Source organism: Luedemannella helvata (assembly GCF_039528415.1).
In the GTDB taxonomy this organism is placed as follows: Bacteria; Actinomycetota; Actinomycetes; order Mycobacteriales; family Micromonosporaceae; genus Luedemannella; species Luedemannella helvata.
Genome location: NZ_BAAALS010000008.1, coordinates 1 through 56914, shown reverse-complemented (window position 1 = coordinate 56914; position 56914 = coordinate 1). Strand labels below are relative to the sequence as shown.

Here is a 56914-nt window from a genome sequence, read left to right as displayed (position 1 = left end):
CCGGCACGTCCACGGCCAGTTCGACCCCGAGCGCGTCGGACTCGATGGCGTCCACCTGGCAGCCCAGCCGGCGCAGCACCTCGGCCATCAGCGCCATGTCCGTGATCCGGGGGACGTTCGACAGCGTGCTGCGGCCCGGCGCGAGCAGCGCCGCGGCCATGAGCTTGAGGGCGGAGTTCTTCGCGCCGACGACCGGCACGTCACCGGCCAGCCGCGCGCCGCCCGTTACCCGGATGACGTCCACGGCGCCCATCGTAGGGTCGTCGTCTCCCGGGCGCGCGGCGAGCGGCTGACCCGCCACCGCGACGCCCCCTAGGCTGTATGCCATGGCCGTCCACCTCACCCGCATCTACACCCGGACCGGCGACACCGGCAGCACCGCGCTCGGTGACGGCAGCCGGGTCGCCAAGACCGATCCGCGCATCGCGGCCTACGCCGACGTTGACGAGGCGAACGCCGCGATCGGCGTGGCGCTCGCTCTGGGACAACTCGCCGACGACGTGATTGCCCCGCTGCGGATCGTACAAAACGACCTGTTCGACGTGGGAGCAGATCTAAGTACGCCGATCCAGGCGGAGCCGAAGTGGCCCCCGCTGCGGATCACCCCCGCGTATGTGGAGCGCCTGGAAGGCTGGTGCGACGAGTTCAACGCCCGGGTGGGCAAGCTCGACTCGTTCATCCTCCCCGGCGGCACGCCCGGCGCGGCCCTGCTGCATGTGGCCCGCACGGTCACCCGGCGCGCGGAGCGCACCGCCTGGGCGCTCTACGAGACGGACCCGGAGCGCACCGGGACCCTGCCGGCGACCTACCTCAACCGGCTGTCCGACCTGTTGTTCATCCTGTCCCGGATCGCCAACCCCGGCGGCGACGTCCTGTGGGTTCCGGGCCGCGACCGCTAGCGGCTCACGGGCGGCGCGGATTCCAGCCAGGACAGGAAGCCGGTCAGGGTCGACTCAGCGAGCGCGATCTCGACCGGCTCCGCGCCGCCCGCGCACCGGACAATCACGTACCCGGCCGGTAGCGCGAGGCGCTCCTCGCCCTCGGGCGCCCGGCGGTTCTCGACCGTGAGCTGTCCCCGGCTGAGCACCCGCCGGGGACGCACGGCGAAACTGAAGATCCGGTACCACCGCAGGTGGTTGCCCGCGAACCGCCCCAGGCCGGGCGACCAGCCGCGTTCGGGCACGAACGTGTTGAGCCGCAGGTACATCTCGATGGTCCCGCCACCGCGGGAAATGACCTCGCGCCGGATGAACAGAAGCATCAGGGCGAGGAGTGCGAGTCCGACGCCGATGCAGACCCCTTCAAAGATCTTCATCGGCGTCCCGATCAGTGCGCCGCGGCGGCGGTCGCGGGTACGCAGGTCTCCGCGAGCACGGTGACCCCGTCATCGGTGACCGAGAGGAAACCGCCGTCGACCTCGTAGCGCAGCTCCTCGCCGTTGCCGACCTTGATGCGCACCTGGCCGGGCGCGGCCAACTGGCCGAACAGCGGGGCGTGACCGGCGAGGACGCCCAGCTCACCCTCCGTCGTCCGGGCAAAGACCGCCTCGGCCTCACCGGACCAGACCTTCGCCTCAACGGCGACGAGCTCGACGTGGAAGAGCTTCGACACGGTGGATCTCCCTAACCTGTCGTGGTGCGGGCCAGTCTAGTAGGCGCCTCAGGCTGGCCCGCAGTGGGCTCCCGCCCTGGGAGCGGGCTCACTTCTTGTTGACCAGCTTCGGATTCTCGGTCACAAACTCGTCCAACGCGTCCGCCCGCAGCGCGGCGAAGTACTCCTTGCGGATCGAGTTGAGCGCCTCGCCCCGGTAGCTGCCGCCGCTCATCACGCTGCCGCCGGGCAGGCCCACGAGGGTCACGTTCGCCGGCTTGAGGTTCTTGAGGGCGAAGGCGTAGTCCACGAGGCGGTGGCCGCGCCCGTCGAAGGTGAGCGTCTTGCCGAGGGCCTTCACGACCTTGTCGAGGTTGGCCGGGTTGGCCACCACGTCCCTGCTGAACAGCTTGACCATGATCGCCTTGACCAGCTGGCGGTTGTGCCGCTGGCGCGCGTAGTCCGAGCCGCTGATGTAGCGCTGGCGGGCGTAGTCGAGCGCCTGCCAGCCGTTCATCTTCTGCTGGCCCACCTTGTACGTCTTGGCGGTGCCACCGACCCGCGAAAGGGCCTGACCCTTGGTGTTGCGGTGGATCGAGGTCACCTTCTGGTCGACGTAGATGTCGATGCCACCCAGGCTGTCCACCAGCTCCTTCATGCCGTTGAACGTCAGGATGCCGCCCGCGTCGAACCGCTTGATGCCGGTGTAGTTGCTGACGGTCTTCGCCAGCAGCTCGAAGCCCTGCGCCACCTTGGGGATGTTCGTGCCGGGCACCCGGGCGCCGTAGCTCATCGCGTGCGTGAGCTTGGTGGTCTCGCCCGGGAAATTGGCCTTCTTGAACGCCGGGATCGGCACGACGAGGTCGCGGGGCAGCGACGTGAGGTACGCGTGCTCCAGGTCCTTGGTGACATGCAGGATCATGACCGTGTCGGCGTGCGGCTGCCAGGTCTTGATCGACTCACGGGAGTCGATGCCGACGAGCAGGATGTCCAGCGGGCCCTTGATGTCCGCGCCCGGTTCGGGGGTCGGGCTCGCCGGGGCGCCGGCCGACGGTGTCGCCGAGCCGAACAGGTCCGTCTGCGGGATCGCCTTGTCGGCCTTGTCGATGGCCTTGTTCGCCGCGAAGGCGATGCCGGCGACGACCAGCACGAGTGCGACCGCGGACAGCAGAATGACGCGCACGCGACCGGACACGGAAACCCTCCCCCTGCGGCGCCGGGGGTCGGCGCCGACGCGAAAGGTTACCGCGTCCGCGGGTACGCCCGGAAACGCGTCAGGGCGCGCGGTATGCGAACCGCGCGCCCTGTTGCGTACCGCGAGACCTAGCCCTTGGTCAGGTTGTGGTAGTTGCGCTCGAGGTCGTCGAGGCCACCGCACATGAAGAACGCCTGCTCGGGCACGTGGTCGTACTCGCCCTCGGAGATCTTCTTGAACGCCTCGACCGTGTCCTTGACCGACACGAAGGAGCCCTCGACGCCCGTGAACATCTTCGCGGCGTAGGTGTTCTGGGACAGGAAGCGCTCGATGCGGCGGGCGCGACCCACCGTGATCTTGTCTTCCTCGGAGAGCTCGTCCATGCCGAGGATGGCGATGATGTCCTGCAGGTCCTTGTAGCGCTGCAGGATCCGCTTCACCTCGGAGGCCACCGTGTAGTGCTCGACGCCCACGTACTCGGGGGCGAGGATCCGCGACGAGGACGCCAGCGGGTCAACCGCCGGGTAGATGCCCTTGTCCGAGATCGAACGCTCCAGGTTCGTGGTGGCGTCCAGGTGGGTGAACGTGGTCGCCGGCGCCGGGTCGGTGTAGTCGTCCGCCGGCACGTAGATGGCCTGCATCGAGGTGATGGCCTTGCCACGCACCGAGGTGATGCGCTCCTGCAGCTCGCCCATCTCGTCGGCCAGCGTGGGCTGGTAACCCACGGCGCTGGGCATGCGGCCGAGCAGGGTGGAGACCTCCGAACCGGCCTGCGTGAACCGGAAGATGTTGTCGATGAAGAGCAGCACCTCCTGGTTCTGCACGTCACGGAAGTACTCCGCCATGGTCAGCGCGGAGAGCGCGACCCGCAGACGGGTGCCCGGCGGCTCGTCCATCTGACCGAAGACGAGCGCGGTCTGGTTGATGACGCCCGTCTCGGTCATCTCGTGGATGAGGTCGTTGCCCTCACGGGTGCGCTCACCCACACCGGCGAAGACCGAGGTGCCACCGAAGTTGTTGGCAACCCGGATGATCATCTCCTGGATGAGCACCGTCTTGCCCACGCCCGCGCCACCGAACAGGCCGATCTTGCCGCCCTTGACGTAGGGCGCCAGGAGGTCGAGCACCTTGACGCCGGTCTCCAGCATCTCGGTCTTCGGCTCGAGGTCGGCGAACGCCGGGGGCCGGCGGTGGATCGGCCACCGCTCGGTCACCTCGAGCTTCTCGCCCTCCTTGAGGTTGAGGCAGTCACCGATCGCGTTGAACACGTGCGACTTGGTGATGTCGCCGACCGGCACCGAGATCGGGCCACCCGTGTCGCGGACCTCCGCGCCACGCACCAGACCGTCGGTCGGCTGCATGGAGATCGCACGGATCTGGTTGTCACCCAGGTGCTGGGCGACCTCCAACGTCAGCGTCTTGGTGCCCTCGGCGAGGGTCACGTCGACGTGCATGGCGTTGAAGATGTCCGGCATCGCGTCGCGGGGGAACTCGGCGTCGACGACCGGGCCGATGACCCGGACGACACGGCCGACGCCGGTCTTGGTCTCTACAGCTGCAGTCATCTCACACTTCACTTCCCGCGGCAGCGAGCGCGTTCGCCCCGCCGACAATCTCGCTGATCTCCTGGGTGATCGCGGCCTGGCGCGCGGAGTTCATCTCGCGCGTGTACTTCTTGATCAGTTCTTCCGCGTTGTCCGTGGCGCTCTTGCAGGCACGCCGGCGGGCCGCCGACTCACTCGCCGCCGAGTCCAGCAACGCCGCGTAGATGCGGGTGTTGATGTACTTCGGCAGGAGCGCGTCGAGCAGCGCGTCCGGGTCCGGCTCGAACTCGTACGCGGGCAGCAGCGCGTGGTGCTCCGCCGACTCCGTCGTCTCGACCTGCAACGGCGCGAGGAAGTTCGCCTGCGGCGTCTGGGTCATCAGCGAGCGGAACTGCGTGTGCACCACGTGCAGCTCGTCCACGCCCCAGATGCCGTCCTCACCCGGGTGCGGGCCGCCCACGTCGTCCACGTCGTCCGCGCCCGCCACGAACGCCTTGATCAGCGTCTCGCCGATCTCCCGCGCGTTGGCGAAGGTCGGCTGCTCCGAGAAGCCCGTCCAGCTCGCCTCGACCGGCCGGTTGCGGAACCGGTAGTACGTGAGGCCCTTGCGGCCCACCGTGTACAGCAGGACCTGCTTGCCGTCCTCCTTGAGCCGGGCGATGAGCTGCTCGGCCGTGCGGATGGCGTTGGCGTTGTAGCCGCCGGCCAGGCCGCGGTCACTTGTGATGAGCAGGACGCCCGCCCGCCGCACGACCGGCCGCGCCACGAGCAGCGGGTGGTCGACGTTGGCGTTGCTCGCCAGGGCCGTGAGCACGTTCGTGATCGCGGTCGCGTAGGGCTGCGACGCGGCCACCCGCTCCTGGGCCTTGGCGATGCGGCTCGTGGCGACGAGCTCCTGCGCCTTGGTGATCTTCTTGGTGGACTTCACCGACCGGATGCGTCGGCGAAGGGCACCTACCTGGGCTGCCATGGCATCACTTCTTCGGCGGAACGACGCGCTTGACGGTCTCGCGGGTCTCCGCGCCGGCTTCCAGCGCCTCGGCGGCCGGCTCGTTGATCACGATCTGGCCGTCCTTGCCCAGGAACATCTGCTTGAAGTCCGCGATGGCCTGGTCCAGGGCGGCGATGATGTCGTCGTCCCAGGTGTTGTCGGCGATCGCGTCGAGCGTGCTCTTGTGCGAGTGGCGCAGGTACTGCAGGAACTCCGTCTCGAAGCGGCGCACCTCGCCCAGCGGGATGTCGTCCAGCTTGCCCTCGGTGCCGGCCCACACGGACACGACCTGCTCCTCGACCGGGTACGGCGAGTAGTTCGGCTGCTTGAGCAGCTCGACCAGGCGGCTACCGCGCTCCAGCTGGGCCCGCGACGCCTTGTCCAGGTCGGAGGCGAAGGCCGAGAAGGCCTCCAGCTCACGGTACTGCGCGAGGTTGAGCCGCAGCGAGCCGGCGACCTTGCGCATCGGCTTCACCTGGGCCGAACCACCGACGCGGGACACCGAGGTACCGACGTTGATCGCCGGACGGACGCCCTGGTTGAACAGGTCAGCCTCCAGGAAGATCTGGCCGTCGGTGATCGAGATGACGTTGGTCGGGATGAACGCCGAGATGTCGTTCGCCTTGGTCTCGATGATCGGCAGACCGGTCATCGAGCCCGCGCCCATCTCGTCGGAGAGCTTCGCGCAGCGCTCCAGCAGCCGGGAGTGCAGGTAGAAGACGTCACCCGGGTACGCCTCACGGCCCGGCGGGCGGCGCAGCAGCAGCGACACGGCACGGTACGCCTCGGCCTGCTTGGTGAGGTCGTCGAAGACGATGAGGACGTGCTTGCCGGCGTACATCCAGTGCTGGCCGATGGCCGAGCCGGTGTAGGGCGCCAGGTACTTGAAGCCGGCCGGGTCGGACGCCGGGGACGCGACGATCGTCGTGTACTCCATCGCGCCGGCTTCCTCGAGCGTGCCCTTGATCGACGCGATCGTGGACGCCTTCTGGCCGATGGCGACGTAGATGCAGCGGACCTGCTTCTTCGGGTCGCCGGACGCCCAGTTGGCGCGCTGGTTGAGGATGGTGTCCAGCGCGATCGTGGTCTTGCCGGTCTTGCGGTCACCGATGATCAGCTGCCGCTGGCCCCGGCCGATCGGCGTCATCGCGTCGATCGCCTTGATGCCGGTCTGCATGGGCTCGGACACCGACTGGCGCGCCATGACGTTGGGCGCCTGCAGCTCCAGCTCGCGGTAGCCGTCGTTCTCGATGTCGCCGAGGCCGTCGATGGGCTTGCCCAGCGGGTCCACGACGCGGCCCAGGAACTTGTCGCCCACCGGGACCGAGAGGACCCGGCCGGTGCGCTTGACCTGCTGGCCTTCCTCGATGCCGGCGAACTCGCCCAGGACGACGACACCGATCTCGCGAACGTCCAGGTTCAGCGCCAGGCCCAGCGTGCCGTCAGCGAACTCCAGCAGCTCGTTGGCCATCGTCGAGGGCAGGCCCTCGACCTTGGCGATACCGTCGCCGGCCTCGGTGACGACGCCGACCTCCTCGCGGGAGATCTCCGGCGTGTAGGACGAGACATAGCGCTCCAGCGCGCCCCGGATCTCGTCCGAGGAGATGGTCAGCTCGGCCATCCTCAACTTCCTTATGGTGTGGGGGCTGGGCTATGAACCCGTCAGCCTGCGTCGGATATCGAAGTTCTGTAGGTCAGGTGAGCGCGTGCCGGGCCTCGGCGAGCCGCCGGGAGACCGTGCCGTCGTAGAGGTCGTTGCCAACCTGCACGCTGAGTCCGCCCACGATCGACGGGTCGACGGAGACCTTGAGGGCGATCTCCCGACCGTACATCGCGGCCAGGCGGGCGCCCAGCCGGCTCTCGTCGGCCTCGCTCAACGGCACCGCCGTCGTGACGTACGCAACCTGCCGGTCACGCCGCTCGGCGGCCGCCTCGACGAGCCGGGTCAGCGAACCGGTCAGGCCGCGCCCGCCGTACCCGGCGAGCGCCAGCTCCGCCAGCCGCACCGTGGCCGGCTTCGCCTTGTCCTTGAGCAGGTCCCTGACCAGCTCGGCCCGCTGCGTCACCGGCGCGTTCGGGTCGCTCAGCACCGTGGCCAGCCCCGGGTTGGCGTCGATGAGCTGCCCGAAACGGAACAGCTCGTCCTCCACCTCACCCAGGTCACCGGCCTTGTCAGCGCCGGCAAGGACCGTCTGCACGCCGAGCTGCTCGGTGGCGTTGAGCAGCTCGTTCGGGCTGGACCAGCGGCCCGCGACCAGCCCGCGCAGCAGCTGGGCGGCGCGCTCAGAGACCTTGTCCCCGAGGATCGCGTCGAGCAGCCCGGCCCGGTCCTCGCCCGCCCGCGCCGGGTCGGCGAGGGCCCGACGCAGCCGCGGCTCGCGCCGCAGCAGGTCGGCGGTGGCGAGGATCTCGTCCGCGGTGGCGGACAGCTCGGCCGGCGACGCCGCGGCGACGACCGACTCGAGCTGTTCCACCGCGGCTGCGTACGACTCCCGGCTGGCGGCCTGCATCAGCGCGACCCTCCGGCGGGCGTGGACTCCAGCTCGGTGAGGAAGCGCTCGACCGTGCCCTTGCGGCGGGCCTCGTCGGCGAGCGCGTCGCCCACGATCCGGCTGGCCAGGTCGACCGCGATCGTGCCGAGCTCGGCCTTGACCTCGCGGACGATGGTCTGCCGCTCGGCCGTGAGCTGCTCCTTGCCGGCCGCGATGATCCGGTCGGACTCCTCGCGCGCCTTGGCGAGGATGTCCTCCCGGATCCCGGTGGCGTCGGCCCGGGCCTCGTCACGGATGCGCGCGGCCTCCGTGCGGGCCTCGGCGAGCTGGGCCTTGTACTGCTCGAGCAGCTCGTCCGCCTCGGCCTGCTTCTCCTCGGCGCGCCGGATGCCGCCCTCGATCGCCTCGACCCGGGCCTGGAACGTCTTCTCCATCATGGGGAAGACGAACTTCATGAGTACGAAGCACAGCAGGGCGAACGCGATCGACCCGATGACGATCTCCTGCCAGATCGGGATGATCGGGTTGTGCGCGCCTTCGGCTGCGATAAGGAGCATGCGTGACCTCCGGGATTAGTCTCGGGCGGCTTACTAGAAGACGAAGCCGAAGGCGATGCCCAGCAGGGCGAGCGCCTCGACCACCGCGAAGCCGATCCACAGGTACGGGATGGTCAGGCGGGACGACTCGGGCTGGCGCGCGGTCGCCTGGATGTACGCGGCGAAGATGAGACCCACGCCGATACCCGGGCCGATCGCGGCGAGGCCATAGCCGACCGCGCTGAGGCTGCCTTCCACTGCGGCGTAATCCATTGTTGTTTTCCTCCTGGATATCGCGCGTGACCCTCACGCGTGACGGTGGGACATATGACGTCCGGCGGGCTGGGCCGCCGACTCAGTGTTCGTCGGCGAGCGCGCCCTGGACGTAGCTGGCCGTGAGCACGACGAAGACGTAGGCCTGCAGCAGCGCCACAATGACCTCGAGGAAGTAGAGGGCGATCGCCATGCCCCACGACAGGACCGAGACCGACTTCACCGCGATCGAGTTGGCGCCCAGCAGGGCGAAGCCGCCCAGCGTGAAGACGAGCAGGATCATGTGGCCGGCGAACATGTTGGCGAAGAGCCGCAGCGCCAGCGTGACCGGGCGGACGATGAAGGTCGAGAAGAACTCGATCGGGATCAGCAGCGGCAGCACGAACCACGGCGCCGGGGGGATGAGCGCGTTCTTGAAGAACTTGCCGGCGCCGTGCTTGCGGATGCCGACCCAGATGAACAGCACGTAGCTGATCACCGCGAGCACGATCGGGAAGGCGATGTGCGAGTTCGGCGAGACCTGGATGAGCGGGATCAGGCCGAACAGGTTCGTCAAAAGGATGAAGCAGAACAGCGTCGTGAGGTACGGCGCGAACCGCACGCCCTCGTGCCCGATCATGTCCTTGGCCACACCGTCGCGCGCGAAGCCGTAGATCGACTCGGCGATCCACTGGCGCTTGGTCGGCACCAGCTGCGGGTTCCGGTACGCCCACAGGAAGAAGATGATGAGGACGGCGACGGCGACCCAGACAAGCAGAGTGAACTTCGTCAGCCAGGGGTACGCGCCCTCGACCAGGCTCGGGAGGTAGAAGTCCTCCACACTCGGTGGGAACGGGATTCCGCCCTCAGCGAGGATCGGCACCTGGTGCCCCTCTCATGTCATGCCACCCAACCGTCGGGCGATCAGGTAGACCGCTCCGGCCAGGCCGGCGATGAGCCCCACCGCGATCGCGATGCCACCCGTGTGAAGCCAACGGTCGACGAGCCACCCTACAAACCCCCAGACGAGCATTCCGCCGATGAGGTAAGCGAGAGCAGTCCATCCCGCGCCGGCCCCTTGCGGGTCGCGATCCGGGGGCGTCTTGTCACCAGCCATGACGCGGACAAGATATCAGCCGGTTGAACGGTGCTACACGTCGACCCCCGCGCGCTCCGCGCGGAGGTGGCAGCCGTCTCCAAACCAGGGATCTCATACGTTACTCCTCACCGGACCCACTGTGTCCACTCACGCGCGAAACTTGCTGTGTCGGGTCATGAACACGCACTGTGACAGTGAGCGTATCCACATACGTGACGTCCGTCGCATTCCGGCGGCCGGGTCGTGGGGTCCGGCCGGCATAGTGACCCCGGCCGATCCCACCGCCCCGGCACCTACGGCTCGGCGGGCGGGTCGGGGTGGACCGGATGGCGGACGATGTACCAGATCTGGGCCGCGTTCCAGACCACCACGGCCGCGATCAGTGAGACGCCCATCGCCGGCAGCCCGGCCCAGTCGGCGGCGGCCAGGGCCGCCATGCCGAGTCCGATATACGTGAATTTGATCGTGTACGCCACGAGTCCCACGGCCAGCACGAGTTGGGGCCGCACGGAGTCGGCCCAGGCGATCGCCAGGGTCGACGCCACATAGCTGGCCGCCACGAGCCCCACGCCCGCGGCCGCGCCGGCGGCCGCCACCGCGCCGCCGTACGCCGCCCCGGCGATGACCGAGATCACCAACAGCACCGCCATGGCCCACAGCGCGGTCGGCAGGTGGGGAATGCGCTGGCGCACGGTCCTACGGTCAACAAACTCCGCGTCGACCTCCCGCCGGTCGGCGGGGTCCGGCGCCCGACCACCGGCGGACGCCGGCTGGTCCGCCGGGTCGTCCGTGGACGCGGGGCCACCGCGCATGGCGGCCGTCACCGCGCGACCGTGGCGGCAGCCGGGACGGACGCCGGCGGCTCGGGTACGGCCGGCTTCGGGTACGCCGGGAAGGCGGCCACCAGCGTGGCGACCTCGTCCGCCACGGCCGCCAGCTCGCGGGCGCCGCCGGACGAGCCGGGATCCGCGGCCACCGCCCGGGCGATCAGCGCCGCGATCTCGCGCATCTGCGCCTCCCGCATGCCCTGGGTGGTGACGCACGGCGTGCCCACCCGGATGCCGGACGCGACCATGGGCTTCTGCGGGTCGTACGGGATGGCGTTCTTGTTGAGGGTGATCATCGCGGCGTCGCAGCGCTCCTCGGCCTCGCGCCCGGTGACGCCGGTCTCGCGCAGGTCGAGCAGCGCGAGATGGGTGTCCGTGCCGCCGGAGACGGGGCGCATGCCGGCCTCGGCCAGCCCGTCCGCCAGGGCGCGGGCGTTGGCGACGACCTGTCGGGCGTACTCGGCGTAGGCGGGCTGCGCGGCCTCGCGCAGGGCCACGGCCTTGGCCGCCACGGCGTGCATCAGGGGGCCGCCCTGGGTGAACGGGAAGACGGCCTTGTCCATCCGGGCGCTGAGCTCCTGGGTGCACAGGATCATGCCGCCGCGCGGACCGCGCAGGACCTTGTGGGTAGTGGCGCAGACCACATCGGCGTGCGGTACGGGCGACGGGATGACCCCGCCGGCGACCAGGCCGATGAAGTGCGCCGCGTCGACCATCAGATAGGCCCCGACCTCGTCGGCGATCGACCGGAACCGCCCGAAGTCGATCAGTCGCGGGTAGGCCGTCGCCCCGCAGATGATCATCTTGGGTTTGTGGGCCAGGGCGAGATCGCGAACCTCGTCATAGTCGATCAGCTCGGTGTCCGGCCGGACGGTGTAGCCGACCGTCCGGAACCAGGCACCCGAAAAGTTGACCTTGGACCCGTGGGTGAGGTGCCCGCCGTGGGGCAGATCCATGGCGAGGACGGTGTCGCCGGGCTGCGTCAGGGCCGCGTAGGCGGCGAGGTTCGCGCTCGCGCCGCTGTGCGGCTGCAGGTTCGCGTGATCGGCGCCGAACAGGTCCTTGGCCCGCGCTATGCCGATCTCCTCGGCCTTGTCGACCTCGGCGCACCCGCCGTAGTAACGCCGGCCCGGGTACCCCTCGGCGTACTTGTTGGTCAGCGTCGAGCCGAGCGCGGCCAGCACCGCCGGCGACGTCAGGTTCTCGCTCGCGATCAACTGCAGGCCGCGGCGCAGCCGGCCCAGCTCGCCGAGGACCACGGCCGCGATCTCCGGGTCCTCCGCCTCGAGCGCGGCGAAGTCCGGGCCCCAGTAGGTCTCCACCCCCGGAGTCTATGGCCCTAACCGGACGGATGCCCGGGCGACAGGGCCCCCGACCCGGCATGATCGGCAGTATGCGCTGCCTGGTGACCGGTGCGACCGGCTATGTGGGCGGCCGGTTGGTGCCCCGGCTGCTCGCGGCCGGGCACGACGTGCGCTGCCTGGTCCGAAACCCCGTCCGGCTGCGCGACGAGCCGTGGGCCGACACGGTGGAGATCGTCGCGGGGGACGTGACCAAGCCGGACGGCCTGGTCGACGCGCTGCGGGGCTGCGATGTCGCGTACTACCTGGTGCACGCGCTCGGCCGGCCGGACTTCCCGAGCCTGGACCGCGTCGGCGCCGAGGTGTTCACGCAGGCCGCCGCCACGGCCGGCGTGGGCCGGCTCATCTATCTCGGTGGCCCGGAGCCCGCGGAGCACCACTCCTCGGACCACCTGCGCTCCCGCGACGAGGTCGCCCGCATCATGCTGGCCGGCCCGGTGCCGACGGTCGTCCTGCGCGCGGCCGTGATCATCGGGTCGGGCTCGGCGAGCTTCGAGATGCTGCGCTACCTCACCGAGCGCCTGCCCGTCATGGTCACCCCGCGCTGGGTACGCAACCGGGTGCAGCCGATCGCGATCCGCGACGTGCTGCGCTACCTCGTGGAATGCCCTACGAGCGTGCCCGCCGACATCAACCGCGCCTTCGACATCGGCGGCCCGGACGTGCTCACGTACGCCGAGATGATGCGCCGCTACGCCGAGGTCGCCGGCCTGACGCGGCCCGTCATCGCGCCCGTGCCCGCCCTGACGCCGAAGCTGTCCGCGCTCTGGGTCGGCCTGGTCACCCCGGTGCCCGGCGCGATCGCGCGTCCGCTGGTAGCCAGCCTGATCCACGAGGCGGTCTGCAAGGAACAGGACATTCTCGAGTACGTGCCGGTACCCCCGGACGGGCTGATCGGCTTCGACGAGGCGGTCCGCCTGGCGCTGGCGAAGATCCGCGACGCGGACGTCGAGACCCGCTGGTCGGATGCCAGTTGGCCGTGGGCGTCGACCGCGCCGCTGCCCAGCGACCCGCTGCCGACCGACCCGGAGTGGTCGGGCGGGACCGTCTACACGGACGTGCGCGAGCACGCGGTGGCCGCCCCGCAGGGCGCGCTGTGGCGGGTCATCGAGGCGATCGGCGGCGAGCACGGCTGGTACTCGTTCCCGCTCGCCTGGTCGGCGCGCGGCTGGCTGGACCGGCTCGCGGGCGGCGTGGGGCTACGCCGGGGCAGGCGCGACCCGCGCCGGCTCATGGTCGGCGAGGCCCTCGACTTCTGGCGCGTCGAGGAGATCGTGCCCGGTCGGCTGCTGCGGCTGCGCGCGGAGATGCGGCTGCCCGGCCGGGCCTGGCTGGAGATGCGGGCCGAGCCGGACGGCGAGCACGCCCGGTACCGCCAGCGGGCCGTGTTCCTGCCCCGCGGCCCGGCCGGGCACGCGTACTGGGCGGCGGTGTGGCCGTTCCACGCGATCGTGTTCGGCGGCATGGCCCGCAACATCGCGGCGGCCGCCAAGCGCCAGGCGGCCAGCGGGAGCGGGGTCAGCCGGTGAGGGCCGCGGCGAGCGGGACGACCGTCTCCTCGATCTCGTCGGCCACCCGGGCGAACTCGGCCGGCGCGAGGCCCCACGGGTCGTCGAGGTCGTCACTGGGCCGCGAGGCGGCGCGCCGACCGTCGCCGCCCCACACCGCGCCGCCGCCGCGGGCCGCGTCGACGGCCACCACGAGCGCGTACGCCCGGTCGTAGGCGGCGTCGGCCGAACCGTCGTTGGGCGGCAACCGGTCGAGGTGGACCTTGCGCATGAGCCGGCCGAACTCGCCCAGCACGAACACCTTTCCGGCCGCGTCGGGCCGCAGCTCGACCGCATGGTGAACCTGCTCGGCGGTGGCGCAGAGCACCAGATCGGACTCGTCGATCATCGCCTTGGTCATCCGGCGGGCCCTGAAGCCGGACGGGTCGCCACCCCGGGCCAGCAGCTCGCGCTCGGCCGGGGCGTTCATCGGCTCGCCGACGTGCCAGGACCCGGTGCCGGCGCCGTGACTGCGGTAGAACTCGAGGGCGCGGTCGCCGATCTGCTTGCGGACGGCCAGCACGAACAGCCGCTCCGCCATCGGCGAGCGGCAGATGTTGCCGACACATACGTGCAGGACGGTGAACGGCGCCACGTCGCTACTCCCCCGGTAACTGGATGTTCGGGACCACCTGGCGCAGCTTCTCGATCGGCAGCGCCCCCTCGCGCAACACGGTCGGCACCGGTGTTACGCAATTCACAATCGTAGATGGCGTCTGGTCGGCGCTCTCGCCCGCCTCCAGATACACCGACACGGAGTACTGGAACTGGTCCTGCGCGGCCGTGGCGGTCAGCGCGGCCGGCTCGCCGGTCTTGTTCGCGCTGGAGACCGCCATCGGCCCGGTCTCGCGCAGCACCTCCAGCGCCACCGGGTGGGCCGGCATCCGCACGGCGACCGTGCCGCCGGTGTCCCCGAGGTCCCACTGCAGGCTGGGCGCCTGCTCGACGACGATGGTGAGCGCGCCCGGCCAGAACGCCTCGACCAGGTCGCGGGCCACGGCGGGCAGGCTGAGCGTCAGGCCGTCGAGCGTGTGGCGCGATCCGATGAGGACCGGCGGCGGCATGTGCCGCCCGCGGCCCTTCGCGTTGAGCAGCGCGGTGACGGCCCACGGCTTGAAGGCGTCCGCGCCGATGCCGTAGACGGTGTCGGTGGGCAGCACGATGAGGTCGCCGCGCTTGACGGCCTCGACCGCGGCGCTGACTCCCTGGTCGCGCCACGCGAGGGTGCGGCAGTCGTAGAGGTTCACGGTGCGCCATCCTGCCATCCGCCGGCGCGGCGCGCGGTGGTGAACCGGGGGCGCCCCGCCAGATCGTGATGCAGCCGTACGCGCTCGAAGCCGGCGGCGCGCATCAGCGCCGGCACGGCGTCGCCGTGCGTGTCGTCGTGTTCGATCCCGACCGCCCCGCCGGGCGCGAGCAGCGCGGACACCCGGCGCAGCAACGGCGGGAACAGGTCGAGCCCGTCCGGGCCGCCGAACACGGCCGCGGCCGGGTCGTGCCCGGTCACCTCAACCGGCAGGCCGGCGGCGGCGGTCAGCGGCACGTACGGGGGGTTGCACAGCACCAGGTCCACCCCGGCGTCGAGGTCGGCGAGGACGGCGGGATCGGTGACGTCGCCCGCCACCACCGTGACGGGATGCCCGGCCGCGTTGCGGCGCAGCCACGCCAGAGCCTCGGGCTCGCGCTCGACGGCGTACACCCGGGCGCCGGGATGCTCGGTCGCGACCGACAGGGCGATCGCGCCGGAGCCGGCGCAGAGGTCGACGACCGTGGGAGCGTCCGGACGCCCGCGCAGCCACGCCAGCCCCCACTCGACGAGCAGTTCCGTCTCGGGCCGTGGGACGAATACGCCCGGACCCACGGCGAGATCGAGATGGCGGAAGGCCGCCCGACCGGTGAGGTGCTGGAGGGGTACGCGTGACCCGCGCGCCGCGATCAGCGACGCGTACTCGCGGTGTTGTTCCTCCGTGAGGTCCGGCGCGAGCAACAACCGGCCCCTGGTTGTGGCCAGCACATGTGCGGCCAACAGCTCCGCGTCGACCCGCGCCGATGCCACCCCGGCCTCGGCGAGAACGGCTGTGGCGCGCGCGATCGTGACGGAGACGGACACCCTCCCATCATGCACACCGGTGGCGTGACCACCGGCCCCCGTGCGGAGATCGTCAGGCCGGACGACGCTGGCCGTCCTGACGAGTCCCCCACACCGCCGCGTGCTCGGCTGACCGCACCGGTCAGCGGAGTGCGCGCGCGGCGGCGAGCATGCGTTGCACGTCGGCCCGCGCGACGGCCCGCTCGCGGTCGGCGCAGACGGCCTCCCACGCGTTGCCGCGCGACGTGCCCAACCGTTCCTCGCCCAGCACCTGGTAGAGCAGGCGGACCGTGGCACTGAGCACCGCGCGCGGCGGCGCCGTGATGTCCAGCGTGGCCCTCGTCTGCACTCCGACGGGTGTGCTCATTGGTCGGCCCCCTCGTCCAGCGGGCGTGAACGGATACCCGCCACAAATGTTCGGGGTTGGGTGTTTCGAATCCATGTCCCTGGCGTCAACGGCAGGTCAGATTCCGGTGTCTTCTTCCGTAACACCCTATTTCGGCACACCCTTAACTCGCGCCTCAACGGCGCGACAACTCCGTCTCGCCGGCCAGCCGCGCCGCGCGGTCCGCCTCGGTCAGCGCGTCCAGGACGCCGTCCGCGTCCCCGGCCAGCACCAGATCCAGGTTGTACGCGGTGAAGTTGATCCGGTGGTCGGAGATCCGGTTCTGCGGGAAGTTGTACGTGCGGATGCGCTCCGAGCGGTCGACCGTGCGCACCTGCGCGCGCCGGGCGTCCGACGCGGCGGCGGCCGCCTGCTCCTCGGCGAGCTGCGCGAGCTTGGCCCGCAGCATCCGCATGGCCCGGTCCTTGTTCTGCAGCTGCGAACGCTCGTTCTGGCAGCTCACCACGACGCCCGTGGGCAGATGGGTGATGCGCACCGCGGAGTCGGTCGTGTTGACGGACTGACCGCCCGGGCCGCTGGACCGGAACACGTCGATGCGCAGGTCGTTCTGGTCGATCTCGACCTCGGCCTCCTCGGCCTCCGGGGTGACCAGCACGCCCACGGCCGAGGTGTGGATGCGGCCCTGCGACTCCGTGGCGGGCACGCGCTGCACGCGGTGCACCCCGCCCTCCCACTTCAGCCGCGACCACACGCCGTACCCGCCCTCGGGCACGCCCCTGGTCTTGATGGCGACCGCCACGTCCTTCATGCCGCCGAGGTCCGACTCCTGCGAGTCGAGCACCTCGGTGACCCAGCCGCGCCGCTCGGCGTAGCGCAGGTACATGCGCAGCAGGTCGCCGGCGAACAGGGCCGACTCCTCGCCGCCCTCGCCCGCCTTGATCTCCAGGATCACGTCCTTGCCGTCGTTGGGGTCACGCGGGATGAGCAGCTCGGCGAGCTTCTCCTCAATGCCCGGGATGCGCTCGGCCAGAGCGTCGGCCTCGGCGGCGAATTCCGGGTCCTCGGCGGCCAGCTCGCGGGCGGCGGCCAGGTCGGAGCGGGCCTGGGTCAGCTCGGCGGCCGTCTTGTGGATGGGGGTCAGCTCGGCGAAGCGCCGGCCCACCTGCCGCGCCGTCGACTGGTCGGCGTGGATCGCCGGATCGGCGAGCCGCCGCTCCAGCTGCGCGTACTCGTCAAGCAACGTCGCCAAACGGTCGGTGCTCATCGCTCTCCCCCCTCCCTGGATTTACCTACAACATCACAACGGCGCCCGCCCCGCGCCGGTGTGGGCGCGGCGGCGGACGCCGTCGGAGCAGCTACTTGGCCTTGTTGACCTTGGCGTACTTCTGCTGGAACTTCGCCACGCGGCCGGCGGTGTCGAGGACGCGCTGCTTGCCCGTGTAGAACGGGTGGCAGACGTTGCAGGTCTCGACGTGGATCGAACCGTTCTTCGCGGTGCTGCGCGTGGTGAACGAGTTGCCGCAGGAGCAGGTGACCTCGGTCACGGCGTACTGCGGGTGAATGTCGGGCTTCATGTGCTGCCTCGGTCCTCTCGTGAAGGTCGCCGGGTCGCCTCGCGTCCTACGACGCGATGTCGGGCGTGAACCGGAACCTGGCCGGTGTAACAGTCTGCCACGTGCGGTTGTTCCCGACCGCACCGGGCGCCTACTTCACGACCAGCCGGCCGGTCGCCTCGAACGTCGCCAGGTCCGCCAACGCCTCCTGAACGGTCTTCGACAGCGGCGACGGCAGCTCGGCGGGGTCGTGGAACACCGCGTCCGTCGTCTCGTCGGTGACCCGCACCAGCTCCCCCGACCAGCGCGGCACCCGGAACGCCGTGACGTGCAGCTGGTACGTGTGACCCCACTGGTTGGTCGTCGTGTACTCCACGCCGGTGTAGAGGGCGAACGGCTCGACCTCCTCGGCCACGAGCCCGGTCTCCTCGCGCACCTCCCGCACGGCGCACTGGGCGATCGACTCGCCCAGCTCCATCGCCCCCGCCGGCAGCGACCAGTACCCGTTGTCCGACCGCTTGATCAGCAGCACCCGGCCCGCCTCGTCTCGCACGATGGCCCGCGCGCCCACGAACATGAGGATCCGCTCGCCCGCGATCGCCCGCAGCTGCCCCAGGTACGAGTCGGCCCACGAAATGCTCGCCATGCCGACCACCCTAAACGGCGCGGGGCGCGCCGGCCGGTGGCCGACGCGCCCGTCACGACTGGGGCGACTACTCGCCCGGCGTGCTCTTCGCGATCTGCATGAGGAACTCCACGTTGGTGCGGGACTGCTTGAGCCGGTCGATCAGCAGCTCGATCGCGGCCTGCGAGTCCAGCGAGTGGAGCACCTTGCGCAGCTTGAGGATGATCGCGTACTCCTCGGGAGCGAGCAGGATCTCCTCCTTGCGCGTGCTCGACGGGTCGATGTCGACCGCCGGGTAGATGCGCCTGTCGGCGATCTTCCGGTCGAGCTTGAGTTCGGCGTTACCCGTGCCCTTGAACTCCTCGAAGATGACCGTGTCCATCATCGAACCGGTCTCCACCAGCGCGTTCGCGATGATGGTCAGCGAGCCGCCGTTCTCGATGTTGCGGGCGGCGCCGAGGAAGCGCTTGGGCGGGTAGAGCGCCGTCGAGTCGATACCACCGGACAGGATCCGGCCGCTGGCCGGCGCGGCCAGGTTGTAGGCCCGGCCCAGTCGGGTGATCGAGTCGAGCAGGACGACCACGTCGTGACCCAGCTCCACGAGGCGCTTGGCCCGCTCGATCGCCAGCTCCGCGACCGTGGTGTGGTCCTGCGGCGGGCGGTCGAACGTCGAGGCGATGACCTCGCCCTTCACCGACCGCTGCATGTCGGTGACCTCCTCCGGCCGCTCGTCGACGAGGACGACCATGAGGTGGCACTCCGGGTTGTTCTGGCTGATCGCGTTCGCGATGGCCTGCTGGATCATCGTCTTGCCGGCCTTCGGCGGCGACACGATGAGCGCCCGCTGGCCCTTACCGATCGGCATCACCAGGTCGATGATGCGCGTGGTGAGGATGTGCGGCTCGGTCTCCAGGCGCAGCCGCTCCTGGGGGTAGAGCGGGGTGAGCTTGTAGAACTCGGGGCGCCGGCGGGCCTCCTCCGGGTCCATCCCGTTGATGGTGTCGAGACGCACCAGCGGGTTGTACTTGTCACGGCGCTGCTCGCCCTCGCGGGGCGCGCGCACGGCGCCGGTCACCGCGTCGCCGCGACGCAGGCCGTACTTCTTGATCTGCGACATGGAGACGTAGACGTCGTTCGGGCCGGCCAGGTAGCCGGACGTGCGCACGAACGCGTAGTTGTCCAGCACGTCGACGATGCCGGCGACCTGCACGAGCACGTCGTCGTCGGAGACCTGCGGCTCGGCGCCGCCCCCGGACTCGCCGCGCTCGCCGCGGCCCCGGCGACGGTCGCGGAACCGGCTGCGCCGGCCGCGGCGGCCACCCTCGTCGTCGTCATCGCTGTCGGCGCGGTTGTCACGGTCGGCCCGGCTGTCGCGGTCGGCGCGGCTGTCCCGGTCTCCCCGGTTGTCGCGCTCGCCACGCTCGCCACGGCCGTCCCGCTCGCCACGACTGTCACGCTCACCGCGCTCGGCACGCTCACCGCGCTCGGCACGCTCGCCACGGTCGGCACGCTCGCGGCGCTCGCGGCGCTCCGGACGCTCGCCCCGCTCGGCGCGCTCCGGGCGGCCCTCGGCGCGTTCGGTGTCCTCGCGGGTGGCGGCACGGCCGCCGTTCTCGCGGGCCTCGTCCGTCGTCGTGGTCGTCTCGGTCGCGGCGCGGGAAGCCCGCGACTCGCGGGACTCCGGCGGACCGGCGGCGCGGGAGGCCCGCCGCGGTGCCCGCTCCGGGGCCTTTTCCTGGGTGCCGCTGTCGACGCTGGTGACGCTCTCCACGTCACGCACCTCCGCCCGTACCTCCGCACGCGGCGCCTCGCCGCGGGCAGCGACCTCACCCCGAGCCGACTCCGCACGCGGACCCGGGACCCGGCCTTCGCCGTTCTGCTGGGCCTGGATCGCGGCGATGAGCTCGCTCTTGCGCATCCGGGCCGTGCCCGTGATTCCAAGCGACGACGCCATGGACTGCAGCTCGGGCAGGAGCTTGCCGGTCAGGCCGCCACCCGTACGCCGCCGGGGTTCGGAGGCGGGCGTCTCCGGGGTGCTGGGGGCTTCCGACGTGACGTCGGTGGTGTCGCTCAATGGATTCCTTCCCTCGTTAGGCCGGGCTCCCGGTTCGGCACAGGGTGGGGCCGGGCAGCCGCGGATACACCCGCTCCGGCTGAACGTCGCGGGAGTGTGATACACCGAGCGCCAAAGATCTGCGGCCGGTAATGCCGTCGCCGGGCGGTCCTTGCCCGGCTGCGGACCGTGCACCGTGTGAGCGGGTCGAACATGGTTAGCGCGAACCGCTGGAACATGAGGGGCACGGAGATCGCAGCCTGCGCGTGAGCCTGGTGCGGGTCCGCAGGATCGCGCGGTGGCGGCTGGTATCGCCCTAGAGCGTAATCAACCGGGTAGACCTGCGGCAACAGGGTCGCCCTCGGCGTGTTCAACACTCAGGATACGCGCACCTTCCGAGGCCACGTCGAGTGACCTCGACCACCACCCTTCCGGACAGAGATTTTCTGCCTCGGCGAGCAGGTGCTCATCGTCCGCGACCAGCGCCAACACGGTGGGCCCGGAGCCGCTGACGACCGCCGCGATGCCCTCCTCGCGCAGCGTGGCGAGCAGCTTGGCGGTCTCCGGCATGGCCGGCGCCCGGTAATCCTGGTGCAGGCGGTCCTCGGTGGCGTCGAACAGCAGCCGCGGATCCTGCGTGAGCCCGTGCACGAGCAGGGCCGTGCGGGCCGCGTTGAACGCGGCGTCGGCGTGCGGGACGGTCGGCGGCAGGGCCGCCCGGGCCGCGGCCGTGAAGCCCAGCTGGGACGGCACGAAGATCACCGGCCGGAGCCCCTCCAGCGCCTCCAGGCGCACCGCCCGGGTGCCACCGTGCCCACGCGCGGGCCGGGTGGTCCACGCAATGGTGAACCCACCGAGGAGGGTAGGTGCGACGTTGTCCGGGTGGCCCTCGATCTCGGCGGCCAGCCGCATCACGGCGAAGTCGTCGAGCAGGGCGGCGCCCTCCTCGACGAGCGCCCGGGCCAGCAGGATCCCGGCGACCACGGCGGCCGACGAGGAGCCCAGCCCACGAGCGTGCGGGATGTGGTTGTCGCAGAACAGTTCGATGCCGGCCGGACGGCCGCCGATGCGGTCGAAGGCCGAGTTCATCGTCGCCACGATCAGGTGGGACCCGTCCGTCGGCAGATCCTCGGCGCCCTCGCCGCGCACCGTCACCCGTACGCCGCCGTCCGTCACCCGGGCGGTGACGTCGTCGTAGAGGGTGAGAGCGAGCCCCAGCGAGTCGAAACCGGGGCCGAGGTTCGCGCTGGAAGCCGGCACACGAACCCGGACGGGGGCGGTCAGGAACGCCATGGCGACATGCTATAGGTGACCGTTCGCATAGTGCAGGGCGGCTAGCCGGCGGCGCCCGGCACGAGATCGCCCTCGACCGGCACGGGGGACAGGCGGCGGGTCATGACCCGCCAGACGACGGCGTAGAGCAGCGTCGCGGCGCCGCAGGCGGCCACGACCACCCGCGGGCTGACCGAGTCGACGAACAGTCCCGCCACCAACACGGACACCGAGATGGCCAGGGTCGCGAGGGTCATGTCGGCGGCCATCACCCGGCCACGCAGCGCGTCCGGCACCACGAGCTGCAGCGCGTAGTTGGACATCGCCCAGTTGCCGCCGCCGCCGAAGTGCGCCAACGCCACGAGCACGAACGCCAGCCAGAACCACGGCGCGACGGCCACCCCGACATACGCCAACCCGTACGCGGCCATCGAGATGGCCAGCCCGGGCAGCAGCCAGCGGCGCCGGCTGAGCGCCCGGCGCAGCATGAGCGGTCCGAGCAGCGCGCCGAGGCCGCGCGCCGCGAACAGGGCACCCAGCCCCATCGACCCCACCCCGAACACAGTCGTCGCGAGAAGCGGGAACGCGCCCAGCACGCCGTTGCCGATGCCCACGGCCGACTTCACGGTGACCAGCGAGGCGACCTGCGGCCGGTGCACGATGTAGCGCACGGCCTCCCGCAGCGCGTGCCACGGCCGCGGTGGTTCGGCGCCGGCTTCGCGGGGCTGCTGCATCGGGCGGCGCACGCGCCACACCAGCACCGCGGCCACCGCCAGGCTCACCACCGTGATGAGAAAACAGGTGTACGGGCCGACGCGCGCGCTCACCACACCACCGGCGGACGCCCCGACGACGAGCATGGTCCCCCAGGCGCTGCCCGCCAGCGCATTGGCCGTCCCGAGATCCTCCCGGCTGACGAGGTTGGGCAGCGCCGCCCCGGCCGCCGGCGTGTAGAACGCCTTGGCGGTCGCGGCCAGGCCGATCGCGACCGGCCCGAGCCAGGCGACGTCCGGCGTACGCACGAGGAACAGCAGGCTGATCGCGCCGATCGCGGCCAGGTTGGCGGCGATGAGGATGGCCCGCCGGTTGACCCGGTCGGCCACGACCCCGGCGAACGGCAGCATGAGCGCGTTCACGGCGGTGTCGGCGACGAGGGCGAGCGCGGAGGGCAGGCCGCTGCCGGTCAGCTCCTGCAGCAGGGTCATGAGCGGGATGAGCGCGAACCAGTCGCCCCCGAACATGACCAGCTCAGCGAGGAACAGCCGCCGGAAGTCAGGATTTCGGGTAAGGACCGTAAGAGCGGGTGGCACGTACCAGAACCCTACCGCACCCAGTCGGGCCAGGGCGGACGGAAAAATCTTGGCCGCGTTTGTCGAACGGCCGCGGCCGGCTCCGACCACCATGCGAAGGGACCATCAACAGGAGGAAGCCAGATGAGCAGGATCACCCCGTTCTTGTGGTTCAACACCGAGGCCGAGGAGGCGGCGACGTTCTACACGAGCCTTTTCCCGAACTCCCGCATCGTTGAGGTGCAGCGCCACGAAACCGCGGACGCCGAGAAGTCCGCCTTCGTCGTGACGTTCGAGATCGACGGCATGCGGTTCACGGCGCTCAACGGCGCCCCCGGCAACGTCCACTTCACCGACGCGGTCTCGTTCCAGGTCGACTGCGCCGACCAGGCGGAGGTCGACCGGTACTGGGACGCGCTCATCGCGGACGGCGGAGAGCCGAGCCAGTGCGGCTGGCTCAAGGACAGGTTCGGCGTCTCCTGGCAGATCATCCCCACCGCGCTGCCCCGCCTGCTCGCCGACCCCGACCGGCAGGCGGCCGCCCGCGTCATGAACGCCATGCTGGGCATGCAGAGGATCGACATCGCGGCCTTGGAGGCGGCAAAGAGCGGCTGACCCCCGCCCCTCCCGCTGACGCGGGCCATCCCACCGCTCCCCAGCCATAAGCGTGACTTTGGCGACGCCGGAAGCCCACCCCGCCGCCAAAGTCACGCTTATGGCGACGCGGCACGCCCGCCACCCCGCCAAAGTCACACCTTTGGCGACACCAGACCGCTACGACCCCGCCAAAGTCACGCATATGGCGACGCGGCACGCCCGCCACCCCGCCAAAGTCACACCTTTGGCGACACCAGACCGCTACGACCCCGCCAAAGTCACGCATATGGCGACGCGGCGCGGGCCTCCCGTCGCCAAAGTCACGCATATGGCGACGCCAGACGCCCGCACCCCGCCAGAGTCGCGACTTTGGCGGGGTGCGGGGTGTGCGCTGGCGGCCTGCTAGGCCAGATCGAGCGCCCGGGCCGCCTCGATGACGTCGGCCTGGATGCTCCGCGGCGCCGGGGCGGTCGAGATCGCCCACTCCGGGTCCTTGAGGCCGTGCCCGGTCACCGTGCACACGACCCGCGACCCGCGCGGCAGCTCCCCGGAGGCGGACTTCGCGAGCAGGCCGGCGACCGAGGCCGCGCTGCCCAGCTCCACGAACACCCCGACCTCGCGGGCCAGGATCTTGTACGCCGTCAGGATCTCCCGGTCGGTCACGGCGTCGATGAGGCCCCCGGAGGCGTCGCGCGCGTCGACGGCCTTGGTCCAGCTGGCCGGGTTGCCGATGCGGATGGCGGTGGCGATCGTCGACGGGTCGCGGACGACCTCCCCGCGCACGATCGGCGCGGCCCCCGAGGCCTGGAAGCCGAACATCCGCGGCTTGCGGGTCGCGTTGCCGGCCGCGTAGTCCTCCTCGTACCCCAGCCAGTACGCGCTGATGTTGCCCGCGTTGCCGACCGGCAGGCAGTGGATGTCCGGGGCGTCGCCGAGCGCCTCGACGATCTCGAAGGACGCGGTCTTCTGGCCCTGCAACCGGTCGATGTTGACCGAGTTGACCAGCGCCACCGGATAGTCGATGGCGAGCTTGGACGCGAGCGACAGGCAGTCGTCGAAGTTGCCGGCCACCTGCAGCGGCCGGGCGCCGTGCACGAGGGCCTGCGCCATCTTGCCGAGGGCGATCTTGCCGGCGGGGATGAGGACCGCGCAGGTGAGCCCGGCGCGCGCCGCGTAGGCGGCCGCCGACGCGGAGGTGTTGCCCGTGGAGGCGCAGATGACCGCCTTGGCGCCGGCCTCAACGGCCTTGGACACCGCCACCGTCATGCCCCGGTCCTTGAAGGAACCGGTCGGGTTGGCGCCCTCCACCTTGAGGTAGACGTCGCAGCCCGTCCGGTCGCTGAGCACGGGGGCGGGCACGAGCGGCGTGTTCCCCTCGTGCAGCGTCACCACCGGGGTGGTGGCGGTGACCGGCAGCCGGTCCCGGTACGCCTCGATCAACCCGCGCCACATCGTGCTCTCCTTACTCACCTTCGACCCGCATCACGCTGGTCACGCCGCGGACGATATCCAGCGACCGCAGCTGGCGCACCGTCTCGCTGAGCGCGGCGTCCGTGGCCGCGTGCGTGACGATGACCAGGACGGCCCCGGCGCCGCGGCCCTCCTGACGGACGGTCTGGATGCTCACGTCCTGCTGGGCGAAGACGCCCGCGACCGCGGACAGTACGCCCGCCTTGTCGGCCACGTCCAGTGAGATGTGATACCGGGTGACGACCTCGCCCATCGACCGGATGCGCAGGTCGGCGTACGCGGACTCGCTGGCCGCGCGCACCCCGGCGAGCCGGTTGCGGGCCACGGCGACCATGTCGCCCACGACCGCGCTCGCGGTCGGCGCGCCGCCGGCGCCCCGGCCGTAGAACATCAGCTGCCCGGCGGCCTCCGCCTCGACGAACACCGCGTTGAACGCGTCGCCGACGCTCGCCAGCGGGTGCGTGCGGGGGATCATCGCGGGGTGCACGCGCACGGAGACCGCGTCGTCGGCGCGTGACGCGATGCACAGCAGCTTGATCGTGGCGCCCATGTCCCGGGCCGCGGCCATGTCGGCGGCCGTGACCTCGGTGATGCCCTCGCGGTAGACGTCGGCGGCGCGCACCCGGGTGTGGAACGCCAGGGACGCGAGGATCGCCGCCTTGGCCGCGGCGTCGAAGCCCTCGATGTCGGCGGTCGGGTCGGCCTCCGCGTAGCCGAGGGCGGTCGCCTCGTCCAGGGCCTCGGCGAACCCGGCGCCGGAGGCGTCCATGCGGGAGAGGATGAAGTTCGTCGTGCCGTTGACGATTCCGGTGACGCGGGTGATCTGGTCGCCGTGCAGCGACTCGCGCAGGGGCCGCAACAGCGGGATCGCGCCCGCGACGGCCGCCTCGTAGTAGAGATCCGCGCCGCCCTCCGCGGCCGCGTCGTGCAGGGCGGGGCCGTCCTCGGCGAGCAGCGCCTTGTTGGCGGTGACCACGCTCTTGCCGGAGCGCAGCGCCTCGACGAGCCACGTGCGGGCCGGCTCGATGCCACCGACCACCTCGACGACCATGTCGACGTCGTCGCGCTTGACCAGGCCCAGCGCGTCCGTGGTGAACAGCGACGGGTCGATCGGCACGTCGCCGCGGTCGAGGCCGAGCCGCCGCACGGCGACCCCGACCAGTTCCAGCGGCGCGCCGATGCGCGCCGTGAGGTCAGCCTCCTGCTCGCGCATGAGGCGCACGACCTCCGCGCCGACGGTGCCACAGCCCAGGAGGGCCACCTTCACGGGTTCGCCAGCCATCTCTCAGCCCACATCCAGTGCCAACAGGTCGTCCTCGGTCTCCCGCCGCACGATCACCCGGGCGACCCCGCCGGCGACCGCGAGCACGGGCGGCCGGGGCACATGGTTGTAGTTGCTCGCCATGCTCCGGCAGTACGCGCCCGTTGCGGGCACCGCGAGAAGATCTCCGGGCTGCACGTCGCCGGGCAGGAATTCATCCTGCACGACGATGTCCCCGGACTCACAATGCTTTCCCACGACACGGGCCAGGATCGGCGGCGCGCTGGAGGCGCGGCCGGCCACCGTGGCGCTGTAGTGGGCGTTGTACAGGGCCGTGCGGATGTTGTCGCTCATCCCGCCGTCGACGCTGACGTACGTACGGATGCCGTCCACGTCCTTGACCGTGCCGACCTCGTAGAGGGTGAACACGGCCGGGCCGACGATCGCGCGTCCGGGCTCCACGCTCAGCCGCGGCACCGCGAGGTTACGCAGCCCGCACTCCTCCGCCACGATCTTGCGCAGTCCGGCGGCCAGATCGGCGGCCGTCGACGGGGTGTCCTGCGACGTGTACGCGATGCCGTAGCCGCCGCCGAGGTCCAGTTCGGGCAGCTCCACGCCGTGCTCGTCGCGGATCGCCGCGTGCAACGACAGCACCCGCCGCGCCGAGATCTCGAACCCGGACGTGTCGAAGATCTGCGACCCGATGTGCGAGTGCAGGCCCACCAGCTCCAGCGCGTCCTCGTGCAGGATGCGGGAGGCCGCCTTGGCCGCCGCCCCACTGGCCAGCGAGAAGCCGAACTTCTGGTCCTCGTGCGCGGTCGCGATGAACTCGTGCGTGTGCGCCTCGACCCCCGCCGTGACGCGGACCATCACCCGGGGCCGCACGCCGCGCGCGCGGGCCAGCGCGGTCAGCCGGTCGATCTCGTCGAACGAGTCGACCACGATCCGCCCGACGCCCGCCTCGATGGCCCGGGTGAGCTCGGCCACGGACTTGTTGTTGCCGTGCAACGCGATCCGCCCCGCCGGCATGCCGGCGGCCAGTGCCACGGCCAGCTCGCCGCCGGTGCACACGTCGAGGCTCAGGCCCTCCTCGGCCACGATCCGCACGACCGCCTTGCAGCAGAACGCCTTGCTCGCGTAGTGCACCTCGCCGCCCGCGAACGCGTCGCGCCACTCCCGGCACCGGGCCCGGAAATCAACTTCATCCAGGACGTACGCCGGTGTGCCGTACTCCTCGGCAAGCTCGCGGACGGTGCGCCCGCCCACGGACAGCACCCCGTCGGCGCCGCGTTCGACCGTGCGCGGCCACAGCTGCGGCAGCAGGGTGTTGACGTCGGCCGGCTGGCGGAGCCAGACCGGCGCGTGCCCGATCTCGGCGTGCAGCGCCCCGGCCTCGTGCGCACTCACGGTCCTACATCCTCTCCGGCGCCGAGACGCCCAGCAGGCCCAGCGCGTTCTCGACAACGACGCGGGTCGCGTCGTTGAGCCACAGCCGCGACCGGTGCAGGGGCGTGATCTCCTCGTCCCCGACCGGCATGACCCGGCACGCGTCGTAGAAGCGGTGGTAGGCCGCGCCGACCTGCTCCTCCAGGTAACGCGCGACCCGGTGCGGCTCGCGCAGCTCCGCGGCCGACCGCACGACCGCCGGAAACTCGCCGAGGGCCTTGAGCAGCTCGTGCTCCTTGGGGTGGGTCAACAGCTCCGGCTGGAAGTCCGCCGGCCCGCCGCGGGTCAGCCCCACCTCGGCCGCGTTGCGGGCCACGCCGGCGGCGCGCGCCGCGACGTACTGCACGTAGTAGATCGGGTTGTCGTTCTTGGCCCGCGTCCACAGCTCGACATCGATGTCGATCGGCGAGTCCGAAGAATAGCGGGCCAACGCGTACCGGGCCGCGTCGATGCCGATCGCGTCGACCAGGTCCTCCAGTGTGACGACCGTGCCGGCCCGCTTGCTCATCCGCACCGGCTGCCCGTCGCGCACCAGGTTCACCAGCTGCCCGATGAGGATCTCAAGGTGCTTGTCCGGGTCGTCGCCGAAGCACGCGGCCATGGCCTTCATCCGGCCGATGTAGCCGTGGTGGTCCGCGCCCAGCATGAGCACGACGTGATCGAAACCACGCTCGCGCTTGTCGAGGTAGTAGGCGCAGTCGGCAGCGAAGTAGGTCCACTCGCCGTTGCTGCGGACCACGACGCGGTCCTTGTCGTCCTTGAAGTCCGTCGTGCGCAGCCACACCGCGCCGTCGGCCTCGTAGACGTGGCCCTGCGCGCGCAGCCGGGCCAGGGCCGCGTCCAGCTCACCCCGGTCGTGCAGGTCCTTCTCGTTGAAGTACACGTCGAAGTGCACGCCGAAGTCGGCCAGCGAGGACTTGATCTCGTCGAACATCAGGGCGACCCCGTCCACGCGGAACGCCTCCTGCGCCTCCGGCTCGGGCAGGGTCAGCACCTCGGGACGCTTCGCGACCACGGCCGTGGCGATGTCTGTGATGTACGCCCCACCGTAGCCGTCCTCGGGCGTCGGCTCGCCGCGCGCGGCGGCCAGCAGCGACCGCGCGAACCGGTCGATCTGCGAGCCGGCGTCGTTGAAGTAGTACTCCGTCGTGACGGCGGCGCCGGACGCGCGCAGCAGGCGGGCCAACGCGTCGCCGACGGCCGCCCAGCGCACCCCGCCGATGTGCACCGGCCCGGTCGGGTTCGCGGAGACGAACTCGAGGTTGACCGTCTGGCCCGCGAGCGCGTCGTGGTGCCCGTACTCCCTGCCTTTGACCACGATCGTGCGGGCGAGCTCGCCCGCGGCGGCCGCGTCGAGGCGGATGTTGACGAAGCCCGGGCCGGCGACTTCGGCGCCCGCGATGCCCGGCACCTCCTGCAACTTTCGCGCGAGGTCACCGGCGAACTCGCGCGGGTTCAGACCGGCCTTCTTGGCCACCTGCAGAGCGAGCGTGGAGGCGTAGTCGCCGTGCTCAGGATTGCGAGGTCGCTCGACGGTCGCCGTCGCCGGGAGCACCGCCTGATCAAGGCCACGGGCGGCCAGGATGTCACGGGCAGCTGTCAATACGACGTCGGCAAGCTCTGCGGGACTCACCGCGTCATGCTACCGAGGGTAGACTTCTGCCCTTGGCGGCGACCCCATACCGCTTGCCACCATTCGGGATACCGCCCCCAGTCGGACAAAACCGACAAAAACGAAAGGTCGCTGACCTTCCTCCCGGAGAAACGCGACTACCCGACTAGACGAGGCCCCTCTATGTCTATGAGCACCCCTGGCGACGTCCGTCGCCCCTCGACCAAGAAGGCCGCGAACCCCGCGGCCGGCGCCGGCAAGAAGTCCGGCGGCGCCGGCAAGGGCTCGCCCAACCGCCCGAGCGGCGCGGGAGGCGGCGGCAAGGGCAGGCGCCCGGTCGCCCCCGTCAAGGTCAGCCAGGGACGCAACTGGGGCCCCATCGCCCTCTACGCCGCCGCCGGGGCGATCGCCCTCGGCATCATCGCCTTCGCGACGGTCTACCTGCTGCAGAACAAGCCGGACACCCGGCCCTGGCAGGAGCGCGCGGCCGAGATCGAGGGCATCACCAACTACCGGGAGACCAACCCGGACCTGCTCAAGCCCGCCCCCGGCAAGAACTCCCACGAGTGGGGCCCGCTCACCTACCAGGTCAACCCGGCCGTCGGCGGCTCGCACAACTACAACATCCAGAACTGCATGGGTGACGTCTACAAGGCCCCCATCCCGCAGGAGCACGCCGTGCACAGCCTCGAGCACGGCGCCGTCTGGATCACCTACCGCCCCGACCTCCCGCAGGACCAGGTCGACAAGCTGGCGAAGAAGATCGACGGCGTCGCGTTCACGATGATGAGCCCGTACCCCAACCTGGACAGCCCGATCTCCCTGCAGTCGTGGGGCTTCCAGCTCAAGGTCGACAACGCGGACGACCCGCGCATCGACAAGTACATCCAGGCGCTGCGCCTCAACGCCACCATGGAAGAGGGCGCGGCCTGCTCCGGCGGCATCACGGAGACCGGCACCACGCCGTTCGACATCGGAAAGACCTCCGGCAACCAATGAGCGAAGCTGACGGCACGCCACGGCGCTGGACCCGCGTCCTCGCCGTGGCGCTCGCCGCGGTCCTGCTCGTCGGCGCAGGGCTCGCGGTGGGACTCCTCGTCTCCCACGACACGACACCCGGCGACGACTCGGTCGAGGCCGGCTTCGCCCGCGACATGGCCGAGCACCACGCCCAGGCCGTCGAGATGAGCATGATCGCCTACCGGGGCGGGGAACTGTCCGACGTGCGCATGCTCGCCCAGGACATCGCGCTGACCCAGCAGGCCCAGATCGGCATCATGCACGAATGGCTCAAGGAGTGGCACCTGCTGCCGACCAGCGGCCAGCCGCGCATGGCGTGGATGCCCGACGGCCAGAAGAGCATGGAGTCCGGCAACCGCATGCCCGGCATGGCCACCGCCGAGGAGATCGACAAGCTCCGCAACTCCAAGGGCCGCGACCTCGACGTCCTGTTCTGCCAACTCATGCTGCGCCACCACCTCGGCGGCATCCACATGGTCGACGGCGTCCTCGCCGAGGCCAAGGACCCCCGGGTCATCGAACTGGCCACCGGCATGAAGAAGGCCCAGAACTCCGAGATCGAAGCCCTCAACGGCATCCTCAAGGGCCTGAACGCCCCGGCCGGTTAGCGTGGTATGTCCCCCGCCGGTAACCCAAGCGAAGACCGGCGGGGGAACCTGCTACAGTTTTCGAGTCGCTGAGCCCCCGTAGCTCAGGGGATAGAGCACCGCCCTCCGGAGGCGGGGGCGCAGGTTCGAATCCTGCCGGGGGCACCACGCCTAGAACACCTCTCACCAGCCGAAACGAAGCCCTTGACCAGGTATAACGCCGGTCAAGGGCTTCGCTCGTATGTCCGACTGCCGCTACGAGGCCGTACGCGCCCCACCGGTCCGCCGTCCGTTCATGAGAGTGCGGGCGGTGCGGCGATCCGGGGAGTCCCTCCACCGCCGACGCTGGTGGCAGAGCTGTTGGTGACAATACGCATCTCGGCGTGGAGGATCTTCCAGTCCGCGGTCATACGCGCGGTCCGGGCCGCGTTGCACGCCAGCTCGCAGTAGAGCGCCGCCGTACCTGCCCGGTCGACCACGTACGCACCGTAGTTCTGCAAGGTGTGGGCCAGCGCGCGGCCTTCTGCGCTCAGGGGCAGCGCGTCAATGTCGACCGATCCAGGGATGGCCAGGAGCGACCCCATGGGGACCGTTCCGGAGTACGACGTCGTCCCGTCCCCGTCCTGCCGGGTCGCCGGCCATACCGGTCCGGTCTTGAGCACGTTGTTCGGCACGGCGACGGCGAGGGCATGCGGGATTCGCAGCGCAGCGAGTTCCTCACTACGGATCAACCCCGCAATCGCGGGTACCCCCGCGGCTCGTGATCCGGACCCGATGCCGGTTCCGCGCAGGTCCGTGACCACCACGATCTGCGCGCTCCAGGTGCCGTCGCTGAGCTTCTCGAATTTGAAGGCATCGTATGCGGTCACGCCATCGGGCTGGATCAGGGTCACATGCTTATCCGATCCGCCGGTGGCAACAGTGTCAGCAGGAATACGTATCGTGTGGGTCTTGCCGTTGCGGACTGCGTTGAGCGTGACCAGCGGATCGCGGGTGGTCGTTATTCGGACGGCAATGGACCAGGAGTCGCGGTTGATAACCGGTTTGGCCCCGAGGAACGCGGCGGTGCGGGGAGCGGACCGCGACTCGAACTTCGCACCGGAACCGATCGCCGTGTTCCAGACCGACGTCGACGAGAACGGGTGCTGCGCCGCGGACCGGGCGCCAGGTGTCTCGGAAGCGGACCGGGCGACAGGTGTCACGGACGCGGACCGCGAGGCGTTGGCCGTGGCTGTGGGTGTCGCCACCGGGGTCGACGGAGCAGGACCCGCCGTCGTGGCTCCGGGGCTCACAGATGCGGCGCGGGTGGCCCCCTCGAACATCGTGAACTGTGAGGCCGGAACATCTTTTGTCGCGGCGACGACGGCGATACCTGCACTGACCAGCACGGCCACTGTGGCCCCTATCAGGATGACCTTCGTTGATCGCGGCAATTCTCCTAACTTAGGCCACATTGCATTCCCGCATGTCTCTTGATCGATTCGACCCCCCGAACCTTAACTAAATCCCAGGGCCCCGGCAAAGTCGTTACGTCATGCTGGGGCCCCTGGACCCGCGCTGAGCCGACCCTCGGCCGCTCATCAAGGCGGCCATGAGCTCCGCACATTTTCGGCCGTCACTGACCGACCATCTTGCCGACATGATGTCGGTAAGATGGTCGGGTGAGCATCCCTCAGGCCGACCCGGATCCGCACACAGCCCCGACGCCCGGCGAGTCGGACGCACCGGCACCCACGGAACACATCGACAGGCGCGGCTGGCTCGCGTTGACCTGCATCGCCCTCGGCGTATCGCTCGTGATCATGGACGCCACGATCGTCAATGTTGCGCTTCCGGTCGTCATCAAGGACCTCGGGCTCAGCGCCGCCGACGCGCAATGGACCAACGCCACCTACTCGCTCGTCTTCGCAGCCCTGCTGCTGACCGTCGGCCGCCTGGGCGATCTGCGCGGCCGACGACGGCTGCTCATCTCCGGAATGATCCTGTTCATGGCCGCCTCGGCGGTCGCCGGAGCCAGCACCAGCCCGCTCATGCTCATCGGGTCCCGACTCGTCCAGGGCCTCGGTGCCGCCATGATCGTGCCCAGCGCCCTGTCCACCCTCAACGCCATGTTCTCGGGGCGCGCCCGCACGATCGCGTTCGCCGTCTGGGGATCGGCCATCGGCGGCATGGCCGCTATCGGCCCCCTCGTCGGCGGCTGGCTGGCCACCGACACCTCCTGGCGATGGGCGTTCTGGCTCAACATTCCGATCGGACTGCTCATCGTCATCGGCATCATCCGCAGCGTTCCCGAAACCCGCGACCCAGCGACCACACCGGGCGGCGACCCTGTCGGTGTGGCCCTGTCCGCTCTCGGGATGGGCGCCATCGTCTTCGCCCTCATCGAGGGCCACTGGTTCGGCTGGTGGCGGCAGGAGGACGGCTCGATCTCACCAGTTGCTCCGGCACTGACCGCCGGCATCGTGCTCATCCTGGTGTTCATCGGGTACGAACGCCGCCGCGCGACTCTCGGTCGCCCCGCGCTGATGGACCTGGGCTTGTTCAGGTTGCGCAGCTTCCGCTCCGGTGTCATCGCCGCGATGATCGTGGCCCTCGGCGAGTTCGGCCTGCTGTTCACCCTGCCGCTGCTCCTGCAGGGCAGCCTCGGGTACACCGCTCTGGGCACCGGTGCTGTTATCGTCGCCCTCGCCCTGGGCACCTTCCTCATATCCGGCATGCTTCCGCAGCTATCGAAGCGAATGTCGCGTCGAGCGATCGTCCAGGTCGGACTCGCGTTGGAAGCCCTGGCCATCGGCGCCCTCGCGCTCACCGTCTCCACGACGATCTCCACCTGGCTGATCTGCCTCCTGCTGTTCGTCTACGGCATCGGCGTCGGCATGGCCACCGCCCAGCTGACCGCCCTCCTGCTGTCGGACGTCCCGCCACGGGAGAGCGGCCAGGCCTCCGGCATCCAGAGCACCATCCGGCAACTGGGCTCTGCCCTCGGCGTCGCCGCCCTCGGCGGACTACTGATCAACCAGCTCACCAACGTCACTCAGCACAACCTGGCAGCCCTGCGGCTACCCGCCGACACGATCGACGCGCTCACCACCGCCGTCAGCGAGAGCGCCGGAACCGCCATCGCAGGGCTTCAAGCCTCACCTCCTGGCCCTGGCATCGCCCAAGCCGTGACCAACGCCATGATCAGCGCCAGTCAGACCACCCTCTGGATCGCAGCCGCGGTCCTCTTCGTCGGGCTACTTTTCACCCTCAGGCTTCCCAAAGCCCCCACACCGCGAGGCTGAACGGGTCAGCCACTGAACGCGCAGCACAGCATCTGCCTCTCATGCCGACCACCGGCCAGCCTGGAGCGCCTTCACGTCAAGGCGTATCGGCCAGGATCCGTTCGAGGGTGCGCAGGCCCATTCGGCTCATGACCGGGTTGCTGTCGACGTAGTACCAGGCCAGGCCCATAGCCTGCTCAAATGCCCAGGCCCTGCCGCGCTCCCATTCGAGGTCGTCGCAGCCCAACTCGGTGCGCAGCACGCCGCGTGGCGCGTCATCCAGCAGGTGCCACGCGCTGACCAGGTCAAGCGCCGGATCCGCCGGCCCCAGACCACCGACGTCGAGCACTCCTGCGAGGCGCCCGCCCGACACGAGCACGTTGCCGGGGATGAGGTCCCCGTGTGTCATGACGTCCGCGCCGGCACGCGGCAACTCGCGTAGGTCCGCCCAGACGCGGCGCAGCCGCGCGACGTCCAGCAGGCCCTCACTGCGCTCGAAGCAGGTTCGCATCCAGTCGTCGTGCGCCGTCAGGTCGCCGCCGCGTCCGTACCCCCGGAACGCGCGCCCCCGCGTGTCGATGGCGCGGACTCCCTGAATGAACTCGGCCAGGTCGTATGCGAACCCGACCGAGCCAGCCGGGTCCTCGTCGGTGGCCACGACTCCCGGTACCCAGGTCTGCACGGACCACGGCATCGGGTAACCCGCCCCGGGTTCCCCGATGGCGACTGGCTCAGGCGTCGGAAACCGCGTACGATCCGCCAACTCCGCGGCCGCCGCCGCCTCAGCGGCCAGCCGGCGGCGCGACCGCTCGACGTCCTCCGGCTGCAGGGGGAACCGCGCCGTCAAAAGCTCGCCGATCCGGAAGATGGCGTTGACCGTTCCCTGCGACGCGAGGTTGCTGATGGGCAGTCCTCGCCACTGCGGGAACTGCTCATCCATCAACTCCCGCACGGTCTCAACGGACACGTGCACCTGGTCCGGATGCATCGCCACTCACCGATCATGCCAGCGACGGCACAGGTACGAACCCGCCGACGTACCTATCGAGGGCCAGCGCCACATCCTCACGGTGAACACCCGACCTCAACCGATCTAGGCCACAACTGGCCGCGCGATGCGGGTCACCGAGGGTGGCGCCGAGGGCCGCGTGGGCACGGCCCGACGGCGCGTTTCGGGGTGCTCAAGGCCGGTTCAGCGCCGCGCGCAGGCCGAACCAGCTGAGGGCGGCCACCAGGGCGACCTGCAGCAGGTACCCGATCATGTTGACCGCCCGGCCGAGCTGCTCAGCCGGAAGCGCCACGAAAATGATGATGTAGACGATGCCGGAGATCGACAGCCAGCGCGGTACGGCCCGCGAGATCAGCGTTCCGACGAGGGCCAGCAGGACCCCGATCGCGATCGCTACCTGGGTGCCGATGATCGCCGGGATCAGCATGTCGAGGTGCGCGTTCAGGGTCTCGAAGAGTGCGCGGCCATCGGCCTCCGGCATGACCGCGGGATCGGCCGCGTAGGCGAACGGGAGCACCTCGGCGGTGATGGTGAGGGCGAAGACGATCCCGCCGACACCAGCTAGGAACGCGCCGATCAGGTTCAGCGCGCCGCCCCGGCCGCGGGCCAGCAGAGCAATGAAGATCGCGAAAGCGACCCAGGAGACGGCGTAGCCGGGGCCGCCGAGGTAGAGGTTCATCGGCCAGTACGCCCCGCCGAGCGACGTCACGTCGTCGAAGCGGATCGTGCCGTCGAAGGGCGGCTCCCAGAAGGCGAAGAAGGTTCTCCCGGCGAGCGAGACGAGCAGGAGCACGAAGAGTCCGACAGGCGCGATTCGCGGCCAGCGGAGGTTCGTCGATGTCGGTCGGGGCGGTGTCACGGCGGGTGGCTCCTCTAGGTGTGGGCGATGCGTGCGCGCTGCCCCAACCGTGGCCGGCAGGCGACCTTCGCGGCATCGGCCTCAGCACCTATCTTCGGTGGAGACTCGCGTGACCAGGTGTTATGCGCTTCGCTGGTTCGCGTTGTCGTGCTCGAGCCAGATCCGCGCGGCCTGGACGCGGCGGTTCGTCCCGGCGTCGGGCGAGAGCCCGAGCTTGACGAAGATCGCCCGCAGGTGGGCGTCGACGGTGCGCTCGGATACGACGAGTTGGGCTGCGATCCCGGCGTTGCTCGCGCCCTCGGCGAGTGCGGCCAGAACCTCGGCCTCGCGCGCGGTGAGGCCCGGGATGGGCACCGGGCCGGTGTCCACGCGTCGGGTAGGCCCGTGCGGCGCCTCGGCGGGGCGGGCGGGCGTGGTCGGGGCCGGGGTTAGCACCGAGATGAGCCGCCCGGTCCCGTGCCAGATACCGACACCGGCCGTGAGCGTGATCATCGCGACGAGAATCGCGACCGGCGTCGCGCCGAGCCCGATGCCGGGGGAGGCGACGATCGTCCCGAGCCCGGTCACGGCGAGTCCGGCGGCGACGAAGCCGACGCCCCGCACCGCGGACGCCAGGTGCCCCGGCGCCACGGCGCCACGAGCGGCCAGCACGGCGCACGCTGCGCTGAACAGGGCGGCGACGGAGAGCGCGATGAGAAAGGCGACCGAGCCCAGCGACGGCTCGACGGCACCCGGGTCCCGGGCCACGGCGAGCAGGAGGCAGAAGCTCACGGTGAGCGGGGCGGCGGTGGCACCGGCCGCCGCGCATCCGAGCCGGCCGCGAGCCGTCCCCTGCGAGCCGAGCGCGGCCCGCCACAGCGATCCGGGGATCAGCAGCAGCGCCACGGCACCGAGCAGCGTGACGATCGCGCCGAGTGGCGCGAGCGTCGTCTGCCATGACTCGGGTGCGATGGTCGGCAGGCCGGTGAACGGCTCGCCGGAGGTGGTGAGGACCGGATTCAACAGTGTGGCCGCCCCGAGCACGGCGGTGAGGATCCGATGGGTCCACGGTGGCCGTTCGTCGGCTCGGACGGCCGCGGAGGCGGTGACCTGCATGAGCCCCAGCGGTGGGATCCAGGCCGTACTCCAGCATGCGATCGCCAGGGGGGCGCTCCCGTTGCCGGTGGCGGCCGCCCAGACGGCCCACCCCGCGGAGAAGAGATAGGCGAGCAGACACGCGCCGAGCCACCGCGCCGTCCGTCCGGCCCGCCGGTTCCCCGCCACGACGAGCCTGCTCGCGGCGAGCATCGCGCCCACTACCGCGATGGCAAGCGCCACTGCGCCGAGTGGATCCGTGGGGAAGCCGGCGTTGCCGTCGAGGCGGAGCAGGCCGAGGACAATCACAGCGACCACACCGGCGAGACCGGCGGCGACGGGGAGGTTGCGGCCCGTGGGGAGCGCCTGGCCCATGCCGATCATGCGTCGGAGCCTAGCGATAGCGGCGACGGATCCGCAGCTTCTCTCCGTTGGTGTGACTGCGAAGCAGTGCGGCCAACCGCTCATGCGACGGCCATCACTGTCGATCGGTCGAAATGTGCAATCGACAGGTGATCCGAATGGTCACGTGAATGCCCGGAGCGGCTGACCCCGCGCGCGGATTGGCCTTACGTATGATTTAAAAATGTCAATACCTATACATTGCAATTGTTATTGCTTAGGCTTTGCGGGCCATGGCTGCAACGAAGTGAGATCGTCCCTACTCACGCAATGCAAGGAGTAACCATGAGCATCCTGAGAACGGCGGCGCGCCTGCCGGTATTGGGTCGCCTCGTCCGCGCCGCGGCCGCAATCGTGGCGGTATCGGTCGCCGTGATCGCCTTCACCGGCAGCGCGGCGTACGCCAGCATCTGGCAACTCACGGACGGCTTCGACTACCAGCCCGCCAGCACCTGGACCGTCGAGGCGTACGGCTCCAGCGGGGGCGGCTTCGACCTCAACGCGGGTACCGCGCGCACCGCTCCGAACAACGCCTACCTGTGGGCTCAGACGCAGTTCTCCGCGGTGGGCCGGTCGGTCACTCTGCGCAACAACTCCACCCGCAATGGCTGCGCCGCCGCGATCTACCTCACCGGGCTCAGCGGGGCGAAGGTGAACATCGAGGTCATCAACCCCTCAACGTGGACCTATATCTCTCTGCGGCAGGTCACCCTGACCGGGGGAGGCTACACCCAGTACACCGTTCCCTCCTGGACGGGCGGGCCCAACACCGTGTACGTGCGCATCGCGCTCGTGGGCAGCGGCGCCTATCAGTTGATCCGCGCCGATGACCTCATCGTGCAGTGCAACTACTAGTAGTTGCCCCACCCAGGTTCGTGAACGCGGAAAGTGCCTCTGACCTGCAACGGCAGGAACGCTACAGGCAGAGGCACTTTTCGCGCGCCGACTCTTGAGCAGGGAAACCGGATGCGGCGGCCGGACGGGCTGGCTACCGTCCGGGCGTGGCCCACATCTATCCCCCGCTGAATATCGAAGTTCGCACGCCGCGCCTGACGCTGGCGGGCGCGTCCGACGACCTGCTCGCACGTCTCGTGCCGCTCGTGCGGGCCGGCGTCGCGGACGCTGAGCCGTGGCCGTTCGACGACCCGAGCTCGCTCTACGCCGACAACCCCGAACGCGAGTGGCGGTGGCTGCGCGGCATCTGGTCCGGCCGGGGCCGGGTGAGTCCGGAGTCGTGGCGGTTGTACTTCGCCGTGCTCGTCGACGGCGAACCGGTCGGCATGCAGGACCTCATCGGCAAGGACTTCGCGCGGTTCGGCACGGTGACCAGCTTCTCGTGGCTGGCCCCGGGCGGCCGCGGCCGAGGGCTCGGCGCGGAGATGCGGGCGGCGATTCTGCACCTGGCCTTCGCCGGGCTGGGCGCGCGCGAGGCGGGCAGCGACGCCTTCGTCGACAACGAGGCGTCCAACCGCATATCCCGCGGCCTGGGCTACGAACCGAACGGCACCGACTGGGACACCCGCCGGGGCGAGCCCGCGCGGATCCAGCAGTGGCGGCTCACCCGGGAGATGTGGGAGCTGCGCCGCCGCGAGGACATCGAGCTGACCGGGGTCGACGAGTGCCTGCCCGTCCTGGGCCTTCCCGCGGCCGCGGCGGAAAGCCGCCGCTAGCGGGCGGTCTCCGCGTACTCCCGGCGGGCTGGCCGCAAAACGGGTTAGCTGAGTGGTGCCGGCCCGTTCGAAGGAGAGACCGTCATGCAGGTTGCCGTTCTGCACGCCCCCGGCGACGTCCGGGTGGAGCAGCGCGAGGATCCGAAGATCGTCGCCCCGACCGATGCGATCATCCGGCTGGCCGCGACCTGTATCTGCGGGTCGGACCTGTGGCCGTACCGGGGGATCGACAAGGTCGACGGGCCGCGGCCGATGGGTCACGAGTACGTCGGCATCGTCGAGGAGGTCGGCAGCGAGGTCCGCACCATCCGGCCCGGGCAGTTCGTGGTCGGCTCCTTCTTCGCCTCCGACAACACGTGCGAGATCTGCCGGGCCGGATACCAGACGCACTGCGTGCACAGCCAGCCCGCCAGTCCCACGGGCGCCCAGGCCGAGTACTCGCGCATCGCGCTGGCCGACGGCACGCTGGTCGCCACCCCCGAGCTGCCGACCGAGGACCTGGTCCCGGGCCTGCTCGCCGCCTCCGACGTGCTGGGCACCGGCTGGTTCGCCGCCGTCGCCGCCGCGGTGGGGCCCGGCAAGACCGTGGCCGTCGTCGGCGACGGCGCCGTGGGCCTGCTCGGCGTGCTGGCCGCCAAGCAGCTCGGCGCCGAACGGATCATCGCGATGAGCCGCCACGAGCCCCGCCAGAAACTGGCGCTGGAGTACGGCGCGACCGACATCGTCACCGAGCGCGGCGACGAGGGCGTCTCCCGCATCAGGGAACTCACCGGCGGCCTGGGGGCGCACTCACTGATCGAGGCGGTCGGCACCCAGGAGTCGATGATGCAGGCGATCCGCGCCACCCGCGCCGGCGGGCACGTCGGCTTCGTGGGCGTCTCCCACGACGTCCACCTTCCTGGTGAGGAACTGTTCCGCTCCGGCGTGCACCTGCACGGCGGGCCCGCGCCCGTGCGCCGCTTCCTGCCCGAGCTGATCGATCTGATCTACCGGCGCGAGATCGACCCGGGCAGGGTCTTCGACCTCACCCTGCCGCTGGCGGAGGCCGCCGAGGGTTACCGGGCGATGGATGAGCGCCGCGCCATCAAGGTCCTCCTGCGACCGTGACCGCGAAGTGATCAGTTTTGGAGAAGCGGCCGTGCCGCCAGGCTTCCTAGCATGGAACTCGAAGTGATCAAGACTGATAGGTGAGGGATACCCGCTATGGCAGAGACCGCGAAGGCAACGAAGAAGGCCGCCAAGAAGGCCACCGGCACGTCGTACAAGGGGTTCACGAAAGAGGAACGCGCCGCGATGAAGGAGCGCGCCGCGGAGCTGAAGTCCGCCGCCAGCGAGAGCGAGGTGGTCGCGAAGATCGAGGAGATGCCGGAGCCGGACCGTGGCATCGCCGAGCGGGTCCACGCCATCATCAAGGCCACCGCGCCGCAGCTCACGCCCCGACTCTGGTACGGCATGCCCGCGTACGCCAAGGACGGTCAGATCGTCTGCTTCGTCCAGCCGGCGGCGAAGTTCAAGACGCGGTACTCGACGTTGGGCTTCAATGACGCCGCGCGCCTCGACGACGGCGCCATGTGGCCGACCGCCTTCGCCCTGACGAAGCTGACCAAGGCGGACGAGGCCCGCATCGCGGCGCTGATCAAGCAGGCGGTGAGCTAGCGGACGACCCCGCCGTTACGGCAACGGGCTGAATTGGAGCAAAACGCCGGGTTAGGGTGACTTGTAAGAATTACTCGAATTCTTCGGGTTTCGATGAAGCTCACTGTCGTACGGGGGCCGACATGAAGGCATTCGTCATGAAGGAGATCGGCCGCGTCGGGTTCACGCACAAGCCCGTCCCGCAGCCGGGTCCCAACGACGCAATCGTGCGCACCAGCCGCGCGCTGATCTGCACCTCCGACTCCCACACGGTCGGCGGCGGGATCGGGCCGCGCCACGACCTCACGCTCGGGCATGAGGCGGTGGGCGTGGTCGCCGAGGTGGGCAGCGAGGTGCGCGAGTTCCGCCCGGGCGACCGGGTCGTGGTCGGCGCGATCACGCCCGACTGGGGCGACCCGGCGTCGCAGGCCGGGCATTCGTCGCAGTCGGGCGGGCCGTTGGGCGGTTGGAAGTTCTCCAACACCAAGGACGGTGTCTTCGCGGAGTACTTCCACGTCAACGAGGCCGACGCGAACATGGCCAGGATTCCGGACGACGTGTCGGACGACGCCGCGGTCTACTGCGCCGACATGCTCTCCACCGGGTTCATGGGCGCCGAACACGGCGACATCCCGATCGGCGGGACGGTGGCCGTGCTCGCGCAGGGCCCGGTCGGATTGATGGGTACGGCCGGCGCGAAGCTGCGCGGCGCCGGGTTGATCATCGGCGTCGACGCCGTGCCCACCCGGCTGAAGCTCGCCCAGACCTACGGCGCCGACGAGATCGTGGACTTCACCCGGGAGGACGTGGTGGAGCGGATCGAGGAACTCACCGGCGGCGAAGGCGTCGACACCGCGATCGAGGCTCTGGGAGCGGACGCCACGTTCCAGATCGCCGTGCGGATCACCAAGCCGGGCGGCACGGTGTCGACCATCGGCTACTACGGCACCGGCGAGTACGTCCATATCCCCCGCGTGCCGTGGGGCGTCGGCATGGCGGAGAAGACGATCGCGACCGGCCTGTGCCCGGGCGGACGCCTGCGCCTGGAGCGGCTGCTGCGGATGCTGTCGGCCAAACGCCTCGACCCGACGCTGATGACCACTCACATCTTCGCGTTCGACGAGATGGAGCAGGCGTTCGAGGTCGCGGACAAGAAGCTCGACGATGTCGTGAAGGTGCTGGTCACCTTCTGAGGTGCCGGCCCGCCGCATCCGGTCGGCGACCGGATGCGGCGGTGGCGCGAACCTCAGGCGCCGACGTACTTTGCCAGGTGCTCACCGGTCAGGGTGGAGCGGGCGGCGACCAGGTCGGCGGGCGTGCCCTCGAAGACGACCCGGCCACCGTCGTGGCCGGCCCCCGGACCGAGGTCGATGATCCAGTCGGCGTGCGCCATGACGGCCTGGTGGTGCTCGATGACGATGACGGACTTGCCCGAGTCGACGAGCCGGTCGAGCAGGGCGAGCAACTGCTCCACGTCGGCCAGGTGCAGGCCGGTGGTCGGCTCGTCGAGGATGTAGACACCGCCCTTGGTGCCCATGTGGGTGGCCAGCTTGAGCCGCTGGCGCTCGCCGCCGGACAGCGTGGTGAGCGGCTGGCCGATCGTAAGGTAGCCGAGCCCGACGTCGGCGAGCCGGTCGAGGATGGTGTGCGCGGCCGGGGTGCGGGCGTCGCCGGAGCCGAAGAACTCCTCCGCCTCGGTCACCGACATGGCGAGCACCTCGGCGATGTCGCGGCCGCCGAGGCGGTATTCCAGCACGGAGGCCTCGAAACGCTTGCCCTCGCACTCCTCGCAGGTCGTCTCGACCGTGGCCATGACGCCCAGGTCGGTGTAGATGACCCCGGCGCCGTTGCAGGCCGGGCAGGCGCCCTCGGAGTTCGCGCTGAACAGGGCCGGCTTGACGCCGTTGGCCTTCGCGAACGCCTTGCGGATCGGCTCGAGCAGGCCCGTGTAGGTGGCCGGGTTGCTGCGCCGCGAGCCGCGGATGGCCCCCTGGTCGATCGTCACGACGCCGTCCTGCCCGGACACCGAGCCGTGGATCAGCGAGCTCTTGCCCGAGCCGGCCACCCCGGTCACGACGGTCAGGACGCCGAGCGGGATGTCGACATCGACGTCGCGCAGGTTGTTGGCGTTCGCCCCGCGCACCTGGAGCGCGCCCTTCGGCTCGCGGACGGACGGCTTGAGGGTGGCGCGGTCGTCCAGGTGCCGGCCGGTGAGCGTGCCGCTGGCCCGCAGCCCGTCGATCGTGCCCTCGAAGACAACCTGGCCACCCTCGGTGCCGGCGCGCGGGCCGAGGTCGACGATGTGGTCCGCGATCGCGATCGCCTCGGGCTTGTGCTCCACGACCAGGACGGTGTTGCCCTTGTCGCGCAGCTGCAGCAGCAGGTCGTTCATCCGCTGGATGTCGTGCGGGTGCAGGCCGATGGTCGGCTCGTCGAAGACGTACGTGACGTCCGTGAGCGACGAGCCGAGGTGGCGGATCATCTTGGTGCGCTGCGCCTCACCGCCGGACAGCGTGCCGGACGGCCGGTCCAGCGAGAGGTAGCCCAGCCCGATCTCCGCGAACGAGTCGAGCAGGTGCTGCAGGCCGGTGAGCAGCGGGCCCACGGACGGCTCGTCGAGTTCGCGCACCCAGTCGGCCAGGTCGCTGATCTGCATCGCGCACAGATCGGCGATGCTCTTGCCGTTGATCTTCGAGGCGCGGGCCTCCGCGCTGAGCCGGGTGCCCTCGCAGTCCGGGCAGGTCTGGAACGTCACCGCCCGCTCCACGAAGGCCCGGATGTGCGGCTGCAGCGCGTCGACGTCCTTGGCCAGCAGCGACTTCTGGATCTTCGGGATGAGCCCCTCATAGGTCACGTTGATGCCGTCGACCTTGATTTTCGTAGGCTCCTTGTAGAGGAGGTCGTGCAGCTCCTTCTTGGTGAACTTGCCGATCGGCTTGTCCGGGTCGAAGAAGCCACTGCCCCGGAAGATGCGGCCGTACCAGCCGTCCATCGTGTAGCCGGGCACGGTCAGCGCGCCCTCGTTGAGCGACCTCGTCTCGTCGTAGAGCGCGGACAGGTCGTAGTCGGTCACCGACCCCATGCCCTCGCAGCGCGGGCACATGCCGCCGAGTCGGGTGAAGGTCACCTTCTCGGCCTTGGTCTTGCCCGCGCCCCGGTCCACCGTGATGGCACCGCTCGCCTTCACTGAAGGCATATTGAACGAGTACGCGTTGGGAGAACCGAGGTGCGGCTGGCCGAGCCGGCTGAACAGGATGCGCAGCATCGCGTTCGCGTCCGTGGCCGTGCCGACCGTGGAGCGGGGGTTGGCGCCCATCCGCTCCTGGTCCACGATGATCGCGGTGGTCAGGCCGTCGAGGTAGTCGACCTCGGGCCGGGCCAGGGTCGGCATGAAGCCCTGCACGAACGCGCTGTACGTCTCGTTGATCAGCCGCTGCGACTCGGCGGCGATGGTGGAGAAGACGAGCGAGCTCTTGCCCGAGCCGGAGACGCCCGTGAACACCGTCAGGCGCCGCTTGGGAATCTCGACACTGACGTCCTTGAGGTTGTTCACCCGCGCGCCGTGCACCCGGATCAGATCGTGGCTGTCGGCGGCGTGCGGCTGCGCGCCCCTGCTCGTGGCCTTGCTCATCGTCTCCCCACCTGTCTCGTCGTCTCGTGGCCGGACGGGCGCCTCAGCTCTGCTGAATACGCAGCAGGTTGCCGGCGGGATCGCGGACGGCGCAGTCGCGGATGCCGTACGGCTGATCGGTCGGCTCCTGGACGATGTCGGCGTCGCTGGCCTGCAACCGCTCGAAGGTGCTGTCGACATCCTTCGTCGCCAGCACGATGCCGGCGAAGGTGCCCTTGGCCATCATCTCGGTGATGGTACGTCGTTCCTCGTCGGTGATGCCGGGGTCGACCGCCGGCGGGTGCAGGACGATGGACGTGCTGGGCTGGTCGACGGGGCCGACCGTGATCCAGCGCATCCCGCCGTACCCGACGTCCTTGCGCACCTCGAAGCCGAGGACGTCGCGGTAGAAGGCCAGGGACTCGTCCGGGTCGGTTTGCGGCAGAAAGCTCGCGTTAATGGTGATGTCCATAGCGGTCAGGCTAGTTGCGACTGGCCGGCCCGCGCTTCTCGAATCCTGATCGGTCTGGTCACCTGTTTCGTGTGGCACGACGGCATCTCGGCGGCCGCCCGCTCGAGTTCCCGGGCACGGTACGCGCTAGGGGGCATCCCGACCAACTCGGTGAACCGGGTGCTGAACGTCCCCAGAGAGGAACAACCCACCTCGAAACACACCTCGGTCACGGTGCGGTCGCCCCGGCGCAGCAGCGCCATGGCGCGCTCGATCCGCCGCGTCATCAGGTACGAGTACGGCGACTCGCCGTAGGCGAGCTTGAACTGGCGGCTGAGGTGTCCGGCGGACATGTTCACGCCGCGGGCGAGGGCCTCCACGTCGAGGGGCCGCGCGTACTCGCGGTCCATCCGGTCGCGCACGCGCCGGAGCAGGACGAGTTCGCGCAGGCGGGGGTCGGTCGCGCTGGTCACGGATACAGCCTGCCCGCCAAACCGCGCACTGCCTAGGCTCAGCGGGCACGAAAAGGTCGGGGCCGGGGCCGTCGTCGTTGACGGCCCCCACCCCACGCAGCCATCAGCTGGCGTACGTCTCGAACTCGCCCACGCGCGGCGTGCCGCTCGCACCGGTGATCTCGAAGGTGACCTTCTTCAGCGAGGTACGGCTGAACGAGATCACCCCACCGTTGCTGTTGCCGGAGGTCAGGACCGCGCCCGTGTCGGCGTTGAGCACCCGCCACGACGTGATCGTGCCCGAGCCGGCCGCGAGCCGGATGTTGATCCGGGCCACGGCGGTCGCGGAGCCCCACTTGATCGAGATCTGCCCGGTGGAGCCCGACGGTGACCAGTAGGTGCTGATGTTGCCGTCCTTGACGTTGCCGTAGCTCGTGCCGTCGGCCTTGCTGGACCCGTCGGCGCCGGCCCCGATGCTGAGGTTCGTGCCGCTGGGCGCGCCCGTCGTCGCGCCGGCGGTCGTGGTCGGCGGGCGCGTCGTCGCGGGCGCGCTGGTCGCCGCGCGCGTCGTGACCGGCGCGCTGGTCGCCGGGCGGGTGGTGGCCGGCCCCGCGGTCACGGAGCAGTTGCCGGTCGAGACCTGCAGGCCCTTGTTGGCGCCCGCCGTCTGGCCGACGATGCCCGGCACGCAGCTCGCCCCGTCCAGGGAGTACGGGTACGGGACGCTGACCGTGGTGGTCGACGCCATCCCCGGGCCCGCCGGGTTGTTCTCCGACGAGCTGGCCGACCAGGTCACGTTGTCCAGGATGTTGCCGCTGGTCTGCCAGTAGCCCTTGGCGTCGGTGTAGAACGTGCCGAGGACGTCCTTGGAGTTCCTGAAGTAGTTGTTGTCGACCTTGGCGCGCGCCCCGGCCCGGGAGTTGATGCCGGACTCGTTGAGGCTCACGTAGTAGTTGTTGTAGATGTGGGCGATGCCGCCGCGCAGCAACGGCGTACGGGAGTCGATGTTCTCGTACAGGTTGTGGTGGAACGTGACGTACCCGTTCGAGGTGTCGCTCTCGCTGGAGCCGATGAGGCCGCCGCGGCCGGAGTTGCGCAGGATGCTGTAGGACAGCGTCACGTACTGGGTGTTGTCCTTCATGTCGAACAGGCCGTCGAAGCCCTCCGACTCGCCACCGGACGCCTCCAGCGTGACGTGGTCGACCCAGACGTTGCGGACGGTGCTCTCCATGCCGATGGCGTCGCCACCGTTCGACGTCGGCGAGCCGGACTTCTTGACGTTCCGGACGGTCACGTTCTGGATGATGATGTTGCTGGAGTCACGGATGTGGATGCCCAGCTGGTCGAAGACGGCGCCGCCGCCCACGCCGACGATCGTGACGTTGCTGATCTCCTTGAGCTCGATCTTGTCCGCGGCGGTGTTGCAGCTGCTGCCCGAGACCTTCGTGGTGTTGCCGTGGTTGATGGTGCCGGAGACCTGAATGATGATCGGGGTGCTGCTGCTGGCCCGGTTGCACAGCGCCGCGTGGATCGCGGTACCGGAGGAGGCCTGCACCGTCTGGCCACCCGCGCCGCCGGTGGTTCCGCCGTTCTGGGTCGCGTAGCCGGTGACGCCACCGGTCGCCGCCGATGCCTCGGGCATGAGCAGAACCACGCCGGTGGCGGCCGCGACGGCCGTCGTACCCAGCGCGGCATAAAGTCGCAATGCGACTGGTCGTCTCATCCTCGCCTTACCTTTCGCCAATGAGCGCAGGACATTCGCTGGTCTGGACCAGGCGTCGCCCGTCGCCCGTCGCGAGGGACGGCCACGACGCATCGTCGACGTGGGGACGCCTTTCGTTGCCGTAGGCAGGGCCTGGGCCGGGACGGTCCAGATATAAGGAAAGCGCTTTCCAAGCGTGAGGATAGGGCGGCGTCCGTCATTGACGCAAGGCGATGTCCGAATAGAGGCGTATGTCCATCAGTGATGGCCCGCCGACATGAAACGGACATGCTGGATGTCCGACAGCCCAGGCCCCGCAAGGGGTCGCGAGCGACGCACCCAACCAGTAGCGTGTCGACGTTCTATCACCCCGTGACGAGGATTTCCCATGTCAGATGCCGCGTTTCCGGCCCCGCCCCCCACTCCCCCCAAGAAGAAGACCGGCAAGATCATCCTCATCGTCGTCCTGCTCCTGGTGGTGCTCTGCGCCCTCGGCGGCGTCGTCGTGTACTTCCTGCTGAACAAGGCCGTCGACACCGCCTACGCGGAGGGCAACTGCGTCGACTCCATGTCGACGTCCGCGACCGCCCAGTCCACGGCCGTCCCGAACGCCGTCGACTGCTCCGACTCGAAGGCCGTCGGCAAGATCCTCAAGGTTGTCGACGGCAAGGGCGCGGCCGAGGCCGAGGCCGAGTGCGGCAACGTGCCCGGCGTCACCAGCTACACCGTGTTGCTCATCAAGGGCGGCGACACCAAGCTGCTCTGCCTGGGCCCGAACACGAAGTAGTCCGCGCCCGGCATCCCCGATCGCATGCGGTGGCGGTGGGCCACAGCCCGCCGCCGCCGCAGCGCTCAGGATCGGCGGCCTCAGGCTCGCATCGGCTAAGCGTGGCCATTGGCCTCCACGTCAACGGCTTCACCCGTCCAGGAATCCATCAATGGCACGCGACAGCGCGGCGGCGGCCTCGGCCTCGACGGGACGACCGGCCTCGTCGAATGCGTCGAGTATTCGCCGGCACTGGCGCCCGTCGCCCAAATCGACCGAGGCAACGCGCCGGCAGAACTCCTTGAAACCGATGGTCCCGTCGTACCCGGCCTCCTGCCAGGACAACGCGGTCACGCCGTAAACCTTGGGGTGGACGACCTGGAACACGTCGGACAGCCCATGCATGACCAGCCGGAGCCGGTTCTCGAGCCCGCCATCGATCACCGCGTGAAACAGTCGAATGAGCTCGACGTCCTCGTGCCGGGCATCCCGCGCGGTCCGGATAGCGGCGCGCAGCTGGCGCAGCGCGACATGCCGGCCGCCTGTCGCGACAGCCGCCAGCAGTTCGTTCCACTGCCGCTGCGCCGCGTCGCCGCGCACTGCGTCGAATACCATTCCGAACGGGGTGGACATCATCCGCTGCCAAACCGATGTCGCCGCGACACCAGCGCCTTTCACCCCGTGCATTCGGCTCAACAGGACGTTGGCAGCGGCTAGGCGTGGGCCGTACAAGCGTTCCAGAAGCTCAACGTCCCAGTCGCCCTCGACGTAGAGCACCCGGGTGCCCGCGAGGATGCCGGGTCCATGGCTGGCCAGGGTGGTAAGCAAGGTCCCGATACCCCGTTCTGGACGGTCGAGCGAGAAGTGGCCCGGTTCGTCGAAAACGAGGAAGTCCCCGATGCCGACGAACCGGGCAGCGAACTCGAGACTGTGCGTGGCGACAAGCGTCCGGCCGTCGCTGCCACGTCCGGCCAACGCGTCGGCGAGGACGCGCGCCTCGCTGGCGAAGAGGTGCACCTCCGGCTCGTCCATCGCTACCCAGGTCGACCGGGTGGCGAATGGGCCAGGCACCCCAGGCGGGACAAACACCGGGTCGATCGTGCCGGCGAGTGCCGCTTCGTCGGAGGTACGGATGGCATCGCCGGCCACCTCCGCCACACATTGGCTCAGCTCACGCAGCGTCTCGGTCGCCGCCAGGGTGCACCAGCGGCTCATCGCACGGCTGGTGTGCGCGACCGGGATCCACTCGCCGGCCACCCGTACGTGCCAGGCGAAGTCCTCGGCGGGACGGCAGCTCAGTTCCAGGGGAAAGCCGGCGAGCCTGCGCAGCCGCGCGGTCGTCCGTTCAGCTAGGAGCGTGCAGTAGGCCGTCGCAAGCGTCAGCAGGGAAATGGCCTCGCCATCGGCGCGCGTCGCGACCAGCGGGTTGGCGTAGAGCGTGGCATCGCTGAGCACGTGCGCCGCCCAGTCCCGAAACGCCCGCGCCACCGCGCGGTCGAGACCCGCCGGATCTTCCGCGTCCGGGTTGACCCAGGGCTCGACGGTGAGCGCCGCGTGCCGGCTGCCAGCGGGCAGCCGGACCAGCTCGTTGAACGGGTCATCGGGAGATACCGCGCCGATCACCGCGCCGTTGTGGGCGAGCCGCACGGTCCACCACAGGTCTGGGCGGTCAAGGTGGGCACACCACCAGGCTTCGTCGTCGTCCTGCGCGCGGGTCGCCTCGGCCGCCTCGAAGAGCTCCTTGTCGCTGAGGTCGTGCGGCCGGCGTCGGTCCTCGATGCGGCGCCGCGCCAAGGTCAGGTACGGCGCGAGCCGACGCGGAAGGGACGAGAAGAGCCGTGCCGTGTGCCGATCCACGAGCGACCGCAGCAGGCGTGTCTTGCCATAGCCGTTTGGCCCGATAAGGATGATCGGCCGTTCGAGGTATGGCACGAGTACCGGCTCACGAAACGGAGGCCCAGGGTCGGCCAGCCAGCCGAGGAAGCTCGCCCGCGCCCCGGTCACGAACCGGTCCGAGGCAGTAGCCGGTCGAGGACCCCCTCTATCACGGGCCCACGCGTGCCGTTGCGGACGAACGCGACGACGTCGGCCTGCACGTCCGTGTCATCCGAGAGGCAGACTGTCGGCCGGCCGCTGCTGTTCGTCCGGCCCTCGTAGAGCACCCCTTCGGCGCGGAGACCTCGGTAGAGCCGACGGACCACGAAGTCCCGCCGTCGGGGATCGGTGCCTCCCATGAAAGCCGTCCAGCTGATGGCGTCGTCGATGGCCACATTGTTCTCGCCCATCTTCGACTTCACGAACTTGCTGAGCCGGCCGTACAGCACCTCGGCGGCCCACTCCCGGAAGTCGTCCGACCGAGAAGATCCCTCTGGGGTGGCGCTCGGCTGCCCGGCGAATCGATCGCGCAACTGCGGCCCGAAGAGCTGCTCGTCATCAATCGTCACGCTGGCCACGATGGCGGCAGCGATTCCGGGCGACACGGTACAGCCGCGCAGCGTTGTGCGGTCGAGGACGGTCTCGTCAAACCGGACGCCGGACAGGTCGCAGTCCTCGAAGTAGCAGTCGGCCAGGTTAGCGCCGCGCAGATCCGTGTCGTGGAACGCGACCGAGGTGAAGCTGCGGCCGGACAGGTCGCGTCCAGCGAGGATGCCGCGCAGCTCCGCCGGGAGTGCGGTTCTACCGGTCGCCTCCGGCTCCCGCCGGGACAGCCACATCTGCACCAGATTGCGGACCAGCTTGTCGCCGTTTTCCGGCACCCGCTCCAGCAGCCAACTCCGGGTCGCCTCGTCGAGCAGACCGGCTGCGGAGCGCAGCACCCCCTCGGGCAGATCCCGGCTGGTGATCACCTCGTCCGCGTTCTTTTGCCGGGCACGCAACAGCCTCGCGAGCGCGCAACCTTGGAAGTAGTCGCGCCAGACCTGGTGGCGCATGGTGACCACGGCGGTGCGGCCCTGGCTTTCCTGCAGGAAGTGGTGGCTGGCCAGCTTCTCCCAGTCGGCACGGGCGACCTCATCGTCGACCGCCTCGGCCGCGAACACCGCGAGGTCGTCACGGCTGTATCCCGGACCGCCCGTCTGCAGCAGGTCGAAGGCGATTCCCTCAAGGAATGTCTGCTGCTGCTCGTCGGTGAAATCGTGCGCCTGGCGCTTGCGCTCGCGCTGGAAGGCGCGGCCCACCAGGAACTGCAGGCTGCCCAGCCGCCGGATATCACTGATGGAGAACTGCTCGCTGGCCACCTGGTTCGCGAACTCGACGAGGAAGATCGGGCTACCGAGGATCTCGAGGTTGGTGTCGTTGTCCACGACCGCCTGCGCCCGCTCCAGCGCCCGCGATCGGTCGGGTGCCTCGCCGAGCCGCTTCTTGAGGTATTCCCGCGCCTGAGTCCGGTCGAAGGGCAGCAGGTCAATGACCTCAACATCAGACTCCGGGAGCAGCGGGTCACCGACCTGGCCCACCACGTCTGACGCGGTGCGGTAGAACGTCGAGCGCGACGTGAGCAGGATCCGGCTCTCCGGACCGGCCTGCTGTACGAAGTTGGTGATGTTGTCACGCGCCGTCTCGGGGTTGGCCTCGACCATCTCGTCGTATCCGTCCAGGATGAACAGGACCCGGCCGAGCGAGATAAGGAACTGGAACGCCTCGATGGTGAGCCGGTTGTTGCCGAACCGGTCGAGCGCCTCCAGGATGAGCCCCGCGAAGGACGTGGAGCGCCGGTACTGCCCGAAGGAGATGAGGATCGGCAGCGGCGGGCGCATGGCACCATCAGCCTGCTGATAATAGGTCGCGATGCGCTTCGCGAGAATGTGCGTGATCTTGCTTTTGCCATGTCCGGCCGGTGCGAGCACGATGCAGAGCCGCGGGGTGTTCCCCTTGGCCCAACCGTTGAAGAGGTGGGCGGTCGCCTCGATCCGTCCCAGGCCGGGCACCTGTGCCCGCTGCTCGACGAAGTCCTCGGAGTTCAGCAGCTCGGCGTTGCGCCCCGAGGCACCGGTCAATTCGTCACAGACGCTGTCCGGCCGCAGAAAGCCGTCGAGAAACTCCGAGATGGTCACGACCCGGCGCACCAACCCGCGCACGGCGCCGCCAATCCGCGGCACCCAGCCGGCCATCGCGTCCGGCACGATCATGTCGGTACGCGATGGGTCCGCGATCGCCTCGCTCAACAGGTCACGCAGGTCGCGCGGCTCGGTCGACGGACTGGGCGGCTCGAAAACCACGTACGCGTTGACCAGCGTGTAATCGTCGTTACTCGTGACGAGGTGCACGTCTTCGTCGACCTGGACCGCGCTTCTCATGTCGACCCGCTGTGCCTTGAGGAATCCGTCCAGGATCTCGACGACCGACATCCGGATCCGACGGTCCGCCACCGTGATCGACATTTGTCCCCTCCGCAGCCAAAGCGAACGGTTCGCCCCCGGGACGCTAGCGGCGTGGCGGCGTGCAAGACATGGTTCGACCGTCCACAGGGATGGACAGGTTGATGCTGGGCAGATGGACACTCGGTTCGGTGACGTGGCACAACGCCCTACGTGGGACAGGCCGGTCAGCCGTGTCCTCACGACCGCGCGGTCAGGCCGAGAGGCCGACGGGCCTCCTCACCGTCTTGTCCGCCGCCGTCGGACCATGGGAGGCCAGCACGACCGGCGCGCCGGCGGCCCCCTCGACCGCCGCGATCCAGTCGGTGGGCGCCTCGGCGTCCAGGCGGGGCGCGGCCCCGGCGAGCCGGGCGGTCAGGGCCGCCTGGTGGTCCAGGTCGCGGTGCGGTCCCGGCACGAGCCGGTCGACACCATCGGAGTACGCCCGACAGATCCGCAGTCCGGGCGTAACCTCGGCGACGTCGACGTGGCTGAGGGCGAGCCCGTCAACGCCCCCGCACACCTCGATGGCGTACCGGTGGGCGACCGCGTCGAAGTGCCCGACCCGGAACGCGCCCTGCCACGGGCCGGTGTGGTTGTGCGGGTCGACCAGGGTCGCCGTCAGGTGCGCGTCCTCGGTGACCAGCGGCCCGGCCCCGTGCCGGGTGGTGAAACACCGCAGCACCCCGAGCCGGTAGAAGTCCGGCGTCAGGGCGGCCACGTTGTCGAACGTCGTGGTACTCCACGTCGTGTACGGGTGAAAGCCCCGCCACTCGTCGAGCAGTACGCCCTGCGCCCCCTCGAACACGCACCCCCCGGCGCGTAGCAGGGCGTCCAGGTCGCTGCCGTCGGCCAGCCGCAGCAGCGCCGCGACCGCCACGTACGCCTCAAGGCATGCCTCGACCGGTGGCGCGTCGACCGCGGCGAGCGACGCGGACGCCGCGTCGGCCCACGACCGCAGCGCGGACAGCTTGCGCCGCAACAGCGCCGGGGCGAACAGGTCACCCGCGCGGATCGCCGCGTCCGGATGGTCGAGCGAGTGCGCGACCGTCTCGCCGACGCCCATGCCGCACGAGCCGTGCCGGGCCGCGCCCCGGGCCAGTTCCCGCGCCCGGTTGACCGCCTGGTGGTACGGGGTGGCGACGAGCGCGTCGCGGTCCACGGTGAGCAGGGCGTACGGGTCGGGCACGCCCAGCGCGGTCAGGTGCTCGGCCTCGGCCGTGAGGGCCAGCGGGTCGAACACCATGAACCGCGACAGGAACGTCGGCACGCCGCGCAGGGTGCCCGAGCCGAACTGGGCGAAGGTGTGCGAGCGCCCGTCGGCGGTCACCACGTTGTGGCCGGCCTGCGCGCCGCCGTTGAAGCGGATCACCGCGGGGACCGGCCGTGTCGCGCACAGCCAGTCCACCACGGTGCCCTTGCCGGCGTCGCCGAACCCGAGATCGACGACAGCGACGTGTCCAGTGTTCACAGGCGCACGAGTCCGTCGGGGCCGTCGGTCGGGTCGGTCAGCGCCGGGCCGACGGCCAGGTCACGACCGGCGCCGCCGATGCGGGCCAGGGCCCGTCCGACCGTCGCGCCGGCCGTCGAGCCGACGTCGGCGAGGTCCTCCAGGCCGGCGTCGAGGTCGATGGCGCCCTCCTCCAGGCCGACCGTGAGCGCGATCGTCTCGCACACCGCGTCGAGGTCGTCGAGCTCGATGACGTTCTGGCCGAGCAGGTCGCGCCAGTAGCGCAGGATCGACCGGCTGCCCGCGTTGGACGTCCCGGCGGGCAGGATGTAGTAGACGTGGTACTTGCGCTGGAGTTCGGCGACCAGCGCCTCCGTGCTGAGGTCCTCGCTCAGGTCGTCACCGATGATCTTCTTGACCTCGCGCGCCTTGACCCGGCGGTAGGCCAGCTCGTCACCGATGATGAACAGGTAGCCCCGCCGGCCGCGCTTCTCGTAGCAGTCGATCGTGGTGTGCCGCGCCATGAAGTACATGGCCAGCTCGTACGACTCGGTCTGCTGGCCGCCGCCGCCCCCTTCGAGCAGGATGCGGCCCAGGTCCTCGTCCATCCGGTTGTCCGACTCGAACTGGCCGACCTGCAGCGGTGCCCGGTCGCAGGTCGCGTCGCCGATCGCCCCGAACATGATGTGCGGGTCGGCCACGTACCCCTTGCGCAGCAGCAGTCCCAGCAGGCCCGGCAGCTTGACCTGCAGGGTGCGCGGCACGCTGTGCATCGAGCCGGTGACGTCGAAGAGCACCGCGATCGCCAGCGACCGCGGGTGCTCGTCGCTGTCGCGGCTCTCCCGCGCGGTCACCCCGTACGGATTGAGCGCCGGGTGCACCTTCCGCGCCCCCGAGTCGCTGTACGCGAACGCGCTCGCGCCGGTGCGGGCCCGGGTGTGCGCCGCCGCGTCGTACACGTCGGTGGACCACAGTCCACTGCCCATTGTCGTACCTCCCCTTTTCTAGGTGGTGTGTCGCGGCCAGGCGGGGACCGTCGCGGGTAGCGCGAACGGCCGGAACCGCCGGGGGCCGAAGGTCTGTTCGAGCCGGTCGTCCAGCTCGGTGAGCAGGCGCCAGGCGTCCTGCGGGCGGGCCGCTGGCGGGCGCAGCAGGCACCCGCGGGCGAACTGCCGCAGGGCGTGCGGCGCGCGGTCACCCATGAGCGCGAGGACGCACCGGGTGGCCAGGTAGATGTCGGTGGCGGCGGTGGCCCGCTCGCGGGCGGGCACCTCCGGCGGGTACCAGTCGCGGTAGCGCCCCACCATCGCCGGGATCCGGCCGGCCGGTGGTGTGGCCGCGTAGGTCCAGCCGACCAGCACCAGGCCGTGCTCGCGCGGCTCGATGAGCACGTGCTCGGGCAGCACCGCGCCGTGCACGACGCCGGCCCGGTGCGCCACGCCGATGGCGACGAGCAGGCGCCGCCACATCCACGCCACGTCGCGCGCGTCGAGGCCGCTCGGATAGGCCTCGCGCACGGCGGCGAGGCTGACGAACCCGTCGAGCCGGTCGAACACGGCGACCGCCCGGTCGGCGCCGCTGTCGCGGTCGCGATGGGTGAACGCGTCACGCATCCGGGGCAGGTAGGCGCGGTGCTCCGGCCGCACCTGCGCGGCCACGCGGCGCAGCGCCGCCGCCTCGCCGTGCAGCAGGTCGTTGTCCGCCGGTCGCCGGACGACCTTGAGCAGCACCGGGGTGGTGCCCGTGGTCGCGTCGAGGTAGTCGGCGACGTCGTCGACCGCGAGCCGCTCCCCCACCCGGTAGGTGCCGGACGGGGCGGTGACCGTGCGGTCGCCGTGCCGGGCCGACCACAGCGCGCTCAGCGTGGCGAACGCGGCGTGCGCGGCGGCGGCCTCGTCGGCGCCGACCCGGTCGGGGTGCACGAGCTTGGCCAACGCGCGGTAGATCGCCGTGGCCGCCCGCGGGTCCGCGCCGAAGACCTCGTTATGGGTACGCGCGCCGCGCAGCAGCCTGGCCGCCGAGGCGAAGTCCGTGGGCGCCGTCATCACTGCTCCCCCTCGGGGCGCAGCAGGGCCGGGTGCAGCAGGGTGGCGTCGCCGGCCCGGTAGAGGCGGGCCCGGCGCCCGCCGCGCGTCCCGCCGCGCTCGGTCATCTCGCCGGCGTCGACGACGAACCCCGGCGTGGAGAGCACCTTGCGGTGGAAGTTGCCCGCGTGCGGCTCGACGCCCCACACGGCCGCGTAGACCCCGCGCAGCTCCGAGATGGTGAACTCGGGCCCCACGAAGGAGGTCGCCAGCGGGGTGTACTCGAGCTTGGCGCGGGCCCGCTCCAAGCCGTCGGCGAGGATCGCGTCGTGGTCGAAGGCGAGCCGGCGCGCGCGGTCGACCGGCAGCCACCCGGCGGCGGCCGCGTCGCCGCCGGACACCGGGTCGGGCATGTCGGCCCCGAAGGCCAGGTAGGCCACGGAGAACACGCGCATCCGCGGGTCGCGGTCGGGCGCGCCGTACGTGGCGAGCTGCTCCAGGTGCACCCGGTTGAGCGCGGCGTGGCCGGGCACCAGGCCGGTCTCCTCGGCCAGTTCGCGGGCGGCGGCAGCGTCGAGCGTCTCGCCGCGCACGCGCCCCTTCGCGTCGCGCGACGATCGGACGAAGCCACCGGGCAACGCGAGCCTGCCGAGGAACGGCTCCTCGCCGCGCTCGACGAGCAGCACCTGCAGCGCACCGTCGCGGATGGTCAGCGCGACGATGTCGACGGTCACCGCCGCCGGCTCATACCGCGAAGGATCGTAGTCCCGCACCCGCGCTCCAAGTTGTTCTCAGTCTTAGAATTTCTCGGTTCGAGAACAACCTAGCATGTGCTGTCCCGCTCAGCAACGCGTGTGGCGCGGCCCCCCGAAGGAAGCCGCGCCACACGGTGCGTTGCCGCTGTCAGCCTGTTCGGCAGGATACCGAGGGCCAGTTCCAGTTGCCGTTGTGTTGGATGGTCACGCCCCAGTTGTTGCCGCTACCGTTCGGTCTGGCGACGAGCTGTTGCGCACTCGGGTAACTGGCGCTGATGTTCCAGGTCGCGATGATCTTCGCGGGCGACGGGACGTTCATCGTCACGATCCAGTTGCTGGAGCCGCTGACCGAGACGTTGAGGTTGTACCGGTCGCTCCACTGGCTGCCCGCGGACAGCGAAGCGGTGCAGCTACCGCCGCCGCCACCGCTGGCGGTCGTCGGCGTGCCGCCGCCGCTGCTACCGGTGGTCGGCGTGGTGCCCCCGCCGCCGTTGTTGGAGCCGCCGTCGCTGACGGTGATGTTGGAGCTGCCGCTGCTCTGGTAGCCCTCGGTCGCCATGATCTGGTAGTCGTGCTGACCCAGCGTCAGACCCGCCGAACGCCACGCGTTGAAGTGGTTGGCCACCGTGATCGTGCCGCCGGTGCGCTTGGACTGGCGTACGGACCAGTACTGGTAGAACGTGGCGGTGCCCTGGATGGAGGGCTGGTTGACCCGCTGCGTGCGGTACAGGTCGTAGGTGCTGCCGTCACTGACGACCGACCCGAACCGCTGAGCACCCGTGG

At 70.2% G+C, this 56914-nt stretch carries 55 protein-coding genes and 1 tRNA gene (1 of these 56 cut by a window edge); 13 read left to right on the top strand and 43 right to left on the bottom strand.

Annotated elements, in window-relative coordinates:
* A protein-coding gene (murA, locus tag ABD191_RS10280; protein WP_344079596.1) for a UDP-N-acetylglucosamine 1-carboxyvinyltransferase crosses the window boundary here: on the bottom strand, positions 1-253 show its 5' end (the start). It extends 1052 nt beyond the left edge of the window; only the first 253 of its 1305 coding nucleotides appear in the window; it begins with the start codon at positions 251-253; its stop codon lies beyond the left edge, outside the window.
* A gap of 73 nt (positions 254-326) precedes the next feature.
* Here murA and ABD191_RS10275 point away from each other — a divergent pair, with 73 nt between their 5' ends.
* Positions 327-899, top strand: a complete 573-nt coding sequence (locus ABD191_RS10275; protein ID WP_344079315.1) for a cob(I)yrinic acid a,c-diamide adenosyltransferase — start codon at positions 327-329, stop codon at positions 897-899.
* Here ABD191_RS10275 and ABD191_RS10270 read toward each other — a convergent pair.
* The 13 genes from ABD191_RS10270 to ABD191_RS10210 all read right to left on the bottom strand — a co-directional run bounded on the left by ABD191_RS10270 (position 896) and on the right by ABD191_RS10210 (position 11848).
* Positions 896-1315, bottom strand: a complete 420-nt coding sequence (locus ABD191_RS10270) for a DUF2550 domain-containing protein (protein ID WP_344079313.1) — start codon at positions 1313-1315, stop codon at positions 896-898. The genes ABD191_RS10275 and ABD191_RS10270 overlap by 4 nt on opposite strands.
* Before the next feature lie 11 nt (positions 1316-1326).
* The gene (locus ABD191_RS10265; protein WP_344079311.1) at positions 1327-1611 is read right to left on the bottom strand and encodes a F0F1 ATP synthase subunit epsilon; all 285 of its coding nucleotides are present in this window, start codon (positions 1609-1611) and stop codon (positions 1327-1329) included.
* Positions 1612-1699: 88 nt separating this feature from the next.
* Positions 1700-2785 (bottom strand): LCP family protein, encoded by a 1086-nt coding sequence (locus ABD191_RS10260; protein ID WP_344079310.1) that lies wholly within the window; start codon positions 2783-2785, stop codon positions 1700-1702.
* Positions 2786-2913: 128 nt separating this feature from the next.
* On the bottom strand, positions 2914-4350 hold the full coding sequence (gene atpD / locus ABD191_RS10255; protein ID WP_344079308.1) for a F0F1 ATP synthase subunit beta: 1437 nt from the start codon (positions 4348-4350) through the stop codon (positions 2914-2916).
* A gap of 1 nt (position 4351) precedes the next feature.
* Complete coding sequence (locus ABD191_RS10250; RefSeq protein WP_344079306.1) at positions 4352-5299, bottom strand: F0F1 ATP synthase subunit gamma; 948 nt, start codon at positions 5297-5299, stop codon at positions 4352-4354.
* 4 nt (positions 5300-5303) lie between these two features.
* Positions 5304-6941: a F0F1 ATP synthase subunit alpha gene (gene atpA, locus ABD191_RS10245; RefSeq protein WP_344079304.1), complete on the bottom strand. Its 1638-nt coding sequence runs from the start codon at positions 6939-6941 to the stop codon at positions 5304-5306.
* Between the two features lie 73 nt (positions 6942-7014).
* Positions 7015-7830 carry a F0F1 ATP synthase subunit delta gene (locus ABD191_RS10240; RefSeq protein WP_344079302.1) on the bottom strand — a complete coding sequence of 272 codons (816 nt, stop codon included), beginning with the start codon at positions 7828-7830 and terminating at the stop codon, positions 7015-7017.
* Complete coding sequence (locus ABD191_RS10235) at positions 7830-8369, bottom strand: F0F1 ATP synthase subunit B (RefSeq protein WP_344079301.1); 540 nt, start codon at positions 8367-8369, stop codon at positions 7830-7832. Before ABD191_RS10235 ends, ABD191_RS10240 begins: the two co-directional genes overlap by 1 nt.
* A gap of 33 nt (positions 8370-8402) precedes the next feature.
* Entirely contained in the window at positions 8403-8621 is a 219-nt protein-coding gene (locus ABD191_RS10230; RefSeq protein ID WP_344079300.1) for an ATP synthase subunit c family protein, read from the bottom strand.
* 82 nt (positions 8622-8703) lie between these two features.
* A complete protein-coding gene (gene atpB, locus ABD191_RS10225; protein ID WP_344079298.1) occupies positions 8704-9483 on the bottom strand; it encodes a F0F1 ATP synthase subunit A in 780 nt (259 codons plus the stop codon).
* Positions 9484-9495: 12 nt separating this feature from the next.
* Positions 9496-9717, bottom strand: a complete 222-nt coding sequence (locus tag ABD191_RS10220) for an AtpZ/AtpI family protein (RefSeq protein ID WP_344079296.1) — start codon at positions 9715-9717, stop codon at positions 9496-9498.
* 275 nt (positions 9718-9992) lie between these two features.
* Positions 9993-10523, bottom strand: coding sequence for a hypothetical protein (locus tag ABD191_RS10215; RefSeq protein ID WP_344079295.1), 531 nt, complete (start codon positions 10521-10523; stop codon positions 9993-9995).
* Positions 10520-11848 (bottom strand): serine hydroxymethyltransferase, encoded by a 1329-nt coding sequence (locus ABD191_RS10210; protein ID WP_344079293.1) that lies wholly within the window; start codon positions 11846-11848, stop codon positions 10520-10522. The genes ABD191_RS10215 and ABD191_RS10210 overlap by 4 nt, the downstream gene beginning before the upstream one ends.
* A 71-nt stretch (positions 11849-11919) precedes the next feature.
* On the opposite strand from ABD191_RS10210, the gene ABD191_RS10205 reads away from it, so the two are divergent.
* Positions 11920-13416: an SDR family oxidoreductase gene (locus ABD191_RS10205; protein ID WP_344079291.1), complete on the top strand. Its 1497-nt coding sequence runs from the start codon at positions 11920-11922 to the stop codon at positions 13414-13416.
* Here the strand turns inward: ABD191_RS10205 and ABD191_RS10200 are convergent.
* The 10 genes from ABD191_RS10200 to ABD191_RS10155 all read right to left on the bottom strand — a co-directional run bounded on the left by ABD191_RS10200 (position 13406) and on the right by ABD191_RS10155 (position 22682).
* Positions 13406-14029, bottom strand: coding sequence for an arsenate reductase/protein-tyrosine-phosphatase family protein (locus ABD191_RS10200; protein ID WP_344079290.1), 624 nt, complete (start codon positions 14027-14029; stop codon positions 13406-13408). The genes ABD191_RS10205 and ABD191_RS10200 overlap by 11 nt on opposite strands.
* Before the next feature lie 4 nt (positions 14030-14033).
* Positions 14034-14699 carry an L-threonylcarbamoyladenylate synthase gene (locus tag ABD191_RS10195; RefSeq protein WP_344079288.1) on the bottom strand — a complete coding sequence of 222 codons (666 nt, stop codon included), beginning with the start codon at positions 14697-14699 and terminating at the stop codon, positions 14034-14036.
* A complete protein-coding gene (gene prmC / locus ABD191_RS10190) occupies positions 14678-15544 on the bottom strand; it encodes a peptide chain release factor N(5)-glutamine methyltransferase (RefSeq protein WP_344079286.1) in 867 nt (288 codons plus the stop codon). The genes ABD191_RS10195 and prmC overlap by 22 nt, the downstream gene beginning before the upstream one ends.
* Before the next feature lie 121 nt (positions 15545-15665).
* Positions 15666-15890: a hypothetical protein gene (locus ABD191_RS10185; protein ID WP_344079284.1), complete on the bottom strand. Its 225-nt coding sequence runs from the start codon at positions 15888-15890 to the stop codon at positions 15666-15668.
* Between the two features lie 154 nt (positions 15891-16044).
* Positions 16045-17133 carry a peptide chain release factor 1 gene (prfA, locus tag ABD191_RS10180; RefSeq protein ID WP_344079283.1) on the bottom strand — a complete coding sequence of 363 codons (1089 nt, stop codon included), beginning with the start codon at positions 17131-17133 and terminating at the stop codon, positions 16045-16047.
* Between the two features lie 91 nt (positions 17134-17224).
* Positions 17225-17443 carry a 50S ribosomal protein L31 gene (gene rpmE / locus ABD191_RS10175; protein ID WP_344079281.1) on the bottom strand — a complete coding sequence of 73 codons (219 nt, stop codon included), beginning with the start codon at positions 17441-17443 and terminating at the stop codon, positions 17225-17227.
* 130 nt (positions 17444-17573) lie between these two features.
* The gene (locus tag ABD191_RS10170) at positions 17574-18068 is read right to left on the bottom strand and encodes an NUDIX domain-containing protein (RefSeq protein ID WP_344079279.1); all 495 of its coding nucleotides are present in this window, start codon (positions 18066-18068) and stop codon (positions 17574-17576) included.
* 67 nt (positions 18069-18135) lie between these two features.
* Positions 18136-20121 (bottom strand): transcription termination factor Rho, encoded by a 1986-nt coding sequence (rho, locus tag ABD191_RS10165; protein ID WP_344079277.1) that lies wholly within the window; start codon positions 20119-20121, stop codon positions 18136-18138.
* 306 nt (positions 20122-20427) lie between these two features.
* Positions 20428-21393: a homoserine kinase gene (gene thrB, locus ABD191_RS10160; protein WP_344079275.1), complete on the bottom strand. Its 966-nt coding sequence runs from the start codon at positions 21391-21393 to the stop codon at positions 20428-20430.
* 41 nt (positions 21394-21434) lie between these two features.
* On the bottom strand, positions 21435-22682 hold the full coding sequence (locus ABD191_RS10155) for an MFS transporter (RefSeq protein ID WP_344079273.1): 1248 nt from the start codon (positions 22680-22682) through the stop codon (positions 21435-21437).
* Between the two features lie 123 nt (positions 22683-22805).
* On the opposite strand from ABD191_RS10155, the gene ABD191_RS10150 reads away from it, so the two are divergent.
* Positions 22806-23276, top strand: a complete 471-nt coding sequence (locus tag ABD191_RS10150) for a VOC family protein (protein ID WP_344079271.1) — start codon at positions 22806-22808, stop codon at positions 23274-23276.
* 384 nt (positions 23277-23660) lie between these two features.
* On the opposite strand, the gene thrC is transcribed toward ABD191_RS10150, so the two are convergent.
* The 4 genes from thrC to argS are packed head-to-tail and all read right to left on the bottom strand — an operon-like array spanning position 23661 to position 29068.
* Positions 23661-24710, bottom strand: a complete 1050-nt coding sequence (thrC, locus tag ABD191_RS10145; RefSeq protein WP_344079269.1) for a threonine synthase — start codon at positions 24708-24710, stop codon at positions 23661-23663.
* A 10-nt stretch (positions 24711-24720) separates the two neighbouring features.
* Entirely contained in the window at positions 24721-25995 is a 1275-nt protein-coding gene (locus ABD191_RS10140) for a homoserine dehydrogenase (RefSeq protein WP_344079594.1), read from the bottom strand.
* An 18-nt stretch (positions 25996-26013) separates the two neighbouring features.
* Positions 26014-27396 carry a diaminopimelate decarboxylase gene (lysA, locus tag ABD191_RS10135; RefSeq protein ID WP_344079267.1) on the bottom strand — a complete coding sequence of 461 codons (1383 nt, stop codon included), beginning with the start codon at positions 27394-27396 and terminating at the stop codon, positions 26014-26016.
* Between the two features lie 4 nt (positions 27397-27400).
* The gene (gene argS, locus ABD191_RS10130) at positions 27401-29068 is read right to left on the bottom strand and encodes an arginine--tRNA ligase (RefSeq protein WP_344079265.1); all 1668 of its coding nucleotides are present in this window, start codon (positions 29066-29068) and stop codon (positions 27401-27403) included.
* Between the two features lie 162 nt (positions 29069-29230).
* Here argS and ABD191_RS10125 point away from each other — a divergent pair, with 162 nt between their 5' ends.
* From ABD191_RS10125 to ABD191_RS10115, 3 genes are all read left to right on the top strand, one after another.
* Positions 29231-30046: a thioredoxin-like domain-containing protein gene (locus ABD191_RS10125; RefSeq protein WP_344079263.1), complete on the top strand. Its 816-nt coding sequence runs from the start codon at positions 29231-29233 to the stop codon at positions 30044-30046.
* A complete protein-coding gene (locus ABD191_RS10120; RefSeq protein WP_344079261.1) occupies positions 30043-30675 on the top strand; it encodes a DUF305 domain-containing protein in 633 nt (210 codons plus the stop codon). Before ABD191_RS10125 ends, ABD191_RS10120 begins: the two co-directional genes overlap by 4 nt.
* Positions 30676-30747: 72 nt before the next feature.
* A tRNA-Arg gene (locus ABD191_RS10115) sits at positions 30748-30822 on the top strand.
* Between the two features lie 125 nt (positions 30823-30947).
* On the opposite strand, the gene ABD191_RS10110 is transcribed toward ABD191_RS10115, so the two are convergent.
* On the bottom strand, positions 30948-32048 hold the full coding sequence (locus tag ABD191_RS10110) for a hypothetical protein (RefSeq protein WP_344079259.1): 1101 nt from the start codon (positions 32046-32048) through the stop codon (positions 30948-30950).
* A gap of 372 nt (positions 32049-32420) precedes the next feature.
* Here ABD191_RS10110 and ABD191_RS10105 point away from each other — a divergent pair, with 372 nt between their 5' ends.
* Positions 32421-33938, top strand: coding sequence for an MFS transporter (locus ABD191_RS10105; RefSeq protein ID WP_425560701.1), 1518 nt, complete (start codon positions 32421-32423; stop codon positions 33936-33938).
* 76 nt (positions 33939-34014) lie between these two features.
* On the opposite strand, the gene ABD191_RS10100 is transcribed toward ABD191_RS10105, so the two are convergent.
* The 3 genes from ABD191_RS10100 to ABD191_RS10090 all read right to left on the bottom strand — a co-directional run bounded on the left by ABD191_RS10100 (position 34015) and on the right by ABD191_RS10090 (position 37243).
* Complete coding sequence (locus ABD191_RS10100; protein WP_344079592.1) at positions 34015-34905, bottom strand: aminoglycoside phosphotransferase family protein; 891 nt, start codon at positions 34903-34905, stop codon at positions 34015-34017.
* Positions 34906-35098: 193 nt separating this feature from the next.
* Positions 35099-35719: a hypothetical protein gene (locus ABD191_RS10095; RefSeq protein WP_344079255.1), complete on the bottom strand. Its 621-nt coding sequence runs from the start codon at positions 35717-35719 to the stop codon at positions 35099-35101.
* 186 nt (positions 35720-35905) lie between these two features.
* Positions 35906-37243 carry a helix-turn-helix transcriptional regulator gene (locus tag ABD191_RS10090; protein ID WP_344079253.1) on the bottom strand — a complete coding sequence of 446 codons (1338 nt, stop codon included), beginning with the start codon at positions 37241-37243 and terminating at the stop codon, positions 35906-35908.
* Between the two features lie 303 nt (positions 37244-37546).
* Here ABD191_RS10090 and ABD191_RS10085 point away from each other — a divergent pair, with 303 nt between their 5' ends.
* The 5 genes from ABD191_RS10085 (at position 37547) to ABD191_RS10065 (ending at position 41759) form a co-directional block, all read left to right on the top strand.
* A complete protein-coding gene (locus ABD191_RS10085; RefSeq protein WP_344079251.1) occupies positions 37547-38116 on the top strand; it encodes a hypothetical protein in 570 nt (189 codons plus the stop codon).
* Positions 38117-38262: 146 nt separating this feature from the next.
* Positions 38263-38931, top strand: a complete 669-nt coding sequence (locus tag ABD191_RS10080) for a GNAT family N-acetyltransferase (RefSeq protein WP_344079249.1) — start codon at positions 38263-38265, stop codon at positions 38929-38931.
* 84 nt (positions 38932-39015) lie between these two features.
* Positions 39016-40038: a zinc-dependent alcohol dehydrogenase family protein gene (locus ABD191_RS10075; protein ID WP_344079247.1), complete on the top strand. Its 1023-nt coding sequence runs from the start codon at positions 39016-39018 to the stop codon at positions 40036-40038.
* Between the two features lie 96 nt (positions 40039-40134).
* On the top strand, positions 40135-40587 hold the full coding sequence (locus tag ABD191_RS10070) for an iron chaperone (protein ID WP_344079245.1): 453 nt from the start codon (positions 40135-40137) through the stop codon (positions 40585-40587).
* Between the two features lie 122 nt (positions 40588-40709).
* Complete coding sequence (locus tag ABD191_RS10065; protein WP_344079244.1) at positions 40710-41759, top strand: NAD(P)-dependent alcohol dehydrogenase; 1050 nt, start codon at positions 40710-40712, stop codon at positions 41757-41759.
* 53 nt (positions 41760-41812) lie between these two features.
* On the opposite strand, the gene ABD191_RS10060 is transcribed toward ABD191_RS10065, so the two are convergent.
* The 4 genes from ABD191_RS10060 to ABD191_RS10045 form a co-directional block, all read right to left on the bottom strand.
* The gene (locus ABD191_RS10060; RefSeq protein WP_344079243.1) at positions 41813-44197 is read right to left on the bottom strand and encodes an ATP-binding cassette domain-containing protein; all 2385 of its coding nucleotides are present in this window, start codon (positions 44195-44197) and stop codon (positions 41813-41815) included.
* Between the two features lie 43 nt (positions 44198-44240).
* Positions 44241-44648 carry a VOC family protein gene (locus tag ABD191_RS10055; RefSeq protein ID WP_344079241.1) on the bottom strand — a complete coding sequence of 136 codons (408 nt, stop codon included), beginning with the start codon at positions 44646-44648 and terminating at the stop codon, positions 44241-44243.
* 5 nt (positions 44649-44653) lie between these two features.
* Positions 44654-45100, bottom strand: a complete 447-nt coding sequence (locus ABD191_RS10050; protein ID WP_344079239.1) for a helix-turn-helix transcriptional regulator — start codon at positions 45098-45100, stop codon at positions 44654-44656.
* 103 nt (positions 45101-45203) lie between these two features.
* The gene (locus tag ABD191_RS10045; protein ID WP_344079237.1) at positions 45204-46802 is read right to left on the bottom strand and encodes a pectate lyase family protein; all 1599 of its coding nucleotides are present in this window, start codon (positions 46800-46802) and stop codon (positions 45204-45206) included.
* Positions 46803-47169: 367 nt separating this feature from the next.
* Between ABD191_RS10045 and ABD191_RS10040 the strand changes: the two genes are divergently transcribed.
* Positions 47170-47568: an LppU/SCO3897 family protein gene (locus ABD191_RS10040; protein ID WP_344079235.1), complete on the top strand. Its 399-nt coding sequence runs from the start codon at positions 47170-47172 to the stop codon at positions 47566-47568.
* A 129-nt stretch (positions 47569-47697) separates the two neighbouring features.
* On the opposite strand, the gene ABD191_RS10035 is transcribed toward ABD191_RS10040, so the two are convergent.
* The 7 genes from ABD191_RS10035 to ABD191_RS10005 form a co-directional block, all read right to left on the bottom strand.
* The gene (locus tag ABD191_RS10035; RefSeq protein WP_344079233.1) at positions 47698-49551 is read right to left on the bottom strand and encodes an OLD family protein; all 1854 of its coding nucleotides are present in this window, start codon (positions 49549-49551) and stop codon (positions 47698-47700) included.
* Positions 49548-51926: an NACHT domain-containing protein gene (locus tag ABD191_RS10030; RefSeq protein ID WP_344079231.1), complete on the bottom strand. Its 2379-nt coding sequence runs from the start codon at positions 51924-51926 to the stop codon at positions 49548-49550. Before ABD191_RS10030 ends, ABD191_RS10035 begins: the two co-directional genes overlap by 4 nt.
* 190 nt (positions 51927-52116) lie before the next feature.
* On the bottom strand, positions 52117-53373 hold the full coding sequence (locus ABD191_RS10025; RefSeq protein WP_344079229.1) for an adenylosuccinate synthetase: 1257 nt from the start codon (positions 53371-53373) through the stop codon (positions 52117-52119).
* Positions 53370-54338 carry a hypothetical protein gene (locus ABD191_RS10020; protein ID WP_344079227.1) on the bottom strand — a complete coding sequence of 323 codons (969 nt, stop codon included), beginning with the start codon at positions 54336-54338 and terminating at the stop codon, positions 53370-53372. The genes ABD191_RS10025 and ABD191_RS10020 overlap by 4 nt, the downstream gene beginning before the upstream one ends.
* A gap of 18 nt (positions 54339-54356) precedes the next feature.
* Entirely contained in the window at positions 54357-55397 is a 1041-nt protein-coding gene (locus ABD191_RS10015; protein WP_344079225.1) for a lipopolysaccharide kinase InaA family protein, read from the bottom strand.
* Positions 55397-56149, bottom strand: a complete 753-nt coding sequence (locus tag ABD191_RS10010) for an NUDIX hydrolase (RefSeq protein WP_344079223.1) — start codon at positions 56147-56149, stop codon at positions 55397-55399. Before ABD191_RS10010 ends, ABD191_RS10015 begins: the two co-directional genes overlap by 1 nt.
* Positions 56150-56279: 130 nt before the next feature.
* Positions 56280-56914 (bottom strand): glycoside hydrolase family 11 protein (locus ABD191_RS10005; RefSeq protein ID WP_344079220.1); only part of this gene is annotated, 635 nt, incomplete at its 5' end.

What these genes read in the sequence shown, in the direction of transcription:
- thrC (WP_344079269.1), bottom strand. Translation starts at nt 24,710, where the DNA reads ATGTGGCGCGGGTTGATCGAGGCGTACCGGGACCGGCTGCCGGTCACC.
- atpA (WP_344079304.1), bottom strand. Translation starts at nt 6,941, where the DNA reads ATGGCCGAGCTGACCATCTCCTCGGACGAGATCCGGGGCGCGCTGGAG.
- ABD191_RS10015 (WP_344079225.1), bottom strand. Translation starts at nt 55,397, where the DNA reads ATGACGGCGCCCACGGACTTCGCCTCGGCGGCCAGGCTGCTGCGCGGC.
- ABD191_RS10270 (WP_344079313.1), bottom strand. Translation starts at nt 1,315, where the DNA reads ATGAAGATCTTTGAAGGGGTCTGCATCGGCGTCGGACTCGCACTCCTC.
- ABD191_RS10060 (WP_344079243.1), bottom strand. Translation starts at nt 44,197, where the DNA reads ATGAGCAAGGCCACGAGCAGGGGCGCGCAGCCGCACGCCGCCGACAGC.
- ABD191_RS10075 (WP_344079247.1), top strand. Translation starts at nt 39,016, where the DNA reads ATGCAGGTTGCCGTTCTGCACGCCCCCGGCGACGTCCGGGTGGAGCAG.
- atpD (WP_344079308.1), bottom strand. Translation starts at nt 4,350, where the DNA reads ATGACTGCAGCTGTAGAGACCAAGACCGGCGTCGGCCGTGTCGTCCGG.
- ABD191_RS10250 (WP_344079306.1), bottom strand. Translation starts at nt 5,299, where the DNA reads ATGGCAGCCCAGGTAGGTGCCCTTCGCCGACGCATCCGGTCGGTGAAG.
- ABD191_RS10030 (WP_344079231.1), bottom strand. Translation starts at nt 51,926, where the DNA reads ATGTCGATCACGGTGGCGGACCGTCGGATCCGGATGTCGGTCGTCGAG.
- thrB (WP_344079275.1), bottom strand. Translation starts at nt 21,393, where the DNA reads ATGGCGTTCCTGACCGCCCCCGTCCGGGTTCGTGTGCCGGCTTCCAGC.
- ABD191_RS10185 (WP_344079284.1), bottom strand. Translation starts at nt 15,890, where the DNA reads ATGAGCACACCCGTCGGAGTGCAGACGAGGGCCACGCTGGACATCACG.
- ABD191_RS10220 (WP_344079296.1), bottom strand. Translation starts at nt 9,717, where the DNA reads ATGGCTGGTGACAAGACGCCCCCGGATCGCGACCCGCAAGGGGCCGGC.
- ABD191_RS10205 (WP_344079291.1), top strand. Translation starts at nt 11,920, where the DNA reads ATGCGCTGCCTGGTGACCGGTGCGACCGGCTATGTGGGCGGCCGGTTG.
- ABD191_RS10070 (WP_344079245.1), top strand. Translation starts at nt 40,135, where the DNA reads ATGGCAGAGACCGCGAAGGCAACGAAGAAGGCCGCCAAGAAGGCCACC.
- ABD191_RS10020 (WP_344079227.1), bottom strand. Translation starts at nt 54,338, where the DNA reads ATGGGCAGTGGACTGTGGTCCACCGACGTGTACGACGCGGCGGCGCAC.
- ABD191_RS10085 (WP_344079251.1), top strand. Translation starts at nt 37,547, where the DNA reads ATGAGCATCCTGAGAACGGCGGCGCGCCTGCCGGTATTGGGTCGCCTC.
- ABD191_RS10230 (WP_344079300.1), bottom strand. Translation starts at nt 8,621, where the DNA reads ATGGATTACGCCGCAGTGGAAGGCAGCCTCAGCGCGGTCGGCTATGGC.
- ABD191_RS10150 (WP_344079271.1), top strand. Translation starts at nt 22,806, where the DNA reads ATGAGCAGGATCACCCCGTTCTTGTGGTTCAACACCGAGGCCGAGGAG.
- ABD191_RS10275 (WP_344079315.1), top strand. Translation starts at nt 327, where the DNA reads ATGGCCGTCCACCTCACCCGCATCTACACCCGGACCGGCGACACCGGC.
- ABD191_RS10040 (WP_344079235.1), top strand. Translation starts at nt 47,170, where the DNA reads ATGTCAGATGCCGCGTTTCCGGCCCCGCCCCCCACTCCCCCCAAGAAG.
- ABD191_RS10045 (WP_344079237.1), bottom strand. Translation starts at nt 46,802, where the DNA reads ATGAGACGACCAGTCGCATTGCGACTTTATGCCGCGCTGGGTACGACG.
- ABD191_RS10120 (WP_344079261.1), top strand. Translation starts at nt 30,043, where the DNA reads ATGAGCGAAGCTGACGGCACGCCACGGCGCTGGACCCGCGTCCTCGCC.
- ABD191_RS10090 (WP_344079253.1), bottom strand. Translation starts at nt 37,243, where the DNA reads ATGATCGGCATGGGCCAGGCGCTCCCCACGGGCCGCAACCTCCCCGTC.
- ABD191_RS10170 (WP_344079279.1), bottom strand. Translation starts at nt 18,068, where the DNA reads ATGGCGAGCATTTCGTGGGCCGACTCGTACCTGGGGCAGCTGCGGGCG.
- ABD191_RS10125 (WP_344079263.1), top strand. Translation starts at nt 29,231, where the DNA reads ATGTCTATGAGCACCCCTGGCGACGTCCGTCGCCCCTCGACCAAGAAG.
- ABD191_RS10065 (WP_344079244.1), top strand. Translation starts at nt 40,710, where the DNA reads ATGAAGGCATTCGTCATGAAGGAGATCGGCCGCGTCGGGTTCACGCAC.
- ABD191_RS10055 (WP_344079241.1), bottom strand. Translation starts at nt 44,648, where the DNA reads ATGGACATCACCATTAACGCGAGCTTTCTGCCGCAAACCGACCCGGAC.
- ABD191_RS10240 (WP_344079302.1), bottom strand. Translation starts at nt 7,830, where the DNA reads ATGCAGGCCGCCAGCCGGGAGTCGTACGCAGCCGCGGTGGAACAGCTC.
- ABD191_RS10195 (WP_344079288.1), bottom strand. Translation starts at nt 14,699, where the DNA reads ATGGCAGGATGGCGCACCGTGAACCTCTACGACTGCCGCACCCTCGCG.
- rpmE (WP_344079281.1), bottom strand. Translation starts at nt 17,443, where the DNA reads ATGAAGCCCGACATTCACCCGCAGTACGCCGTGACCGAGGTCACCTGC.
- ABD191_RS10235 (WP_344079301.1), bottom strand. Translation starts at nt 8,369, where the DNA reads ATGCTCCTTATCGCAGCCGAAGGCGCGCACAACCCGATCATCCCGATC.
- ABD191_RS10100 (WP_344079592.1), bottom strand. Translation starts at nt 34,905, where the DNA reads ATGCATCCGGACCAGGTGCACGTGTCCGTTGAGACCGTGCGGGAGTTG.
- prfA (WP_344079283.1), bottom strand. Translation starts at nt 17,133, where the DNA reads ATGAGCACCGACCGTTTGGCGACGTTGCTTGACGAGTACGCGCAGCTG.